General features: G+C 70.1%; 55 protein-coding genes (2 of these 55 only partly in view). 17 read left to right on the forward strand and 38 right to left on the reverse strand.

Annotation, left to right across the window (positions count from 1 at the left end; genetic code table 11):
• Together mce and AB0K21_RS20730 are read left to right on the forward strand one after the other, a co-directional pair.
• Positions 1 to 43, forward strand: the 3' end of a protein-coding gene (gene mce, locus AB0K21_RS20725) for a methylmalonyl-CoA epimerase (RefSeq protein WP_364151959.1). It extends 419 nt beyond the left edge of the window; the window shows 43 of its 462 coding nt (coding positions 420-462); its start codon lies off the left edge, out of view; the stop codon is at positions 41 to 43.
• A gap of 156 nt (positions 44 to 199) precedes the next feature.
• A complete protein-coding gene (locus tag AB0K21_RS20730) occupies positions 200 to 1,480 on the forward strand; it encodes a DivIVA domain-containing protein (RefSeq protein ID WP_343975567.1) in 1,281 nt (426 codons plus the stop codon).
• Positions 1,481 to 1,642: 162 nt separating this feature from the next.
• On the opposite strand, the gene AB0K21_RS20735 is transcribed toward AB0K21_RS20730, so the two are convergent.
• From AB0K21_RS20735 to AB0K21_RS20750, 4 genes are all read right to left on the reverse strand, one after another.
• Positions 1,643 to 2,434, reverse strand: coding sequence for an alpha/beta fold hydrolase (locus tag AB0K21_RS20735; protein WP_343975570.1), 792 nt, complete (start codon positions 2,432 to 2,434; stop codon positions 1,643 to 1,645).
• 149 nt (positions 2,435 to 2,583) lie between these two features.
• Positions 2,584 to 3,297 carry an alpha/beta hydrolase gene (locus tag AB0K21_RS20740; RefSeq protein ID WP_343975574.1) on the reverse strand — a complete coding sequence of 238 codons (714 nt, stop codon included), beginning with the start codon at positions 3,295 to 3,297 and terminating at the stop codon, positions 2,584 to 2,586.
• Between the two features lie 34 nt (positions 3,298 to 3,331).
• Positions 3,332 to 3,652: an ATP/GTP-binding protein gene (locus AB0K21_RS20745; protein ID WP_343975577.1), complete on the reverse strand. Its 321-nt coding sequence runs from the start codon at positions 3,650 to 3,652 to the stop codon at positions 3,332 to 3,334.
• Positions 3,649 to 5,115, reverse strand: a complete 1,467-nt coding sequence (locus AB0K21_RS20750; protein WP_343975581.1) for a 3-hydroxyacyl-CoA dehydrogenase NAD-binding domain-containing protein — start codon at positions 5,113 to 5,115, stop codon at positions 3,649 to 3,651. The genes AB0K21_RS20745 and AB0K21_RS20750 overlap by 4 nt, the downstream gene beginning before the upstream one ends.
• Positions 5,116 to 5,284: 169 nt before the next feature.
• Here AB0K21_RS20750 and AB0K21_RS20755 point away from each other — a divergent pair, with 169 nt between their 5' ends.
• The 5 genes from AB0K21_RS20755 (at position 5,285) to nucS (ending at position 8,927) form a co-directional block, all read left to right on the forward strand.
• Positions 5,285 to 5,743: a hypothetical protein gene (locus AB0K21_RS20755; RefSeq protein WP_364151963.1), complete on the forward strand. Its 459-nt coding sequence runs from the start codon at positions 5,285 to 5,287 to the stop codon at positions 5,741 to 5,743.
• On the forward strand, positions 5,740 to 6,063 hold the full coding sequence (locus tag AB0K21_RS20760) for a transcriptional regulator (RefSeq protein ID WP_343975587.1): 324 nt from the start codon (positions 5,740 to 5,742) through the stop codon (positions 6,061 to 6,063). The genes AB0K21_RS20755 and AB0K21_RS20760 overlap by 4 nt, the downstream gene beginning before the upstream one ends.
• Positions 6,060 to 6,938 (forward strand): ATP-binding cassette domain-containing protein, encoded by an 879-nt coding sequence (locus AB0K21_RS20765; RefSeq protein WP_343975590.1) that lies wholly within the window; start codon positions 6,060 to 6,062, stop codon positions 6,936 to 6,938. The genes AB0K21_RS20760 and AB0K21_RS20765 overlap by 4 nt, the downstream gene beginning before the upstream one ends.
• Positions 6,935 to 8,089: an ABC transporter permease gene (locus tag AB0K21_RS20770; RefSeq protein WP_343975593.1), complete on the forward strand. Its 1,155-nt coding sequence runs from the start codon at positions 6,935 to 6,937 to the stop codon at positions 8,087 to 8,089. The genes AB0K21_RS20765 and AB0K21_RS20770 overlap by 4 nt, the downstream gene beginning before the upstream one ends.
• Positions 8,090 to 8,267: 178 nt before the next feature.
• On the forward strand, positions 8,268 to 8,927 hold the full coding sequence (nucS, locus tag AB0K21_RS20775) for an endonuclease NucS (RefSeq protein WP_343975596.1): 660 nt from the start codon (positions 8,268 to 8,270) through the stop codon (positions 8,925 to 8,927).
• Here the strand turns inward: nucS and AB0K21_RS20780 are convergent.
• Both AB0K21_RS20780 and AB0K21_RS20785 read right to left on the reverse strand, forming a co-directional pair.
• Positions 8,924 to 9,145: a hypothetical protein gene (locus tag AB0K21_RS20780; protein WP_343975599.1), complete on the reverse strand. Its 222-nt coding sequence runs from the start codon at positions 9,143 to 9,145 to the stop codon at positions 8,924 to 8,926. The two genes, nucS and AB0K21_RS20780, sit on opposite strands and share 4 nt — an antisense overlap.
• A gap of 10 nt (positions 9,146 to 9,155) precedes the next feature.
• Positions 9,156 to 9,779: a TetR/AcrR family transcriptional regulator gene (locus AB0K21_RS20785; RefSeq protein ID WP_343975602.1), complete on the reverse strand. Its 624-nt coding sequence runs from the start codon at positions 9,777 to 9,779 to the stop codon at positions 9,156 to 9,158.
• A gap of 212 nt (positions 9,780 to 9,991) precedes the next feature.
• On the opposite strand from AB0K21_RS20785, the gene AB0K21_RS20790 reads away from it, so the two are divergent.
• The 4 genes from AB0K21_RS20790 (at position 9,992) to AB0K21_RS20805 (ending at position 14,406) form a co-directional block, all read left to right on the forward strand.
• On the forward strand, positions 9,992 to 10,513 hold the full coding sequence (locus AB0K21_RS20790) for a hypothetical protein (RefSeq protein WP_343975605.1): 522 nt from the start codon (positions 9,992 to 9,994) through the stop codon (positions 10,511 to 10,513).
• A gap of 764 nt (positions 10,514 to 11,277) precedes the next feature.
• A complete protein-coding gene (locus tag AB0K21_RS20795; protein ID WP_343975608.1) occupies positions 11,278 to 11,889 on the forward strand; it encodes a transposase in 612 nt (203 codons plus the stop codon).
• 302 nt (positions 11,890 to 12,191) lie between these two features.
• A complete protein-coding gene (locus tag AB0K21_RS20800; protein WP_343976000.1) occupies positions 12,192 to 13,673 on the forward strand; it encodes an aldehyde dehydrogenase family protein in 1,482 nt (493 codons plus the stop codon).
• Positions 13,674 to 13,824: 151 nt separating this feature from the next.
• Positions 13,825 to 14,406, forward strand: a complete 582-nt coding sequence (locus tag AB0K21_RS20805; RefSeq protein WP_343975611.1) for a TetR/AcrR family transcriptional regulator — start codon at positions 13,825 to 13,827, stop codon at positions 14,404 to 14,406.
• A gap of 114 nt (positions 14,407 to 14,520) precedes the next feature.
• On the opposite strand, the gene AB0K21_RS20810 is transcribed toward AB0K21_RS20805, so the two are convergent.
• The 6 genes from AB0K21_RS20810 to AB0K21_RS20835 form a co-directional block, all read right to left on the reverse strand.
• Positions 14,521 to 14,838, reverse strand: coding sequence for an STAS domain-containing protein (locus tag AB0K21_RS20810; protein WP_343975614.1), 318 nt, complete (start codon positions 14,836 to 14,838; stop codon positions 14,521 to 14,523).
• 194 nt (positions 14,839 to 15,032) lie between these two features.
• Positions 15,033 to 15,626: a response regulator transcription factor gene (locus AB0K21_RS20815; RefSeq protein ID WP_343975617.1), complete on the reverse strand. Its 594-nt coding sequence runs from the start codon at positions 15,624 to 15,626 to the stop codon at positions 15,033 to 15,035.
• Positions 15,623 to 16,744, reverse strand: coding sequence for a histidine kinase (locus tag AB0K21_RS20820; RefSeq protein ID WP_343975620.1), 1,122 nt, complete (start codon positions 16,742 to 16,744; stop codon positions 15,623 to 15,625). Before AB0K21_RS20820 ends, AB0K21_RS20815 begins: the two co-directional genes overlap by 4 nt.
• Before the next feature lie 118 nt (positions 16,745 to 16,862).
• Positions 16,863 to 17,660, reverse strand: coding sequence for an ABC transporter permease (locus AB0K21_RS20825; protein WP_343975623.1), 798 nt, complete (start codon positions 17,658 to 17,660; stop codon positions 16,863 to 16,865).
• Between the two features lie 2 nt (positions 17,661 to 17,662).
• Positions 17,663 to 18,721: an ABC transporter ATP-binding protein gene (locus AB0K21_RS20830; RefSeq protein ID WP_343975626.1), complete on the reverse strand. Its 1,059-nt coding sequence runs from the start codon at positions 18,719 to 18,721 to the stop codon at positions 17,663 to 17,665.
• Between the two features lie 94 nt (positions 18,722 to 18,815).
• Positions 18,816 to 21,968 carry a S41 family peptidase gene (locus tag AB0K21_RS20835; RefSeq protein WP_343975629.1) on the reverse strand — a complete coding sequence of 1,051 codons (3,153 nt, stop codon included), beginning with the start codon at positions 21,966 to 21,968 and terminating at the stop codon, positions 18,816 to 18,818.
• A gap of 67 nt (positions 21,969 to 22,035) precedes the next feature.
• Here AB0K21_RS20835 and AB0K21_RS20840 point away from each other — a divergent pair, with 67 nt between their 5' ends.
• Positions 22,036 to 22,626 (forward strand): cob(I)yrinic acid a,c-diamide adenosyltransferase, encoded by a 591-nt coding sequence (locus AB0K21_RS20840; RefSeq protein ID WP_343975632.1) that lies wholly within the window; start codon positions 22,036 to 22,038, stop codon positions 22,624 to 22,626.
• An 11-nt stretch (positions 22,627 to 22,637) separates the two neighbouring features.
• On the opposite strand, the gene AB0K21_RS20845 is transcribed toward AB0K21_RS20840, so the two are convergent.
• The 23 genes from AB0K21_RS20845 to thrB all read right to left on the reverse strand — a co-directional run bounded on the left by AB0K21_RS20845 (position 22,638) and on the right by thrB (position 45,414).
• Positions 22,638 to 23,051 (reverse strand): DUF2550 domain-containing protein, encoded by a 414-nt coding sequence (locus tag AB0K21_RS20845; RefSeq protein ID WP_343975635.1) that lies wholly within the window; start codon positions 23,049 to 23,051, stop codon positions 22,638 to 22,640.
• A gap of 44 nt (positions 23,052 to 23,095) precedes the next feature.
• The gene (locus AB0K21_RS20850) at positions 23,096 to 23,503 is read right to left on the reverse strand and encodes a F0F1 ATP synthase subunit epsilon (protein WP_343975638.1); all 408 of its coding nucleotides are present in this window, start codon (positions 23,501 to 23,503) and stop codon (positions 23,096 to 23,098) included.
• Between the two features lie 68 nt (positions 23,504 to 23,571).
• Complete coding sequence (gene atpD, locus AB0K21_RS20855; RefSeq protein ID WP_343975641.1) at positions 23,572 to 24,999, reverse strand: F0F1 ATP synthase subunit beta; 1,428 nt, start codon at positions 24,997 to 24,999, stop codon at positions 23,572 to 23,574.
• 1 nt (position 25,000) lies between these two features.
• Entirely contained in the window at positions 25,001 to 25,903 is a 903-nt protein-coding gene (locus AB0K21_RS20860; RefSeq protein ID WP_343975644.1) for a F0F1 ATP synthase subunit gamma, read from the reverse strand.
• Positions 25,904 to 25,906: 3 nt separating this feature from the next.
• Entirely contained in the window at positions 25,907 to 27,556 is a 1,650-nt protein-coding gene (gene atpA, locus AB0K21_RS20865) for a F0F1 ATP synthase subunit alpha (RefSeq protein ID WP_343975647.1), read from the reverse strand.
• 23 nt (positions 27,557 to 27,579) lie between these two features.
• Positions 27,580 to 28,389, reverse strand: a complete 810-nt coding sequence (locus AB0K21_RS20870; RefSeq protein WP_343975650.1) for a F0F1 ATP synthase subunit delta — start codon at positions 28,387 to 28,389, stop codon at positions 27,580 to 27,582.
• Positions 28,389 to 28,934: a F0F1 ATP synthase subunit B gene (locus tag AB0K21_RS20875; protein ID WP_343975653.1), complete on the reverse strand. Its 546-nt coding sequence runs from the start codon at positions 28,932 to 28,934 to the stop codon at positions 28,389 to 28,391. The genes AB0K21_RS20870 and AB0K21_RS20875 overlap by 1 nt, the downstream gene beginning before the upstream one ends.
• A 30-nt stretch (positions 28,935 to 28,964) precedes the next feature.
• On the reverse strand, positions 28,965 to 29,186 hold the full coding sequence (atpE, locus tag AB0K21_RS20880; protein WP_343975656.1) for an ATP synthase F0 subunit C: 222 nt from the start codon (positions 29,184 to 29,186) through the stop codon (positions 28,965 to 28,967).
• 65 nt (positions 29,187 to 29,251) lie between these two features.
• Complete coding sequence (atpB, locus tag AB0K21_RS20885) at positions 29,252 to 30,040, reverse strand: F0F1 ATP synthase subunit A (protein WP_343975659.1); 789 nt, start codon at positions 30,038 to 30,040, stop codon at positions 29,252 to 29,254.
• Between the two features lie 67 nt (positions 30,041 to 30,107).
• Positions 30,108 to 30,323: an AtpZ/AtpI family protein gene (locus AB0K21_RS20890; protein WP_343975662.1), complete on the reverse strand. Its 216-nt coding sequence runs from the start codon at positions 30,321 to 30,323 to the stop codon at positions 30,108 to 30,110.
• A 71-nt stretch (positions 30,324 to 30,394) separates the two neighbouring features.
• Positions 30,395 to 30,820 (reverse strand): hypothetical protein, encoded by a 426-nt coding sequence (locus tag AB0K21_RS20895; protein WP_343975665.1) that lies wholly within the window; start codon positions 30,818 to 30,820, stop codon positions 30,395 to 30,397.
• A 152-nt stretch (positions 30,821 to 30,972) separates the two neighbouring features.
• Positions 30,973 to 32,355: an undecaprenyl/decaprenyl-phosphate alpha-N-acetylglucosaminyl 1-phosphate transferase gene (locus tag AB0K21_RS20900; protein ID WP_343975668.1), complete on the reverse strand. Its 1,383-nt coding sequence runs from the start codon at positions 32,353 to 32,355 to the stop codon at positions 30,973 to 30,975.
• Between the two features lie 57 nt (positions 32,356 to 32,412).
• A complete protein-coding gene (glyA, locus tag AB0K21_RS20905) occupies positions 32,413 to 33,678 on the reverse strand; it encodes a serine hydroxymethyltransferase (RefSeq protein WP_343975671.1) in 1,266 nt (421 codons plus the stop codon).
• Positions 33,679 to 33,897: 219 nt separating this feature from the next.
• On the reverse strand, positions 33,898 to 34,278 hold the full coding sequence (locus AB0K21_RS20910; RefSeq protein ID WP_343975674.1) for a hypothetical protein: 381 nt from the start codon (positions 34,276 to 34,278) through the stop codon (positions 33,898 to 33,900).
• A gap of 98 nt (positions 34,279 to 34,376) precedes the next feature.
• Positions 34,377 to 36,518 (reverse strand): hypothetical protein, encoded by a 2,142-nt coding sequence (locus tag AB0K21_RS20915; RefSeq protein WP_343975677.1) that lies wholly within the window; start codon positions 36,516 to 36,518, stop codon positions 34,377 to 34,379.
• A 108-nt stretch (positions 36,519 to 36,626) separates the two neighbouring features.
• Entirely contained in the window at positions 36,627 to 37,292 is a 666-nt protein-coding gene (locus tag AB0K21_RS20920; protein ID WP_343975680.1) for an L-threonylcarbamoyladenylate synthase, read from the reverse strand.
• A 98-nt stretch (positions 37,293 to 37,390) separates the two neighbouring features.
• Positions 37,391 to 38,245, reverse strand: coding sequence for a peptide chain release factor N(5)-glutamine methyltransferase (gene prmC / locus AB0K21_RS20925; RefSeq protein WP_343975683.1), 855 nt, complete (start codon positions 38,243 to 38,245; stop codon positions 37,391 to 37,393).
• Positions 38,246 to 38,254: 9 nt separating this feature from the next.
• Complete coding sequence (prfA, locus tag AB0K21_RS20930) at positions 38,255 to 39,307, reverse strand: peptide chain release factor 1 (RefSeq protein WP_343975686.1); 1,053 nt, start codon at positions 39,305 to 39,307, stop codon at positions 38,255 to 38,257.
• Positions 39,308 to 39,418: 111 nt separating this feature from the next.
• Positions 39,419 to 39,637 carry a 50S ribosomal protein L31 gene (gene rpmE, locus AB0K21_RS20935; RefSeq protein ID WP_343975689.1) on the reverse strand — a complete coding sequence of 73 codons (219 nt, stop codon included), beginning with the start codon at positions 39,635 to 39,637 and terminating at the stop codon, positions 39,419 to 39,421.
• A 195-nt stretch (positions 39,638 to 39,832) separates the two neighbouring features.
• Positions 39,833 to 40,477, reverse strand: a complete 645-nt coding sequence (locus AB0K21_RS20940; protein ID WP_343975692.1) for a response regulator transcription factor — start codon at positions 40,475 to 40,477, stop codon at positions 39,833 to 39,835.
• A gap of 12 nt (positions 40,478 to 40,489) precedes the next feature.
• Entirely contained in the window at positions 40,490 to 41,812 is a 1,323-nt protein-coding gene (locus tag AB0K21_RS20945) for a sensor domain-containing protein (RefSeq protein ID WP_343975695.1), read from the reverse strand.
• A gap of 130 nt (positions 41,813 to 41,942) precedes the next feature.
• The gene (gene rho, locus AB0K21_RS20950) at positions 41,943 to 43,961 is read right to left on the reverse strand and encodes a transcription termination factor Rho (protein ID WP_343975698.1); all 2,019 of its coding nucleotides are present in this window, start codon (positions 43,959 to 43,961) and stop codon (positions 41,943 to 41,945) included.
• Between the two features lie 466 nt (positions 43,962 to 44,427).
• Positions 44,428 to 45,414, reverse strand: a complete 987-nt coding sequence (gene thrB / locus AB0K21_RS20955; RefSeq protein WP_343975701.1) for a homoserine kinase — start codon at positions 45,412 to 45,414, stop codon at positions 44,428 to 44,430.
• Positions 45,415 to 45,502: 88 nt separating this feature from the next.
• On the opposite strand from thrB, the gene AB0K21_RS20960 reads away from it, so the two are divergent.
• The gene (locus AB0K21_RS20960; RefSeq protein ID WP_364151991.1) at positions 45,503 to 45,658 is read left to right on the forward strand and encodes a hypothetical protein; all 156 of its coding nucleotides are present in this window, start codon (positions 45,503 to 45,505) and stop codon (positions 45,656 to 45,658) included.
• Positions 45,659 to 45,694: 36 nt separating this feature from the next.
• Here the strand turns inward: AB0K21_RS20960 and thrC are convergent, their stop codons facing one another.
• The gene (gene thrC, locus AB0K21_RS20965; protein ID WP_343975704.1) at positions 45,695 to 46,753 is read right to left on the reverse strand and encodes a threonine synthase; all 1,059 of its coding nucleotides are present in this window, start codon (positions 46,751 to 46,753) and stop codon (positions 45,695 to 45,697) included.
• Positions 46,754 to 46,989: 236 nt separating this feature from the next.
• On the opposite strand from thrC, the gene AB0K21_RS20970 reads away from it, so the two are divergent.
• Positions 46,990 to 48,549 carry a glycosyltransferase family 2 protein gene (locus AB0K21_RS20970; protein WP_343975707.1) on the forward strand — a complete coding sequence of 520 codons (1,560 nt, stop codon included), beginning with the start codon at positions 46,990 to 46,992 and terminating at the stop codon, positions 48,547 to 48,549.
• 531 nt (positions 48,550 to 49,080) lie between these two features.
• Here AB0K21_RS20970 and AB0K21_RS20975 read toward each other — a convergent pair.
• Both AB0K21_RS20975 and AB0K21_RS20980 read right to left on the reverse strand, forming a co-directional pair.
• Positions 49,081 to 50,820 carry a glycosyltransferase gene (locus AB0K21_RS20975; RefSeq protein WP_343975710.1) on the reverse strand — a complete coding sequence of 580 codons (1,740 nt, stop codon included), beginning with the start codon at positions 50,818 to 50,820 and terminating at the stop codon, positions 49,081 to 49,083.
• Positions 50,817 to 51,953 carry a glycosyltransferase family 2 protein gene (locus AB0K21_RS20980; protein ID WP_343975713.1) on the reverse strand — a complete coding sequence of 379 codons (1,137 nt, stop codon included), beginning with the start codon at positions 51,951 to 51,953 and terminating at the stop codon, positions 50,817 to 50,819. Before AB0K21_RS20980 ends, AB0K21_RS20975 begins: the two co-directional genes overlap by 4 nt.
• Positions 51,954 to 52,166: 213 nt before the next feature.
• Between AB0K21_RS20980 and AB0K21_RS20985 the strand changes: the two genes are divergently transcribed.
• The 3 genes in view from AB0K21_RS20985 to AB0K21_RS20995 are tightly spaced (each overlapping or abutting the next) and all read left to right on the forward strand, a layout consistent with a single transcriptional unit that may run on beyond the window.
• Positions 52,167 to 52,640, forward strand: a complete 474-nt coding sequence (locus AB0K21_RS20985; RefSeq protein WP_343975716.1) for a hypothetical protein — start codon at positions 52,167 to 52,169, stop codon at positions 52,638 to 52,640.
• Positions 52,637 to 54,322, forward strand: coding sequence for a glycosyltransferase (locus tag AB0K21_RS20990; protein ID WP_343975719.1), 1,686 nt, complete (start codon positions 52,637 to 52,639; stop codon positions 54,320 to 54,322). Before AB0K21_RS20985 ends, AB0K21_RS20990 begins: the two co-directional genes overlap by 4 nt.
• Positions 54,322 to 55,894, forward strand: the 5' portion of a protein-coding gene (locus tag AB0K21_RS20995) for a glycosyltransferase (protein WP_343975722.1). Its footprint extends 350 nt past the window's final position; the window shows 1,573 of its 1,923 coding nt (coding positions 1-1,573); the start codon lies at positions 54,322 to 54,324; its stop codon lies beyond the right edge, outside the window. The genes AB0K21_RS20990 and AB0K21_RS20995 overlap by 1 nt, the downstream gene beginning before the upstream one ends.

Here is a 55,894-nt window from a genome sequence, read left to right on the forward strand (position 1 = left end):
GCAAGCCGAGACCATGTCGAATGCAAGAAACGCCGATACGTAACAAGTCGCGCATAAAGTCGGACGAGACCGCCAACTCGGCAACGGCGGAGTACGCTGGCGTACCACCGGACGTGGGTCCCGCCCCGGCTCCCGCTCGGATGCCCGAAACCCCCGTCCGGCCCGTGTAGCCGTCTCGACAACCCAGGATCGAGCCTCCATGCAGTCCGACATCGACGCCCAGCTCAACAATTTCTTTGAAGACGCCCCCGCTCGGGAATTCGACGTGGTGCTCCGGGGCTATGACCGGCACCAGGTCCACGACCACCTGAAGCAACTCGACGGCGAGCTCCGGCAATCCCGGGAGCAGGTGCAGAACCTGCAGCGGGACCTGTCCGACTCCCAGCGCCAACTTCAGGAGCAGGAGCGTCCGACCTACTCCGGCCTCGGCGCCCGGATCGAGCAACTGCTCCGCCTGGCGGAGGAACAGGCGACCGAGCTGGTCCAGGCGGCCAGGTCCGAGGCGAACGAGATCAAGGCGGCCTCCAAGGTCGAGGCCGCCGACCTGCGCGCCGCCGCGGAGAACGAGGCCGCGGAGAAGCGTGCCCTCGCCACCCGCGAGGTCGACGAGATGCGCACCACCGCGGAGCGCGAGGCCGAGGAGATCCGCTCGACCGCCCGCCGCGAGGCCGACGAGCTGACCGCCACCACCGAGCGCGAGGTCTCCAAGCTGCGGGCCACCGCCGACCACGAGGTGGCCGAGAAGCGCGCCGACGCCGAGCGCGAGATCGCCAAGCTGCGCACCACCACCGAGCGCGAGGTGGCCCAGCTGCGCGCCTCGACCAAGCGCGAGCGTGACGAGGTCCTCACCACCGCCAAGCGCCAGGCCGACGAGATGCGCGCCCAGGCCCAGCGGGTGCTCGAGGAGTCCGAGGCCAAGCGAGCCCAGGACGAGGCGGAGTTCGAGATCCAGCTCGCCGCCCGGCGCGAGGAGGCCGAGCGCCAGGAGGCCGAGCGCCACGCCACCGCGCAGGCCGCCACCCAGAAGCTGGTCGCCGAGGCCGAGCAGCGTGCGGCCACCGCCGAGCAGCGCGCCACCAAGGCCACCCAGCAGGCCGAGCAGACCCGCCGCGAGGCCGACACGCACGCCAAGCAGCTGCTGGCCAACGCTCGCAAGAACGCCGACCAGGTCGTGTCCGAGGCCAAGTCGAGCGCCGAGTCCATCGTCTCCGAGGCCAAGGCGGAGTCCGAGCGGAGCCGCTCCGTCGCCCAGCGCCAGGTCGACGAACTGACCCGCCAGCGCGACAGCATCACCAGCCACCTCGCGCAGCTGCGCCAGCTGCTCGGTGGCGCGCCGCTCCCGGCCGCCGACCCGGAGCCCGCGATCGCCGCGGCCCCGCCGAAGCCGGCCATCCCCGCCGCCACCAACGGTGCCGAGAAGCCGGTTCCGACTCCCGCCAGGGCGGAGAAGGACGACGACGCGGAGTGGTGGCAGGAATAGGCGGCCGCTGACTCCGGGGCGTTGACGACGGCTGACGAGAGAGCCTGGTGACCCGCACGGTCACCAGGCTCTCTCGTCTACCGGTCCCGCTTACCTACCATCGGGAGCGGTCACCGTCAGGTGCGCTGCCCGCCGTTCCGGTGGCCGCGGCGATCGCCCTGCTCATCCGCGAGGTGCTGATCCCCCGGCGAGCTCGGCGACGAATTCCGCCACCGCCCGGTTGAACGCCTCGGGCTGCTCGATCGCGCTGAGATGGCCGGCCTTCTCGATGACGGTCAGCCGCCCGTCGGGCACCGCCTCGACCATCGCGTCCGCTTCCGCGGGCGGGGTGATCTCGTCCTCCTCGCCCACGATCACCAGGACCGGCGTCTTGATCGCCCGCAGCGTGTCAAAGGAGTCGGGACGGCCGGCCATGGCCCGTTGCGCCCAGGCCGCGGCCGTCGGCGGAGCCGACTGGACCAGCCCGCGCACCCGGCCGAACACCATCGCCCTGCTCCGCACCGTGGTCTGCCCGACCAGCCCCGGCAGCAACTCCTTCAGCAGGACGGAGGCGCCCTCCTGGAGCACCGCGGCGGCGATCCGCTCGCGGTTGGATCTCGCGGCCTCCGGGTCGGCGCCCGCCTTCGTGTCGGCGAGGATCACTCCCAGCAGCCGGTCGGGGTGGCGGCGGCACAGGGCCATCGTCACGTAGCCGCCCATGGACAGGCCGCCGACGACCGCGCGGTCGACGCCCTCGCTGTCCAGCAGGCGCACGACGTCGTCGGCCATCACGTCGAGGGAGGGGTCGTCCCCGCCCAGCACCGAGCCGCCGAAGCCGCGCAGATCGGGGGTGATGACCTTGCAGACCTCGGCCAGGCCCTCACGCTGGGCCAGCCACATGGCCGATGACAGGGGGAACGCGTGAAGGAGGACGACCGGAAGCCCCTCTCCAGCCGATCGCGTGTACAACCGCACGCCGTCCACCGTATTCCCGGAGCCCCCATCTGGCACCCCCGGTTCCACAACCGTTTATGACGTTGTGGTAACTCCGCGGTCAACGAATGGGACCCGGCAGGCGATACGGCGACGAGGGGTCCGGGACGGGCCCGAACCGGGCAGGGCAGCTACGAGCCGGCGACCTCGGTGGGGAGAGGATGGGCGACCGGATTGACCCGCAGGACGATCTCGTTGAGGACGATCCGCACGTACGGCTCGCCGACCCACAGGTGCTTGGCGTCGTCCACCCCGACGACCTCGGCCTGGGGCACCCTGGCGAAGCGCTCGCGGGCCTGCTCGGGGCGGAGATAGTCGTCGAACTCCGGAACCAGCGCGATCAGCGGCCGCCCGAACTCCGCCCACCCGTCGAGGTCGGCGTCTCCTGCCCGGTGCAGCGGCGGGGAGAGCAGGATCGCCCCCTCCACCAGCGGGTCACGGCCCCACTTGAGCGCCAGCTCGGTACCGAAGGACCAGCCGAGCAGCCAGACCCGGGGCAGGTCGTGGAATTCGGCGTACTCCAGGGCCGCGACGACGTCCAGGCGCTCGTCCTCGCCCTTGCCGAAGGCCCCCTGGGACGTTCCCCGCTCGGAGGTGGTGCCGCGCGTGTTGAACCGCAGCACCGCCAGGTCGGCGAGGGCGGGCAGCCGGTTGGCCGCCTTCTTGTAGACGTGGCTGTCCATCATGCCGCCGTGGGTGGGCAGCGGGTGCAGGCAGACCAGTGTGGCCACCGGAGGCCGCTCCGCGGGAAGGGCCAGCTCACCGACGAGCGTCAGCCCGTCACCGGTGTGCAGCTCGATCGGCTCCCTGCGCGCGGGCAACACCGTAGAGGCCCGGATCTCCATGTCTCTCCTCATCGCGACCGGCGATCCACGCCGGTCAGTATCTGCTTCTGCCAGGACCGCGCCTGACCCGGTTGCGCCAGCACGCGGTGTGCCAGTGCCTGCGTTCCTCCTCGCCACCCTGCCAGGCGGGCCAGCTGACCAGGTGCGGCAGGCCCGGCCTGATCTCCTGGTCGCAGCCCGGGCAGCGGTAGACCTTGTCCGCCGCGCCGCCGGTGACCCGCCGCACCTGCCAGTCACCGTCGGGCCACTCCTCCGTCCGGTCGACACCGGGCACGGAGCCGCCGAGAGGACGGGCCGCCCCCCGGTTGCCGCCGCGGTCGAACGGATCGGCCCGACGGGCCCTGCGGGGGCTCACGGCAGGTCTCGGAAGCTCCGGACCCCCGCCGCGACAAGCTGTTCCAGCAGTGGTGCGGGGGCGAGGAACGGTTCACGGTACTCCGCGTACAGGGCGCGCAGGCCGTCACGGACGGTCTCCAGGCCCAGCTCGTCGAGCTTCTCGAACGGTCCCGTCTGGTAGCCGCAGCCGAGCCGCATCGCGGTGTCGATGTCGTCGCGGGTCGCGTAGCCGGAGTCGTACATCCGGACGGCGTCGTTGAGGTACGGGTACAGGAGCGCGTCGACCACGAACTCGGCCCTGTCCCGGCACGGCACCGGGACCAGGCCGACGAGCCGGACCAGCCCCTCCGCGGCGCGCGCGACCTCGGGTCCGGTGAGCGCGGTGGAGGCGACCTCGGCGACCTGGTCGCCCACCAGGTGCAGGCCGACCAGGCGTTCGGGGTGCGGGAGCCCGGGGGCCAGTTCGACGACGGGAACGCTGGACAGCGCGACGACCACCTCCGCGTCCTCCACCGGCACCGACTTGAGGCCGGCGGCGGAGAGCCTGGCGGCGAAGGCGTCGCCTCCTTCGCCCAGCACCGCGACCAGGCAGGCCGAGGGCTCGTCCGCCGTCGGTGCCACGGGTTCGGAAGCCCGGTGGAAGCCGCCACCCGACTTGCGGCCGAGCAGGCCGGCCGCGACCCGCTCGCGCAGGATCGGCGCGGCGGCGTGACGGCGGTCGTGGCTCTCCCTGAACAGCACGCTCAGCACCTCGTACGAGGTGTCCAGGCCGATCAGGTCGAGCAGGGCGAAGGGTCCCATCGGCAGCCCGGCGCCGAGCCGCATCGCGGTGTCGATGCCGTCGCGGGTGGCCACGCCGTTCTCCAGCAGGACCGCGGCGTGGTTGAGGTAGGGCAGGAGCAGCCGGTTGACCACGAACCCGGCGCGGTCGCCGACGGTCACCGGGGTCTTGCCGAGCCGGCGCGCGAGATCGGCGACCTCGCCGGCCAGGCCGTCGTCGGTGATCAGCGTGTGGATCACCTCGACCAGCCTCATGACCGGGGCCGGGTTGAAGAAGTGCATGCCGATCACCCGGCCGGGGCGGCCGGTGGTGGCCGCGATCTCGGTGACCGAGAGCGAGGAGGTGTTGGTGGCGAGCACCGCGGACGGCTTGCAGATCCGATCCAGGTCGGTGAAGAGCGCCCGTTTGAAGTCCATGACCTCCGGTACGGCCTCGATCACCAGGTCGGCGTCCGCGAGATCCTCCAGCGAGACGGTGAGGGTCACCCGGCCGAGGATCTCCGACCTCTCGGCCTCGCTCAGCCTGCCCTTGGCGACCGCGCGGCCCGTGGAGTCCTCCAGATGGCCCCGGCCTCGGGTCAACGCCTCCGGGCCGGCCTCCACGCCGATCACGGCGATGCCGGCACGGGCGAAGCACTCGGCGATCCCGGCGCCCATCGTGCCAAGGCCGACCACGCCGACCGTCTCGAAACTGCCCGCCATCGTTCTCCCCACCCTGTTCGCGGATCCCGCTCCGCGCGACAAACCGCCCGCTCCTTGAACCGCAACAGTCTCCCAGAGAGGGATCGGCTACCCAAAAGCCGGTCGGACATCCCGGGAGCCGAAAGAAAGTACTTGAATGGGAGTTGAGTAGTAATTAGTATTCGAGTACATGAAGTCTGGAGGAGTCGTGGGAGAGGACCTGACACCGGAAGAAGCCCTGCGGCGGATCGACGAGGTCGACCGGCGCACCCGGCGACCGGCACGCGTCGCGGGCCTGCTCTACGCGGCCCTCGGCCTGGCCACGATCGCGTACTGGCCGATCATGTATCTCGGCCCCGCCTGGTCCCAGGCCCTGGCCGGGGTGGCGTGGGTGACGCTGACCGTCATGTTCGCCCGGCACCTCGGCCGGATGGGAATCGAGGACCGCGAGGTCACCTGGGCCAACAGATTCACCGGGCCGGTGACGGTCACCTACCTCGCCGCCGTCCTGGCCCTGTTCGTGTTCGGGGTCTTCTTCCGCCCCGACGACCCGGGCGGCGGCTGGATCGCGACGCTGGTCACGTTGGCGGCCTGCGCGAGCGTCCCGCCCCTCTACGCGGCGTGGCGCGTGCTGCGGGCGGAGCGGTGAGCGGCAGGAGCGGTACGGGCTCGCACCCCCGGCACGACCTTGACGACGTCATCCACGCGCCCGTCCGACTGTCGATCATGGCCGCGCTGGCGGCCACCGACAGGGCCGAGTTCCGCTTCCTCCGCGACACCATCGAGGTCAGCGACTCCCTGCTCTCCAAGCATGTCATCACCCTGGAGGAGGCCGGCTACGTGCGCGTGGAGAAGGCCTTCGTGGGTAAACGCCCGCGCACCTGGCTGGCCCTCACCGACGAGGGCCGCCGGGCGTTCCATGACTACGTCTCCGTGCTGAGACGCCTTACCGAGGGACCTCCCCCATGATCGAGATAAACGACCTGCACAAACGATACGGCGACAAGACCGCCCTGGACGGGGTGACGTTCTCCGTGAGACCGGGCGAGATGTTCGGCTTCGTCGGAGCCAACGGCGCGGGCAAGACCACCACGATGCGCATCCTGATGGGCGTGCTGACCGCCGACTCGGGCTCGGTGCTCCGCGACGGCCGGCCCCTGACGTTCGAAGACCGGCGCCGGTTCGGTTACATGCCCGAAGAGCGTGGCCTCTACCAGAAGATGCGGGTCGCCGAACAGGTCGAGTACTTCGGCAGGCTCAGCGGCCTGACCGCAGGCGGGGCGCGGAAGGCCACCGGCGACCTGCTCGAACAGCTCTCGCTCACCGAACGCGCGAACGACACGGTGGACGCGCTCTCCCTGGGCAACCAGCAGCGCGTGCAGCTCGCGGTGGCGCTGGTGCACACCCCCGAGGTGCTCGTGCTGGACGAGCCCTTCTCCGGACTCGACCCACTCGCCGTCGACGCGCTGGCCGAGGTGCTCGCCGCACGGTGCGAAGCGGGCGTGCCCGTGCTCTTCTCCAGCCACCAGCTGGACCTCGTCGAGCGGCTCTGCCACTCGGTCGGCATCATCTCCGCCGGTCGTATGACGGCCACCGGCGCGGTCGAGGAGCTGCGCGACCGGGAGGGGCGCGGCACCCTCAGGGTGGTCGTCAGGGGCGCCGCCCCCGGCTGGGCCGCCTCCCTGCCGGGAGAGGTCGTCGAGAAGGGCGACGAGGTCCTCGTCACGGGCGTGGAGGACGACGGCCAGGAGATCCTGCACCTCGCGGTCAGGGCCGGAAGTGTCGAGCACTTCGGCTGGCAGCGCCCCACGCTCACCGAGATCTTCAGGGAGGCCGTCGCATGAACGGTTTGTGGCTGGTCGCGCGGCGGGAGATCGTCACGCGCGGCCGTACGAAGGCGTTCGTCATCGGGCTGGTGGTGAGCGCGGTGCTGGTCGGCGCGCTCGCGTTCCTGCCCAAGCTCTTCTCCGGGCCCGACACCTACACCGTGGCGCTCGTCGGACCGCAGTCGCAGGCGCTGCGGCCGGCCCTGACCGACACGGCCAAGGACGTGACGGTCACCGTCAGGGAGTTCCCCGACGAGACCGCCGCGAGCGACGCGGTCGACACCGGCGACGTGGACGCCGCGGTGGTGGACGGCCGCAGGGTGCTCGCCGACGGCGAGGTCGACCGCGAGCTGGGCCTGCTGCTGGAGAACGCGCACCAGACCGTCCAGACCCAGAGCCGGCTGGCCGAGGCGGGGCTGGACGCGGCCAAGGTGGCCCAGGCGATGCGGGTCACCCCCCTGGAACAGGTCTCGGTCGGCGCCGACACCCGCTACGCGGGCATCCGGACGGGCCTCGCCTCCCTGCTGGTCATGGTCCTGTTCTTCCTGCTCATCTACTCCTCCATGTACGTCGCCATGGGCGTGATCGAGGAGAAGGGCAGCCGGATCGTGGAGATCCTGCTGAGCTCGCTCCGCCCCTGGCAGCTACTCGGCGGCAAGATCGTGGGGCTGGGCGCGCTCGCGCTGGCCAACCTCGTCGTGATCATCGTGGCCGGTCTCGGCGCGGCGGTGGCGACCGGCCTCACCGCCGACCTGCCCCCGGGCATGACGGGCATCGTGATCAGCACCCTGTTCTGGTTCATCCTCGGTTACGCGTTCTTCGCCGCGCTGGCGGCGGCGCTCGGGTCGCTGGTGTCCAGGCAGGAGGACGCGAACAGTGTCCTGACACCGATGACGATGCTCATGACGATCACCTACCTGGTGGCCTACTTCTCGGCGGTCCAGCCCAGCAGCGCGGTGGCCAGGATCCTGTCGCTGGTGCCGCCGTTCTCCTCGATGGTCATGCCGGTCCGGATGGCCGGGGGCGAGGTGCTCGCCTGGGAGATCGCGACGGGCGCGGTCCTGATGCTCCTGGCGACGGTGGGCACGCTCCTGCTCGGCGCGCGCATCTACCAGCGCGCCGTCCTGCGCACCGGTGCCCGCGTCAAACTCTCCGAGGCGGTCCGCTGAGGTCCGTACCCCGTCCGTACGGGTGCCCCGGCACGTGGGCCGCCCGTACGGACGGGACCGGCGCGGACCCGCGGGTCGACGGCGTGCCGGTTCGAACGCCGAGCCCGCACACCGCCCCGCCCGCCCGGCCTGACGGATCGCGGGGATCCGGGCTCCGCCGGGCCGATAGGGTTCGGTCATGCGTCTGGTCATCGCGCGGTGCAGCGTGGATTACGTCGGGAAGCTCACCGCCCATCTTCCGATGGCGCCTCGGCTCATCCTCATCAAGGCCGACAGCAGCGTCTCCATTCACGCGGACGATCGGGCCTTCAAGCCGCTGAACTGGATGAACCCGCCGTGCAAGCTCCGCGAGGAGGAGGGCACCTGGACGGTGACCCACGGCAAGACCGGTGAGAAGCTCGTCCTCACCATGGAGGAGATCATCCACGACACCAGTCACGAGCTGGGCGTGGACCCCGGGCTCATCAAGGACGGTGTCGAGGCCCACCTGCAGGAGTTGCTCGCCGAGCACATCACCACCCTGGGTGCGGGCTGGACGCTCGTCCGCCGCGAGTACATGACGGCCATTGGCCCGGTGGACATCCTCTGCCGCGACCACACGGGCGCCTCCGTGGCCGTGGAGCTCAAGCGCCGCGCTGGCATCGACGCCGTGGAGCAGCTCACCCGCTACCTGGAGTTGATGAACCGCGACCCCCTGCTCACCCCCGTGACCGGCATCCTGGCCGCCCAGAGCATCGCCCCGCAGGCCAAGACGCTGGCCGAGGATCGCGGAATCCGCTGCGTCACCCTCGACTACGACGAACTACGCGGCATCGAGCGCAACGACACGCTGTTCTAACAGGGCTTACGGGCGGGCCATGCCCGCACGCAGGTGGCGGCGGAGGGCCTCACGTCGCGCGGGTCGTCGATGACGTCTTCTTCGAGCATCGCCACACCGACGGCGCCGAGTGGCGAAAGGCCGGTCGCGACCGTCACCGTTGGCTCCAGGCGGCGCAGCGCCAGGACAGCGGTCAGGCCGCCCGGTGCGCTGAGCGAGTCCGGTGCGGCACGTCGCACACCCCGGCCGTCAGGGTGACAGCAGCCCGTGACACAGCTGGTCGGCACTCCAGTCCTGCCACCGTGCCGTGCTCCACCCGCATTCGCGGGTCATCACCAGAAACAGATCCGGCGACAGCAGCCCGACCGTGATATCGGTGGCTTGGCCCTCGGTCAGGCCGGGCCGCAGGGCCTGCAGGCGGGCCAGGATGGCGACGACCTCCCCGTGAGCGGTGTGCCGCTGCTCGCTGTTGGCGGCCCATTGGGCGGCCATGTCGGGGTCGCCGGCCGCCGCGTCGCGAACCACCGCGAGGACGAGGGCGACCCGGTCGAGGATGACGCCGCTCTGGTGCACCCATCCCCGCACCACCGCCATCGGGTCCTGCGCCGCCTGCAAGGCGGCGAACCAGGGCCGTTTCAGCAGCGGCACGGGTTCGTCGTCTCCGACAGAGGCGACATCGACCACGTGCTTGAGCAGCTGGCTCTTGGTTCCGTAGTGGAAGTAGACCGTCTGCACCGATACCTCTGCCGCGTCGGCGATCTGCTGGAAGGTCGTCCCGGCATAGCCGCGCACCACAAACAGCCCTTGCGCGGCGTTCACGATACGGCTTCTGGTCTGTGCCGAGCGCCGCTTGGGGCTCTTGACGTCCTCCATCGATTTAGAGTAACACTTTAAAGTGGCACTACAAGATGAGATGGTTCACGGCCGTCCTGGGCGGGTTACACCACGTCAAGCCGCCCGTCTCGAGCGTGCACAAGAGCCTGGAGTGGTACCGGCGCGCCCTCGGCCACCCGGCTCCAGGGCTCCGGCAGCACCGCCGGGGCCGGCCACCGACGCATCCCCAAGCCGCAGAAAGAGGACCTACCGTGATCGGCACCCCCCTCCTTGCCGGGCTCGTCATGGCCACGGCTATCACCGCACCCGCGCCTGTCACCGCCCACGCGGACGTGCAGCGTCCGGCCGCGGCGGCCGACTGGCCGGAATCCGGCTCGTTCCTCAGGTACGACTACGACCCCGCCACGGACAAGTTCGAGGCCTCGACGAAGGGCACCTACGAGATAACCGGCATCCACCCCGACCTCTTCCAGCCGGTCGGCACCGCCCACGTGAAAGGCAATGTGACCAACCACACCACGGGCGACTTCCGCTGCGCCTTCGGGCTCTTCCGCATCACCTATCGCACCGCCGACGGAAGCCTGCTGCCCACCATGAAGTACTACCGGAACTGCAAGGGCAAGACCGCGATGACCTTCGAGTTCTCCTACCCGAATGTCCACCAGCTCGAAGTCAAGGCGTGCACCGACGGCAAGCGCCCGGAAGGCACCAGGCCATCGCTGCACTGCGTGGAGAGCGGCGGGTGGAAGGTCCTCTATGTGAGCTACCCCTGAGCGGTTCGGGACTGTACGGTTTTCGGCTCTGTCGCAGATTCGGCGGTGACGGAACATCCCTCTGCGTCACTGTGAGCCATGCGCGATGTCAACGAGCTCGCGAGTGTGGTGTTTTCGGGGTTTGCGCGGACGGCAAACCACCGTGCGCTGACAGGCAAGATCCGGCCCGCTACCGGAAATCCCACCTTCGGCCTCATTTCAGCCTGCCCTCAAACGATATTGCGCCCAGTCCTCATCCAGAGACGCGATTTCCGGCACCCAGAACAGGCAGTCCGTCCCCGCCGTGCCGTATCAGCAGAAGAGAAGCGCCTGAAAAAAGGCCGCCATCGCACTTGTGGCCATGGTCACGTTGACCGGACTCACTTTCATCCGGCAACCGCCTCCGCCGCCCGGGAGAACGCCAAGATCTGCCAGCAGGCGAGCAGGTCCGTACGGTACCTCTTCTACCGAGCTGTGGGCCAGTGCTCCGGCGTTCACGCCGGGGGTGAAAGCCCACGCGGGAGTGCCCGCCAGGGCGCGAGCGTGCCCTGGCCTTCCGTGCCCGCGAGCAGGCCGGCTCACACGGGTCGTTGCTGCTGTTCGATGTACTCCTTGGGGCCGTGAGCGGTGCGTCGCTCGCGGTTGCGGCGAAGGAGGAGCCGGACCGCAAATGCCCGCCCCACAGGTACCGGCGGACGTGAGCGCTGTATTCCTTGCCGAGCATCCGCGTCGAGAGGCCCTTTGGTTGAGTTGACGAGCTTGGAGGGGACGATCTTCGGCGAGTAGTGGACCAGCAGAGGGAACACCTGCGCCGGTTGGAGAAGAAAGCGGCCCGCCAACGACGCACCCGCCGGCGCGGTGAGCCGATCTCGCGTCGGCTGGCCCGCACCTACGACCGGATCGCCCGGCTTCGCGCGACAGCCAAGCGCCGAGCCGTCGACTGGCAGCACCAGACCACCACCGAACTCGCCGCCACCTTCAGCGTAATCGTGGTGGAAGACCTGGAGATCACGAACATGGTCCGCTCGGCCAGGGGCACGATCGAGGACCCCGGCGTGAACGTCGCGCAGAAGGCCGGGCTGAACCGCTCGATCGCCGGGGAAGCATGGGGCCGGACGGTCACCCTGCTGGAGTACAAGACCTGCGAGCGGGGCGGCCAGGTGGTGAAGGTCTGCGCGCGGGGGACCTCGCAGACCTGTCACCGGTGCGGCCACCGTGATGCGGCGGCCCGGGACGGGACACGGTACGCCTGTACCAATCCCGCGTGCGGTTGGGTCGGCCATGCCGACACCAACGCCGCGATCAATATCAACAACGCCGTCGGAACGCCGGTGTCAGGACGTGGAGACTTCGGGAATGCCCGGTCTGTGAAGCGTCAACCCCCGCGCGCCGCCTAGCCCGACGCGACAGGAAGAATCCACGGCCTTCAGGCCGGGGAGGAGTTCAAAGATCCGACAACAGCGGAAGAACGTCGATGACCGGCGGAACCGGGCGGCAGATGCCCCGGCAGGTGGACAGCTCAGCTTGTAAGTAATGGTTTACTGTGCAACGACTTACGGTCTATCGTGAGCGGAACGTGCCCGTACCGCCCGCTGCCGGGGCGGCGGGCGCCGCGCATCTCGCCTTTCCGGCGGGCGCCGACCTCCCCGAGCGGCGTTTCGCCTTCCAGGGCATCCGTCACGGCACAGAGGAGACGACCTTGACCACGGCGACCGGACAGCGCACCTTCGACTCTCTCGACCCAGCCACCGGTGCCGTCGTCGGCACCCACCCGATCCAGGACGCCGCGGCGGTGCGCGCCGCGGTGGCGGAGGCCGGGATCGCCGCGGCGTGGTGGGCCGGGCTGGACCGGGCCGAGCGCAGGCGCCGGCTGCTCGACTACAAGGCGGTCCTCACCCGTGATCTGACCAGGATCGCCCGCCTCGTCCATGAGGAGACGGGCAAGCCCGAGGCCGACGCCACCCTGGAGGTCGTCCTGGCCATCACCCACCTCGACTGGGCCGCCAGGAACGCGCACAAGGTGCTCGGGATGCGACGGGTCTCCCCCGGACTGGTCGGTGCCAACCTCGCGGCCACCCTGGAGTACCTGCCGCTGGGGGTGGTCGGGGTGATCGGGCCGTGGAACTACCCGGTCTTCACCCCGATGGGGTCGATCGCCTACGCGCTGGCCGCGGGGAACGCGGTGGTGTTCAAGCCCAGCGAGCTGACCCCGGGCGTGGGCGTGCTACTGGCCACGCTGTTCACCGAGGCGGTACCGGAGCGCCAGGTCTTCCAGACCATCACCGGGCTGGGCGAGACCGGCGCGGCCCTGGCGGGGGATCCCGGGGTGGCGAAGATCGCCTTCACCGGGTCGACCGCCACCGCCAAGCGGGTGATGGCCGCGTGCGCGACGAACCTGACGCCGCTGGTCGCCGAGTGCGGCGGCAAGGACGCGCTGATCGTGGACGCCGACGCCGACCTGCCCGCCGCCGCGGACGCGGCGTTGTGGGGCGCGCTGTCCAACGCGGGCCAGACCTGCGTCGGGGTGGAGCGGATCTATGTGGTGGACGCGGTCTACGACGCCTTCATGAAGGAACTCACCGATCGGGCCGGGCAGGTGAGGGCCGGACGCGACTACGGCCCGATCACCATGCCCGCCCAGCTGGACATCATCCGGCGGCACATCGACGACGCGGTCGCGGGCGGCAGGGCCGTGCTGGGCGGGACCGACTCGGTCCGGGCGCCCTTCGTCGACCCGGTGATCGTCGAGGACGTGCCCGAGGACTCCTCCGCGGTCCGCGAGGAGACGTTCGGCCCGACGGTGACGGTGAAGCGGGTCGCCGATGTGGAGGAGGCACTGGAGAAGACCAATGCCACCGCGTACGGCCTGGCCGGGACCGTCTTCTCGGGAAACACCCGGCGGGCTCTGGAACTCGCTCGCCGGATGCGCGGCGGGATGACCGCGATCAATTCGATCATCTCCTTCGCGTCGATCCCCGCGCTGCCGTTCGGCGGGGTCGGAGACTCCGGATTCGGCCGTATTCACGGCGCGGACGGGCTGCGGGAGTTCGCCCGCCCCAAGGCCGTCTCCCGCCAGCGCTTCGCGCTGCCCGGGATGAACCTCACCTCGTTCACCCGTGGCCAGAAGGAACTTGACCGACTGGTCAGGCTTGTCACCTTCTTGCATGGACGACGCAGGTAATACCACAGCGCCCCTTCCACAAAAAGGATCTTGCACCCATAATGGTTGATTCTGGGGGCCAGAGCCATGAGGTGGAAGTGATAAAGCGATTATTTGTCAACCCTATGCCGACGTTCAGGGGCTTGACATGAACGGACGGTCTTATCGGGGAATGTCAGCGGAGGAGCGGCTGGCGGAACGTCGGGAACGTCTGATCTCCGCGGCGTACAACCTCTACTCCGATCCAGGATTCCCCGAAACCACGATCGAGAGGTTGTGCGCCGCGGCACGCATCTCCAACCGCGCCTTCTACGAATGCTTCTCCGGGCGTAACGAGCTGATGCGGGCCGTGCACGACCGATGCGTGCACGAGACGCTGCAATCGGTGGCGAAGTCCATAGAACAGGCCCCCGACACCCTGGCCACCCGGGTCGAGGCGGGAATCTCGGGATACATCAATTTCGTCACCGAAGACAGGCGCCGGGCCAGGATCATGCATCTGGAGGTGCGCAGAGCCGGTGACTGTCTGGTCAGCTCACGGCAGCTGGCCGTCACGGCCTTCACCGCCATGATCGAAATGAACGTCGCAGATCTGCCGGAGGCGGTCAAGGCCAACCGGCACCTGCTCGCGCTGGGCATGATCGGAGCGATCCAGGAGCTGCTCATCGAGTGGGTGCTGGCCGACGACCCACCCTCGACCGAGAGCATGATCAGCACTGCCGTTCACATTTTCTACCGGTCTTTCACCGGCTGACCGGGTCACCTTGGTACGGCCTCGACGAGGCGGAGACGAGGACGGGCCTCAGCCGGCCCGTCCTCCGATATGTTCCGGTGCCGCCGGTGTCCCGGACTCCGACGGGCGACCGGATCAGGCCACCGCGGCCATGGGGTCCTCGACGGTGAGGACCCGGTTGAGCCGGGTCACCGCCAGCACCCGCATGATCCTCGGTGGCACCCCCCTGAGAATGAGGCGGCGTTCCGCGCCCACAGCGCGGCGATGCGTGCCCACCAGCACTCCCAGCCCGGTGGCGTCGATCATTTCCAGCCCGGAAAGATCCACGACCAGGTCGCCGCGCCCGGAGTCGACCGCCTCGTGCAGCCGCGGGCGCACTCCGGTGACGGTTCCCACGTCGAGACGGGCCCCGATGCCGACCACCTGGGCCCGTGAGTTACCAGAGACGCGCATGCCTCCCCCTCACGCCTGACCACGAAGGAGATGTGGCCAGGCACAACGGCGGTGCGTCACCGCAGCCAGTCGATCACGCACCGCATCCATATGATGGCACAGCGTGCAAGAAGCCGCGAACCTCTCCCGCTTCCGAATTCACTCTTCTTACCCACATGAGAACCCCGTGCCCGAATCAACAGATAAAACTCGGATCAAAGCCAACCTTTTTGCTGAGCCAATCGTATGGCGGTGATCCGGTTGGTCGCGCCCAGCTTGGTGATGGCGCTGGACAGGTAGTTGCGCACGGTGCCCTGGGTGAGATGGAGCGAGGCAGCGATCTCGGCGACCGAGGCCCCCTGCGCGGCCAGCTCCAGGGAGCCGCGCTCGCGCTCGGTGAGAGGACTCTCACCGGCCATCATCGCCGAGGCGGCCATCTCCGGGTCGAGGTAGCGCCCGCCCGACCAGACCTTGCGGATCGCCTTCGCCAGCTCATCGGCGGGGGTGTCCTTGGGGATGAAGCCACGCACCCCGGCGGCGAGCGCCCGCCGCAGGTAGCCGGGCCTGCCGAAGCTGGTCAGCACCAGCACCGCGTGGCCCGGCAACGTCTCGGCGACGCTCAGCCCGTCCATCCCCGGCATCTCGATGTCCAGCACGATCACGTCGGGCCGGTGTTCCCTCACGGCCTCGGCCACCAGGTCCCCCCTGGCCACCTCGGCCACCACCTCGATGTCCGGCTCCAGGCCCAGCAGGGTGGCGATCGCCCCTCTGACCAGGTGCTCGTCATCGGCCAGCAGTACCCGGATCATCGTGCTTCCTCCAGCGGAACCGTCGCCCGCAGCCTGAACTCCCCCGGGCCCCCCGGGCCTCCCGTGACGGATCCGCCGGTGGCGGTTACCCGCTCCGACAGCCCGATGAGACCGGTGCCGCCGACGCCGTCTATCTCGGCCACCCCGTCGTTGGTCATCTCCAGCACGGCGTTCCCCTCCTGGATCGTGATCGCGATCCGGCACCTGGTGGCGAAGCTGTGCCGCAGCACGTTGGTGGTGCCCTCGCGCACTACCCAGGCCAGCAGCGTGGCCGCCTTCTCAGGCACCTGATCACCCGGCTCCTTCAGCGTGCAGCGGACACCGCCCGCCTCCAGCACCGCGATCATCCCGCGCAGCTCGGCGGCGAGATCGACGGTCCGGTAGCCGCGCACCGCCGCGCGAATCTCCTTGAGCGCCTGCCGCGCCAAGGTCCGCACCTCCTCCATCTCCCCGGTGGAACGCCCGATGTCCACCCTCGACAGCTTGACGGCCACCTCGCTCTTGACCGCGATCGCGGTGAGGCTGTGCCCGACCAGGTCGTGCAGGTCGCGGGAGAAACGGAGCCGCTCCTCGGTGACGGCCAGCCTGGCCTGTGCTTCCCTGCCCTCCTCGGCGGCCCTGACCACCTGCCAGAACCAGAGCTGGAACCGGTTCGTCCACGGCGCCACCACACTCACCACGAGGTAGATGATGAGGAGGGGGCGGGGATCGTCCGCGTACGGCGGCGCGAACACGTTGGCGAGATCGGCGACCGGTGACGTAAGAAGCGGGCCGACGACGGCCGCGGCGACGCAGGCGGCGATCGTGGCGGACCTGTTCAGCAGCAGCGCGGCACCCGACGCCCATGCCGGGGCGAGCAGCCCCCAGGACCAGAGATGGCCGTCCTGAGTCAGCATGAGGACCACCGCGACCATGGCCGAGGTGAGGATCGCGCCTCCGGCGCTGCTCCCCGCCACCGCCGCCTGAAGGATCCTCAGGGAGAGGACTGTGAAAACCACCAGGCCGGGCACCCCGACAAGCAGTGGGGTGAGCGGGAGCCGCTCGTCCACCTTCGCCAGCGCGCCCAGGGGACCGGCCCAGGCCATGACGATACCCATGCTCAGGGAGAGAACGGTCATCCGGCGGAGCCGCTGGAGGTGTGACCGCTTCCTCCCCCGGGGAAGCGCGAAGGGGATGAGGCGTCCGAGACGCCTCATCCCTTTCCGGCTAGTTTCGGATGACATTTCGTAATCAACGCTATCCGCGCCGGGGCTCCCAGCGGAACAGCCACCGGGCCAGCAGCCCCGCCACCGCGATCCAGGCCAGCAGCATCGCCAGTGAGGGCAGTGCGGCCGCCCACTGCCCAGCCGTGCTCAACGCCTCCCCACCGCCGGAGACGTGGTCCCCGCCCAGGAAGGCGGTGCGTACGATCTCCACGACCGGGGTCGCCGGGAGCAGGGCGGAGACGGTGCCCAGCGTGCCGGGCAGCGCGTCGGAGGGAAAGGCGATCGGGGCGCCGACGAGCACGATCAGGAGCACCGGAAGCACCGTGACCTGGGCGACCTCGGCGTTGGGCGTGATCCCCGAGAAGGCGGCGCCCAGCAGGCCGAACAGCAGGACCCCCAGGACCACGGCGGTCACGAGCAGCGGCACGTTGGCCACCGTGACGCCCTCGGACCGCTGGATCCAGAGGGCCAGCAGCAGCACCTGGCCGAGATAGAGCACCAGCGCCCCGAGAGCACTGCCACCGAGGATCGCCAGACCGGACGGCTGGCCGGCGCGCAGCCTTTTGAGCACCAGTTCCTCACGCCGGGCGGTGAAGGAGTTCACCAGGTTGACGAAGACCGCGAAGGCCAGCATCAACCCCGGCACCCCGGTCAGCACGAACAGCCTTCCGGCCACACCGTCGATCTCCGCGTCACCGACGGTCTGGGTGAACGCCCAGGCCATCAGGAACGGCAGCAACAGCACGTTGAACAGGACCGTGGTGTTCCTGCCGATCAGGGTCAGGTCGAGCCTGGCGAGCCGTACCGCGTGCAGAACGTCGATCCTCATGACTACTCGACCTCTCCGGCGACTCGCATGAAGGCGTCTTCCAGGGTTCCGCGCCGTACGGCCAGCCGTTCCAGGCTCTCGCCCCGTACGTCGGCCCAGGCCAGGAGGTGCCGGACCGCCTCGTGCGCGCGGGTCTCCGGCCGCCCGACGGTCAGGGTGTAGGCGACCTCTGTGGCGCCGCCGTAGGTGAGCACGGGGGCCGCGCCGTCCAGCCGAGGGAGATCGTCGAAGCTCCAGGTGATGCCGGGAAGGCGGAAAGAGACCCGGTCACCGGCCCCGGCCACCACCTCCTCGACGGTGCCGTGCAGGTGGATCAGGCCCTCGTGCATGATGGCCAGCCTGTCGGCGAGACGCTCGGCCTCCTCCAGGTAGTGGGTGGTGAGCAGCACCGTGGTGCCCCCCACCCGCAGGTCCTCGATCACCTTCCAGGTGGCGCGGCGCGCCTCGGGGTCCATCCCGGTGGTCGGCTCGTCCAGGAAGAGCACCTCCGGCCGGGAGATCACCGCCAGCGCGAGGTCGAGCCTGCGCCGCTGGCCGCCGGAGAGCTGCCGGACCTTCGTCCTGGCCTTCCTCTCCAGCCCGGCCAACTCCAGCGCGCCCATGGTCTGCCGGTCCACGCCCCAAAAGCGCCCCAGCAGTCCGGAGCCCGCCGGCGGCTCTGTGGTGCCGGAGAGGGTGACCGGCCGGCCCGCGTCCTCGCTCAGTCCCTTCCACAGGCCGACGGTCTCGGCAACCGTGAGGTCACCGATGAACCCTCCCTCCTGCAGCATGATCCCCACCCGGGGCCGCAGTTGGCGGCGCTGGCCGACCGGGTCGAGTCCAAGCACTCGGACGGTACCGCCGGTCGCGGCTCTGAACCCCTCCAGGACCTCCACGGTGGTGGTCTTGCCCGCGCCGTTCGTGCCGAGCAGGGCGAACAGCTCGCCCCTCGGAACGCTGAAGGAGACGCCGCGCACCGCCTCGAAGTCGCCGTACGCCTGCCGGAGCCCGCCGACCTCGATCACGTTGTCGAGGCCGGCGGTCGCGGCGCCGGGCGGATCCGTCACCTGTGGTGTTCTCATGGCGACAATCGTCGTCTTCCCGCGTTTGAGCAGGTAGTCGCCAATATCACTGGAAAAATATGATCTTTAAGATCTTTTAGATGACAAATGTCAACTACGGGCGGGGCGGCAGCGCGGGGCGGCGGCGGGACGGCCGGGTGGAGGCGTCGGGCGGGGTCGCCGCCGGGCGCTCGTCCAGCGCGGCCAGCACGAGCCGTACCGCCTCCTCGATCTGCGGATCTCTGCCCGCCGCCCAGTCGTCGGGGCTGATGTCGATCTCGACGTCCGGCTCGACGCCGTAGTTCTCCACGCCCCAGCCGAGCCCCTCGAACCAGAAGGAGTACCTGGGCACGGTGATGTGCGACCCGTCGACCAGCCGGTGGCTGCCCTCGATGCCGATGACGCCACCCCAGGTGCGAGTGCCCACCACCGGTCCGAGCTTGTAGATCTTGAAGGCCGCGGTGACGATGTCGCCGTCGGATCCGGCGTTCTGGTTGGCGATCGCGACCAGCGGGCCGCGCGGCGCGTCCTCGGGATAGGTGATCGGCTTCATGCCCCTGGGCAGGTCCCAGCCGATGACCCGGCGGATCAGCCTCTCGATGACCAGCTCGGAGGTGTGACCGCCTCGATTGTTCCGTACGTCCACCACCAGCCCCTCGAAGGTCATCTCCCTGCGCAGGTCGCGGTGGAACTGCGCCCAGCCCTCGGCGACCATGTCCGGGATGTGCAGGTAGCCGAGGCGGCCGCCACCGAGCTCCCTGACCCGTGCCCGGCGCCCGGCCACCCAGTGCTGGTAACGTAGGCGCCTGTCGTCGCCGAGCGGCGTGACGACCACCCTCCGGCCACCGCCCAGGGTCAGCTCGACCGGCTTGTCCGCGGCGCCGACCAGCAGCCGGGCGGGACCCTCCGGTGGCACCGGGCGGCCGTCGACCGCGAGCAGCGCCTCTCCCTCCATGACCGCCGCCCCGGGCCCGGCCAGCGGCGAGCGGGCGTGCACGTCGGAGGACTCGGCGGGCAGCACCGTGTCCACCTGCCAGCGGCCGTCGGCCCCCAGGGAGAGATCGGCACCGAGCAGGCCGACCGGCTCCGAGGCCGGGTAACCCCAGGCCGCCGCGTCGACATAGGCGTGCGAGCTGCCCAGCTCCCCCACGACCTCCCAGAGCAGGTCGGCGAAATCGTCGGCGGTGGCGACGCGGTCCACCAGCGGCCGGTACTCCTCCAGCACGGCCTCCCATTCGACGTCGGCCATGTCCTCGACCCAGAAGTCGGCGCGCATCCGGCGGCCCGCCTGGGCGTAGGCGTGCCGGCGCAGGGCCTGAGGATCTGCGGTGATCCGGATCCTGGACAGGTCGACGGTCGTCTCGTCGCCGTTCTTGGTGCCCGGCTTGCCGGCGGCCGGGCGGACCGTGAGCGTGCCCTTGTCACTGACGACGAGTTGCGTGCCGTCACCGCTCACCCGGTACCAGTCGAGCTTGTCGACCACTTCCTCCCACTTGCGCTTGTCCAGGTCGTAACGGTCCAGCGCCGCCCGGGGCGCCTCGCTCCCCACCTCGTCCCTGTCCTCGCCGAGTTCCCCGGCCAGCGGCTCGCGCAGCCAGACGAACCCGCCCTTGACCGCCCGCAGGTCCGAATACCGTCCCTCGGGGACCGGCACCTGCACGACCCTGGCGGCGATGCCGTCCAGGTCCACGGTGATCGCGGCCTCGTCCCGCTTGTCGTCGTCACCGGAGTCGGCGACGGGCCGCCCCGCGGAGCTGGGCGCGAACGGGGACGGCGTGGAGGCGGCCAGCGGCACCAGATAGGGCCGGTAGCCGAGCGGGAAGGACATGTCGAAGGAGTGCGCGTCATAGATCGGGTCGAAGCCACGCCGCGACAGGAACGCCAGGTGGTCCCCGGCGAACGCGGGCGAGATGTCGGCGAACCTGCCGTCGGTGACATCGGTCACCACCCGGTCGGCCACCCTGGCCAGCCTGATCCTGCGCAGATGCTCGCTGTCCGGGTGTGACCAGGCCAGCCAGCCCGAATCCGGCGACCAGGCGAGACCCCGGATCTCACCGTGGGCCCTCGTCAGCTCCACCACCTCGCCGGAGGCCACGTCCACCAGGAGCAGCCGCCCGTCCCTGGCGCTCACCGCGATCGCGTTCCCGTCGGGTGCGACGGCCAGGTCCCCGACCTCGCCCAGCTTGCCCGCGGCGATCCTGCGGCTCTCCCCGCCCCCCGCGGGGACGATCTCCAGTCCCTGGGTCTCACCGTCGTCGAAGACCCACACCACCCGGTCGTCGCCGAGAAGGCGGGGCCGCCCGGCCGACAGGCCGGTGCTGAGCTGCCGCGCCGGGCCATCCCGATGGGTCACCCAGTGCACCGTCCCGGCGACCTCCACCACGCTGGCCCGCCCGGTGGCGTCCACGGCCAGGTCGTGCAGCCGCCTGCCCGCGTTGACCTGGTAGGGCTGCCGCCCCCGCAGCGGGGAGCCGAGCGTGACGTCGAGCTTGCGGGCCTCGGCGTCAAGGTCGTCCAGAAGGTAGAGGTCACCGGCGTTCTGGTAGACGATCCGTCTCCCGTCGGTGGCGGCGTTCCTGGCGTAGAAGGCCTCGTGGTCGGTGTGGCGGCGCAGGCCGGTGCCGTCCAGCTCACAGGAGTAGAGGTTACCGATGCCCTCGTGGTCGGAGAGGAAGGCGAGCCGGCCCCCGACGAGCATCGGATCGGCCAGCTGGCTGTTCAGATCGGTCAGGATCCGGGTGAAGTCACCCTCTCCCCGCCGCACCCACAGCCGGCCCGCCGTACCGCCCCGGTAGCGTTTCCAGGTCGCCGGATCACGGAAGAGCGCCGCGGTGAGAAGTGCCACCGCGTCTTCCGTGACCGAGAGGTCGTTGACCGGACCGTACGGCAGCCGCTCGACTCCGTCGCCGAGCGCGTAGGCCCAGGTCTGCCAGAGGAACGGCTGGCCGGTCGCGCTGGTCGCGAGGACCTCTCCCTCCGGTGTCCAGCCGCGCGCGCGGGTCCGCGCGTTCCCCCAGTAGGTCAGCCGCTCGGCGGATCCGGAGTCCAGATCCGCCAGGTAGATCTCGGAGGCGCCGTCACGAACGCTGGACCAGGCGACCTTGGTGCCGTCGGGTGAGAGGCGGGGATGGCTCGCGGGAGCCCGGTCGGCGGAGAGGCGCCACGCCCGGCCGCCGTCCGCCGGAGCCACCCAGACGTCGTCGTCCGCGACGAAGGTCAGTGTCTTGTGGGAGAGGTGTGGGTATCGCAGGTAGAAACCAGAAACCATTAACAAATCATATTGTCGACTATCAGGTGAATCGGGGGTAATTTTCGCCCCGGATAAGCTGGACGGCATGACGCGAGCTGACAGAGACAACCCGGTGGTGCTCTCCAAGATCTACACCCGCACCGGAGACGACGGCACGACCGCGCTCGGCGACATGAGCCGTACCCGCAAGACCGACCCTCGCCTGGCCGCCTACGCGGACGTCGAGGAGGCCAACGCGGCGATCGGTGTGGCACTGGCCACGGGTTCCCTGGAGGCGGACGTCACCGCCGTTCTCACCCGGATCCAGAACGAGCTGTTCGACGTCGGAGCCGACCTCTGCACCCCGGTCACGGAGAACCCCGAGTTCCCGCCGCTGCGGGTCGAGCCCTCCTACATCGAATGGCTTGAGGCGCGCTGTGACGAGTTCAACGAGCGCCTCAAGCCGCTGCGCAGCTTCATCCTGCCCGGCGGCACCCCGGCCGTGTCCTGGCTGCACGTCGCCAGGACCGTGGTCCGGCGGGCCGAGCGGACCGTCTGGTCGGCGATGGAGGCCCACGACGACGTCAACCCGCTGACCGCGAAGTACCTCAACCGGCTGAGCGACCTGATGTTCATCCTCTGCCGGGTGGCCGCGGGCGGCGACGAGATCCTCTGGAAGCCCGGCGGCACCCGCTGACGCGGAAAGGATCAGGCGACGTCGAGATGGGCGCTGGGCGGGGCGGACTCCAGCCAGGCCACGAAACCGGTCAGCGCGCGGTATCCCATGGCGAGTTCGAAGGCGCTCTGCCCGTTGCGGCACTCAAGCGCCGTCACCCCCTCGATGAACCCGAAGAACTCACCGGGGCCGACCTTACGACGGCCGGAAACGACAAGGCCGCGCCTCACGATGACGTGGCGCGGCCTTGGCAGCAGACCTATGAGCGGGATCCAGTTGAGGTGGCCGTCGGCATAGCGGGCCACTCCGACCCGCCACCCTCGCTCCCTCGACATGGGGCGCAGGCAACACAGCACCGATCCTCGGAAGCGGGTCAGGATGAGCACCCTGAGCGCCAGGAGGGCGACGAGCAGCCCCACCACGATGAGTACGTCCAGCACCACCATGTCTGCCCGCCCCCCAACAAGCCCTTACCGCTGAGAAGCCGAATTTATCCGACTTCTTCTCCGGCCGCGCGCAGCCGGGCCCTGGCACGCTTGGCCTCGGCAGCCGCGTCCGCGTCTTCCTGGCCGGACTCGACCGAGGCCTGAGCCCGCTCCAGCGCGCTCCTGGCCCGGGCGATGTCGATCTCGGAACCAAGCTCGGCGATCTCGGCCAGGATCGACACCTCGTCGTCGGCCACCGAGAGGAATCCTCCGTGGACGGCGGCGACGAGATCGGCTTCGCCGTCACCTCGCTTGATCTTCAGCAGCCCGCCCTCGACGAGAACGCCGAGCACGGGTGCGTGTTTAGGCATGATACCGATCTCGCCGTCGACGGTCTTGGCAATCACCATGTCGGCCTCGCCGGACCAGATCTCCCGCTCCGGGGAGACGACGCCTACTCGCAGCTTCGCCACTTTCTCTCCAGTTCCTTATCGAACCAGGTGCCGGTACGACCGCGTGACCGTACCGGCACCGAAGGCGACTAGCGGGCGAGTTCCTTGGCCTTGGCCACGGCCTGGTCGATGCCACCGACCATGAAGAACGCCTGCTCGGGCAGGTGGTCGTAGTCGCCGGCGCACAGGCCCTTGAACGAGGCGATGGTCTCGTCCAGCGGCACGTTCTCTCCGGGCTGACCGGTGAACGCCTCGGCGGCGTACATCGGGTGGGACAGGAAGCGCTCGATACGACGGGCCCGGTTGACGGTGACCTTGTCCTCTTCGGAGAGCTCGTCGATACCGAGGATCGCGATGATGTCCTGCAGTTCCTTGTACTTCTGCAGGATCCGCTTGGTCTCCTGAGCCACCCGGTAGTGCTCCTCGCCCACGATCAGCGGGTCGAGGATCCGCGAGGTGGAGTCGAGCGGGTCCACCGCGGGGTAGATGCCCTTCTCCGAGATCGGCCGCGAAAGCACGGTCTGCGCGTCGAGGTGCGCGAACGCGTTGTGCGGGGCCGGGTCGGTGATGTCGTCCGCGGGGACGTAGATCGCCTGCATGGAGGTGATCGAGTGACCGCGGGTCGAGGTGATGCGCTCCTGCAGAACACCCATCTCGTCGGCCAGGGTCGGCTGGTAACCCACCGCGGACGGCATGCGGCCGAGCAGGGTGGACACCTCGGAACCGGCCTGGGTGAACCGGAAGATGTTGTCGATGAAGAGCAGCACGTCCTGCTTCTGCACGTCACGGAAGTACTCCGCCATGGTCAGGGCGGAGAGCGCGACGCGCAGACGGGTGCCCGGGGGCTCGTCCATCTGGCCGAAGACGAGGGCGGTGTCCTTGAGGACGTTCGCCTCCTCCATCTCCAGCCAGAGGTCGTTGCCCTCACGGGTGCGCTCGCCGACGCCGGCGAACACCGAGGTGCCACCGAAGTTGCGGGCGACCCGGCGGATCATCTCCTGGATCAGCACGGTCTTGCCCACGCCCGCGCCGCCGAACAGGCCGATCTTGCCACCCTGCACGTACGGGGTGAGCAGGTCGATGACCTTGATGCCGGTGGTCAGCATCTCGGTGCGCGACTCAAGGGTGTCGAAGGCGGGCGAAGGGCGGTGGATGCCCCAGCGCTCCTCGATCTTGAGCGACGCGGTGGGCACGTCCAGCGCCTCGCCGAGCGTGTTCCACACGTGGCCCTTGACGACGTCGCCGACCGGCACGGAGATGGCCGCGCCGGTGTCGGTCACCGCCGCACCACGGGTCACACCGTCGGTGGGCTGCATGGAGACGGCCCGGACCAGGTTGTCACCCAGGTGCTGGGCGACCTCCAGGGTCAGCAGCTTGGTCTCCCCGGCGAGGGTGACCTCGGTGGTGAGCGCGTTGTAGATATCGGGCATCGCCTCGACGGGGAACTCCACGTCGACGACGGGACCGGTGACCCGCGCGACGCGGCCCACGCCGGTCTCAACAGTCTGTGCAGTCATTTCACTCTTTCCCCGCTGCGGCGTCAGCCAGCGCGCTCGCGCCACCGACGATCTCGCTGATTTCCTGGGTGATCTCGGCCTGGCGAGCTTGGTTCATCTGCTGGGTGAACGTTCGGATGAGCTCGTTGGCGTTGTCGGTCGCCGACTTCATCGCCCGGCGACGTGACGCCTCCTCCGAGGCCGCCGACTGGAGCAGCGCGCTGAAGATGCGCGACTCCACATAGCGCGGCAGCAGCGTGTCGAGGACATCGGCCGCGCTGGGCTCGAACTCGAAGTACGGCAGTGGCGTGCTGTCCACCGGCTCGACGGTCTCCTCGACCTCCAGCGGCAGGATTCGCTTGATCACGACCTCCTGCGTCAGCATCGAGACGAACTGGGTCGAGACGATGTGGATCTCGTCCACCCCGTCCTCGGCCGAGAACGAGTCGATCAGCACTCCGGCGATCTCCTTGGCGTCCGAGTAGGCGGGCTTGCGGGAGAACCCCGTCCACTGCCCGCTCATCTCACGGCCACGGAAGCTGTGCCAGGCGACACCCTTGCGGCCGGTCACGAAGGGCACGGGCTCGATGCCCCTGTCCTTCAGCAGACCGGCAAGAGCCTCGGCCTCACGCAGCACGTTCGCGTTGAAGCCGCCACAGAAGCCGCTGTCGCTGGTGACGATGAGCACGGCGGCCCTGGCGGGCCGCTCCTTCTCCACGGTCAGCGGGTGGTCGACGCTGGCGGTGTTGCTGACGACGCCCGTCACGGCGCGAGTGATCTCGCGCTCGTACGGCACCGCCGCCTGCATCCGCAACTGCGCCTTCACGATGCGCGATGAAGCGATGAGCTCCTGGGCGCGCGTGATCTTCGCCGTTGACTTGACCGACTTGATCCGCCGCCGCAGCAGTCTTAGCTGGGCACCCATCGGCTACTTCTTCTCAGCCGTACGGACGCGCTTGGTGATCTTTTCCTGGCCGACCTCTTCGGCGCCGAGCGCCTCGACCGGCTCCTCGTTGACCAGCAGCTCGCCCGCGGAGGTCTCGAAGGTCCTCTTGAACGCGGTGACGGCGTCCTTGAGAGCGGTGACCGTGTCCTCGGACAGGGCCTTGGTCTCGCGGATGCTGTCGAAGATGCCCTTCTTCTCCCGGCCGATGTAGTCCAGGAACTCCGCCTCGAAACGGCGGATGTCCTCGACCGGGACCTCGTCGAGCTCACCGGTGGTGCCGGCCCAGATGGAGACGACCTCCTGCTCGACCGGGAAAGGGCTGTACTGCGGCTGCTTGAGCAGCTCGACCAGGCGCTGGCCGCGCTCCAGCTGGGCCTTGGAGGCCGCGTCCAGGTCGGAGGCGAAGGAGGCGAAGGCCTCCAGGTCCCGGTACTGGGAGAGCGACAGGCGCAGCGTGCCGGCGACCGACTTCATCGCCTTGGTCTGGGCCGAGCCGCCGACTCGGGAGACCGAGACACCGACGTTGATGGCGGGACGGACACCGGCGTTGAACAGGTCCGTCTCCAGGAAGACCTGGCCGTCGGTGATGGAGATGACGTTGGTCGGGATGAACGCCGAGACGTCGTTGCCCTTCGTCTCGATGATCGGCAGACCGGTCATCGAGCCGGAACCCATCTCCTTCGACAGCTTCGCGCAGCGCTCCAGCAGGCGGGAGTGCAGGTAGAAGACGTCGCCGGGGTAGGCCTCACGGCCCGGCGGACGACGGAGCAGCAGGGAGACCGCGCGGTAGGCGTCGGCCTGCTTGGTCAGGTCGTCGAAGACGATGAGAACGTGCTTGCCCTGGTACATCCAGTGCTGGCCGATGGCCGAACCGGTGTAGGGGGCGAGGTACTTGTAACCGGCCGGGTCGGACGCCGGAGAGGCGACGATGGTGGTGTACTCCAGCGCGCCCGCCTCCTCAAGGCGAGCCTTGACCTGGGCGATCGTGGAACCCTTCTGGCCGACCGCGACGTAGACGCAACGGACCTGCTTGTCCGGGTCGCCGGAGAGCCAGTTCTCCCGCTGGTTGAGGATGGTGTCCACGGCGATCGCGGTCTTGCCGGTGCCACGGTCACCGATGATCAGCTGGCGCTGGCCACGGCCGATCGCGGTCATCGCGTCGATCGCCTTGATGCCGGTGGCGAGGGGCTCCTTCACCGGCTGGCGCTGCACGACGGAAGGCGCCTGAAGTTCGAGGGGACGAACACCCTCGGACTCGATGGCACCCTTGCCGTCCAGCGGATTGCCCAGCGGGTCGACCACTCGGCCGAGGAAGCCGTCGCCGACCGGCACGGACAGGACCTCGCCCGTCCGGCGGACCGACTGGCCCTCCTCGATCTTGCTGAAGTCGCCCAGAACAACGACACCGATCTCCCGGACGTCCAGGTTCAGTGCCAGGCCACGCGTGCCGTCCTCGAACTCAAGCAGCTCGTTCGCCATCGCCGAGGGAAGGCCGGAGACATGGGCGATACCGTCGCCGCAGTCGACGACGGTCCCGATCTCCTCACGCGCGGCGCCTTCCGGCTCGTACGCCTGGACGAAGCGCTCAAGTGCGTCCCGGATCTCGTCCGGCCGGATCGTAAGCTCCGCCATCTCTCTTCAGTCTCCCTATTCGCCTAGCCGGCCAACCGGCGGCGGACTTCTTCGATTCGTCCCGCGATGGTGGTGTCGATGAGATCGTCCCCGATGTGCACCGAGAACCCTCCCAGCACCCGCGGATCCACCTCGACGTTCAGATGAACGTCGCGGCCGTACGAGGTGCGCAGCCACGTGGCGAGACGCTGCTTCTGCTCCTCTGAGAGCACGATGGCGCTGCGCACCACCGCGACGAGGCGCTGCCGCTGGGCGGCGACCAGCTTTCCGAACTCCTCAAGGCCACTGTCCAGGCTACGTCCTCGCGGGTGTACCACGAGCTGCGTGACCAGGCGGAGAGTGGTGGGGGCGACCTTGCCGGCGAGCAGGGAGCCCAGCAGCTCCCGCCTGCCCTGCTCCGGTGCCGCCGTGGAGGTCAGGGTCCGGTGCAGTTCCAGGTTCGAGGCGACGATGCGCCCGAACCTGAACAGCTCGTCCTCGACGTCGTCGAGCCTGCCCTGCGCCTCGGCCTCCGCGGAGGCCGCGATGACACCGAGACGCTCAAGCGCGTCGGCCAGGTCGCCGGAGCGGGCCCACCGCGCGGACACGGCCGCGACGACCGTCTCCAGCGCGGCATCACTGACCTTGCCCTCCAGCAGCACCCGGACGACCTGCGCCTTCTGGGCCGCGGGCCGGGCGGGGTCGGAGAGGTTGCGGCGGAGCCCGTGCTCACGGTCGAACAGGTCGGCGACCGAGAAGAGCTCGTCGGCCAGCGTGCCGAGGTCGGCGCTCCCCGCGACGGCGTTGAAGCGCTCTTCGACCTCGGCCAGCGAAGCCCTGCTCAGACCTCTCATCAGCGGACCGCCGCGCTGCTCGACTCGAGCTCCTCAAGGAACCGGTCCACGGTGCGGCGCTGGCGCGCCTCGTCCTCAAGGGACTCGCCGACGATACGGCCGGCCAGATCGATCGACAGACGGCCGAGCTCCGCGCGGAGCTGGGCGAACGCCTGCTGACGGTCGGCCTCGATCTGCAGGTGCGCGGCCTCGACGAGACGGCGGGCCTCGGCCTGCGCCTCCTCACGGAGCTCGGCCTTGATCTGCGCACCCTGCTCGCGAGCCTCCTCACGCAGGCGGGAAGCCTCGTGACGAGCCTCGGCGAGCTGGTCCTTGTACTGCTTGAGCAGCGCCTGGGCCTCGGCCTGGGCGTCCTCGGCTCGCTTGATGCCGCCCTCGATCGCATCGGTCCGCTCGGCCAGGGTCTTCTGGATTCGCGGGGTGAGGATCTTACCGACGACGAAGAGGACGACGAAGAACGCGAAACCGCCGACGACCAGCTCGTAGAGGTGCGGCATGATCGGGCTGGAGCCCTCGGCCGCCAGGAGCGTAGCTGCGGATGTCATCGATGCAGCCTTCCGTCAGGGTGTATTCGATCAGTAGATGAACGGCGCGACAAGGCCGATCAGGGCCAGCGCCTCGACGAGCACGAAGCCCAGCAGCATGTTCTGGCGGATCAGGCCGTAGGTCTCGGGCTGGCGGGCGATGGCCTGCAGACCGTTACCGAAGATGAGACCGACACCGATGCCGGGGCCGAGCGTGGCGAGCCCGTAACCGATGGAGCCGATGTTGCCGGTGACCTCAGCGAGGATGCTCATTGCTGTTTCCTTTACAAGATGGCCGGTGAACGGGTCTCACCGGTCTGAACTGGAGGAGAAGGGTCTTAGTGCTCGGCGTGCAGCGAGCCGCCGATGTACATCGCGGCGAGCAGCGCGAACAGGAAGGCCTGCAGGAACTGGATGAACATCTCGAACGCGGTCATCGCGATCGTCATGATGACGGCGACGACACCGACCGGAGCGCCGAGCGGCGTGAGCTGCTCGAAGAGGAACCAGAAACCAACGGCGCTGAAGAAGGCCAGGATGATGTGGCCCGCGAACATGTTGGCGAAGAGTCGCACCGCGTGGGTGAACGGCGCCACGATCATGTTGGAGAGGAACTCGATCGGCGCGAGCAGCACGTAGATCGGCTTGGGCAGGCCGGGGGGGAACATCATGTTCTTGAAGTAGCCGAGCCCCCCCTGGTGCTTCATGCCCAGGTAGATCTTCAGCACGTAGACGCTTACCGCCAGGACGATCGGGAAGGCGATGTGCGAGGCGATCGGGAACTGCAGGAAGGGGACGACCCCCATCAGGTTCCAGATCCAGACCAGGAAGAACAGGCTCAGCAGCAGGCCCATCCAGCGGTCGGCGTCCTTGCCCAGGAAGGGACGGGCGACCTGGTCGCGGACGAACATGTAGCCGTACTCACCGATGTTCTGGATGCCCCTGGGCACCAGCTTCGGGTTGGCGAAGGCCGACCAGCAGAAGGCTATGACCACGATCGAGCTCAACAGGGCGAGCAGCACCGGCTTGGTGAACCAGGTGACGCCGGGAATGATCGGGGGGAGATCGAACAGCTCAAGCCCCGGGGCCTTGAACTCGTCGGCGGCGAGGACCGTCAGCGCCTTCACGCGGCGTTCCCTTCAACGTGGTAGTGGATCAAGACTGCTTCGTCAGCGAAGCGACCGCCGCGCGAGGTCAGCGACCGTATTTCCGGTAGACCAGGTAGATGGCGAGAACGACACCGACGATCACTCCGATCGGTGTGAACACGGCCACGCCAGTCCAACGGCTCAGCAACCAACCGCCGCCGCCGTACAGGATGATCCCGGAGAGAATGTAGCTGGGAACCGACCAGGCAGCGTTGGCGAAGTCGCGGCCATCGCTCTCGGGCCTGCGTTCTTGTTCGCTCATTGCGGGCATGACAATAGCAGCCGGGGAGATGACTAGTCATATCGGGTCCCGTCGCCCGGTCATGATACGCCTCATCGGGGGCCGCCCTGTCCGGGAACCGCGGCACTCGGGTCGACATAGAGCATCTTCGTTTTCACGAAGCCCCGCATCTCGCCGGCCGTCCAGACGACGGTGCAGATGATCGCCGACCAGCCGAAGGCGCGCGGCTCGAACGCGGTGGCGCTCTCGAACACCTTGAGGAGCGCCATGATGATCAGGACCTTCACCGCGTAGGTGGCGATCGCGGTGACCATCATCACGACGGGAGAGACCCGGCTCGCGGAGGAGACCGCGACCAGGCTGATCGTGAAGAAGACCGCCACCACCAACAGGCCGATCGCGGCCCCCAGAGCCCCCTTGGCACCGGAGAGCAGAGCCGTCGCGAGGATGACGACCGCACCCGCGGCGGCGGTGGGTATCACGGCCCCTTTGAGGACGCGCACGTCATTGGCCTGCATCGGCACTCCCAGTGACTGTTATCAAGCGAGCGATTGCTACCTCACAGATCCAGCTGAACCATGGATCCGTTAGTGAAAGCTATCACAAGCTCATGGAAGAGCGCCTTTACCTGCCGTTTCAAGTGAATGATCAATCAGCTGAGGTGGACCGCTCAACGCCGCGTCTCAGGGTTTGAGAAGCCTTGGCGCGGAGCGGTGAGTGACAGGTCGGGCAGCGCCGAGCGCGTGGCGGTGCCGTCGCCGTCGTCGCCGGTGACGGCCCGGCGGGGCCCCGACGTCTCCGAGGGATAGGGGTGGGGCCGGACCCGGGCCTGCGGCTCGCCCGGCCACACCTGCCGCCCCGGCCCCTCGACGGGACCGCTGAATCCGGTGGGGGCCACGGGCCCGGCGGGCCCGGCGGTGCCGGTCGGGCCCTGCTCTCCGGAGCCGCCGACGTCGCGGCGGGCCCGCCAGCGGGGCAGCGCCATCATCACCAGCACGCCGATGGCGAGCAGCACGGTCAGCGGGAACAGGACGAGCGGGACACCCTCGATGGACAGCGCCACGACCGCGAAGGCGAACAGGAAGGTCCAGGCGTACATGATCATGACGCTGCGGCGGTGGGAGTGTCCGATGTCCAGCAGGCGGTGGTGGAGATGCCCTCGGTCGGGCGCGAACGGCGACAGGCCGTTGGACGTGCGCCGGACCACCGCCATGATCAGATCGAGCAGCGGAAGCACCAGGATCGCGACCGGCACGAGCAGGGGAAGGATGACGGGGAAGCGGTTGATGCTGCTGGAGTCGAGCGGCGTCACCAGGATCATCGTGGAGGCGAGCACCAGGCCGATCAGCATCGCCCCGGTGTCCCCCATGAAGATCTTCGCCGGGTGGAAGTTGTGCGGCAGGAAGCCCAGGCAGATCCCGATGAGCACCGAGGCGATGACCGCCGTCACGTTGATGCTGGTGTTGCCGTAGTCCTTCGACAGGGCCACCGAGTAGGTCCAGGTGGCCATCGCGGCGATGCCCACGATCCCGGCGGCCAGACCGTCGAGGCCGTCGACGAAGTTGACGGCGTTGATCATGACGACCACGATCAGGATCGTGATCAGCGGACTCAGCGTGGAGTCGAGAATGGTCTGCCCGCCCAGCGCCGTGGGCAGCGGGAGCCACGGCAGGCTGACACCGAAGGCGACGAGCACGCCCGCCGCGCCGATCTGCCCGGCGAGCTTGACCAGGGCGTCCATTCCCAGCCAGTCGTCCAGGAAGCCGGTCAGCGTGATCAGCCCTCCCGCGGCGATCAGCGCGATCACCGTCTTGCCCTGGCCCTCGGCCGCCAGCTTGCCCCCGGCGTAGGGCAGCTCGCCGGCGATCAGCAGACCGGCGACGAGACCGCCGTACATCGCCAGGCCGCCGAGTCTGGGCGTCGGCGTGGTGTGCACGTCACGGTCGCGGACCTCGGGCATGGCACCGATACGGATGGCGAAAACGCGGACCAGTGGGACCAGCAGGTATGTCACCGCGGCCGCGACGAGCGCCATGAGAAGGTATTCGCGCACGGAACCAGTTTCGCGGATAGTCCGGCCACCTGTGACCGGAAAACGCCACAGAACAGCTCATAGTTCGCTGGGATATATCTGGTGGAGGCTCGTCAGCGCCGCGACGCGCTCCCGTATTTCACCCACTGCGTCGGGGTTGCGGATGGCCTGTGCCACCATCGAGGCCACCGCCTTCATCTCCTCGGCCCCCATCCCCTGGGTCGTGACGCAGGGGGTGCCCACCCGGATCCCGGATGTCACCGTGGGCGGCTCCGGGTCGTAGGGGATCGCGTTGCGGTTCAGCGTGATCCCGGCCGCACCACACCGCTGCTCGGCCACCGCGCCGGAGACCCCGACGTCACGCAGGTCGATCAGCGCCAGATGGCTGTCGGTGCCCCCGGAGACGGACCGCATCCCCTCGGCGGCCAGGGCGTCGGCCAGCACCTGGGCGTTGGCCACCACCTGCCGCGCGTACCGTGCGAACTCGGGGCGCAGCGCCTCGCCGAACGCCACGGCCTTGGCCGCCACCGCGTGCATGAGCGGGCCGCCCTGCACGAAGGGGAAGACCGCGCGGTCGACCCTGGGGGCCAGCTCCCGGGTGCACATGATCCCGCCTCCCCTCGGGCCGCGCAGCGCCTTGTGCGTGGTGAAGGTCACCACGTCCGCGTACGGCACGGCGGACGGCAGGGCGTCCCCGGCCATCAGCCCGATGGTGTGCGCGACGTCGGCGAGCAGCCAGGCGCCCACCTCGTCGGCGATCCCCCGGAAGGCAGCGAAGTCGATCTTTCGGGAATAGGAGGTGGCCCCACATATGATCATTTTGGGCTGGTGCCGCAACGCCAGCTCCCTGACCTCGTCATAGTCGATCAGCTCGGTGTCCCTGCGCACGCCGTAGGCCACGACGTCGAACCAGCGACCGGAGAAGTTGACCTTGGAGCCGTGCGTGAGGTGGCCGCCGTGCGACAGCGCCATCGCCAGCACCGTGTCGCCCGGCTGGAGCAGTGCCGCGTAGGCCGCCAGATTCGCCGAGGCGCCGGAGTGGGGCTGCACGTTGACGTGCTCGGCGCCGAACAGCCGCTTGGCCCGGTCGATCGCGAGCTGCTCGGCCCGGTCGACGACCTCGCATCCGGCGTAGTAGCGCCTGCCGGGGTAGCCCTCCGCGTACTTGTTGGTGAGCGTCGAGCCGAGCGCGGCGAGCACGGCGGGCGAGGCGAAATTCTCACTCGCGATCAGCTGGACGCCGCCGCGGAGCCTGTCGAGCTCGTCGAGGAGTACGGAGGCGATCTCCGGATCCTCGCGCTGCAGTAGGTCGAAATCTGGCCCGTAGTACGGCTCTGCGCCCATGGCTCACATCCCGAAGATGACAACTCACCCCCACTGTAAGCCCGGTCACCCTGGTTATCCCAGGTCAGAGAGGTGTCGCCACGGGAAGACGTGTCTCCGTGCGGAAACGCACGCCCCAAAAGGCCCCTGGCACCGTCCACCCGGGAGGCTTCGAGAACAGCCCGGCCCGCGGGCCTCGCGCCGAAGGACCCGGCCGGCGCCACCGGGCCGGGAAGGACGTCAGGAGAAGGCGTGCGGGGCCCCGGCTCCCACCGGCACCCATCTCGGCGTGTCGGCCGCCTGGTCGCTGATCGAGGTCAGGATCGCCTGCCGGTAGAGGCCGAGACGGGTACGCCACTCCGTCATGTCCTCGACGTAGCGGCCGGAGACCGGGGCATCCCAGACATCCCTGCTCCTGGCGAGCTGATAGGCCTTGTCCAGGCTGGCGGTCAGCGTGTCGAGTTCGGGAAGCACCTGCCGCCACATCATGACCAGCCGCTGGTATTCGGGGTTGAACTCCCACGCCGTGGCGGCGTCCGAGGACGGCAGGCCACCGCCGCCCGAGGCCGGTGGGGTCTCCCCCGGCTGCAGCGGCTGCGGTGCGGGTGGATCCACGAACATCACAGGCTCCTCACCCTCGCTGACACAGTCCCTGCCTCCCGTTCACTGCCCGACACCGTGGTGGTGCCGACCGGCTCGGAAACCGGGCTCGGCCCCGCTCACCGCCCGCCTCCCGGAGGCGGGATCGGCCGCAGCGGATCTCCCGGCTCCACGTCGCCGGCCGGCCCGTCGGGTCCGATGTCCATGGGCACCCAGGCCCCCTCGCCCCAGGTCTCCCCCTCCGGTACCTGGACGCCGGGCATCTCCAGCGGCTCGATCTCCCGGGCGTTGTCGGCGAGCGTCCTGAGAGCGTCCAGGTCGAGAGGGCCCGCCTCCGCGGTGACGACGTCGCCGTCGCCGGCCCACCGGGCGGCCGGACCGTCCGGTGCGGCGGCCAGGCCCCCGGGAGCCGCCCCAGCCGACTGTCCCGCGCCCCCTGCGGCATCCTCCGCCCCTGGCGCCTCGCTGAAGACCGCGTCGCCGATGGACGGCGCGCCGACGTCTCCTCGCGGCATCACAGCGGGCTGCGCGGCCGCCTCACCGGAGACCGTACCCGCCGTCTGGACGGCGGGTACGGCGGAGGTGGTGGCCTGCGGCTGAACATCGGCCTCAGCTGAGGTCGTACCGGCGGGCCCGGGGGTGGCCTCGCCTCCCGTGCCCGGCGGCTGGACGGTCTGGTCGGTGGTGGGTCCCGCGGTGTCGAGGAGCGGATAGTCGGGTTTGGCCGAATCGAGCGGGCCGTGCGGCTCGACCCAGCCCGGCTGCCCCGCCGTGGCGGAAACATTGTCGACCGTGGGCATCTCCAGCGGCGGGATGTCCTCGATGTTCTTCAGCAACTCGTCGACCTCGGCCGCCGTGGGCGAGTCGAGCGGGATCTGGAGCACCTTCACACCATCGACCTCCACGATCTTCGCCCGATGATCGCCGCTCTGGTCGATGTCGTCTGGATGGTCCTTCCGGGAAGTGTCGAGAATGTTGTCGCCGGACGTGCCGCCCTCCTGCCTGGGCGAGCGCTCGTCGCCCTTGGAGCCGGAATCGCCCTTGGCATCGGGATCGTTCACCGGCGCGCCACCATCCCCACGCGGTGTCGTCTCGTCCCCCTTGGAACCGGAATCGCCCTTGGCGTCGGGATCGTTCACCGGCGCGCCACCGTCCCCACGCGGTGTCGTCTCGTCCCCCTTGGAACCGGAGTCACCCTTGGCGTCGGAATCCTCCCCACCGGGCATCGTGTCGTGCACATTGACGATCTCCGGCTGTGCGTCATCGACTCTGGGCGTCTCCGGTACGGGGGTGGCGTCCGGGCCGGGGGCCTCGGGCACGGGCGTCTGTCGTGGCACGTCGTCAACCGGCCGCCCCCCGTCCTGAGGCCCCTCACCGGGCCCTGGAACCGCGGGTTTCAGATCCTCGACCTTCGGCGTCTCCGGCCGCGAGTCCTCGGCCCTGGGCGCCTCCGGCGTGGGCGCGGGATCCGGCTTCGGAGCCTCACGCGGCGTGTCCTCGCCCCTGGGCGCCTCCGGTACGGGATCCGGCTTCGGGGTCTCGCGTGGTGCGGTGTCAACCGGCTTGACGCTCTCCTTAGGGGTGTCTCCGTCGCGCGGAGAGGTCTCGTCCCCCTTCGAACCCGTGTCCGGCTTCCGGTCATCGGTCCCGGACGCCTCCGGCTTCGGCGTCTCCCTCGAACCGTCCCTCGGGGAGGTCTCGTCGCCCTTCGAGCCCGCCTCCGGCTTGGTCTCGTCGCCCTTCGAGCCCGTCTCGGGCTTGGTCTCGTCCCCCTTCGGGGTCTCCGGCTTGGGGGAGTCCTTCGGATCGTCACGCTGAGTGCTCTCGGCCGACTGGTCACCGACGCGGGGCTTGTCGTCCGGTTTGAGACCGTCGGCCCCCGAGGTCCCGGGCTTCGTGCCATCACCCGCCGCGCCGGTCCCGGGCTTCGCGCCGTTCTGGGAACCCTCCGGCTTCGCGCCGTCGCCCGCCGCGCCGCTGTCAGGCTTCGTGTCCCCGGCCTTGGGCTCGGCGGGAGGCGCCGTCGCGTTCTGGTTGATCCTCTTCTCCAGCAACGTCACGCGAGCGGAGACGTCACGGACCATCACGTCGCACGCGTCGGCGATCTGGACGGGTCTGTGGGTCGACTGCGAGGACAGGCCGGCCCCGCTCATCAGCTGGGTGACCTTGCCCTCGACGTTCCGCATCTGGTCGGCCGCCCGCCGCACCTCGGACAACAGGTCGCGGACCAGCTTGGGGTCCATTCCTTCGAACTTGCCCATGGACGTCTCCCGGAAGTGTCGGCCCACTTCAAGGTACCGGGGAGAGCGCCCCGCGTCACGGTGATAATCAGATGGCATGGATCACGGCATATGCCGTGGACGCGCTGGTCAGTCGTCGGACTCCGGCCCCGCGTCCGTCGCCACGTAGCCGATCACGCCGCGTAGTCTCTCCACCGTGACCGCCCCGCGCCGCAGCAACCTGGGCACCGCGGTGGTCAGATCCAGGATCGTCGAAGGGGTGCCGCTCTCACACGGCCCGGCGTCGAGATAGACCGACACCGAGTCGCCGAGCTGCTTCTCCGCGTCGGCGGCGCTGGTCGCGGCGGGGGCACCGGAGCGGTTGGCGCTGGAGACGGCCAGCGGGCCGGTCTCCTTGAGCAGGTCGAGGGCGACCGCGTGCAGCGGCATCCGGATGGCGACGGTGCCCTTGGCGTCCCCCAGGTCCCACGAGAGGGACCGGTTCGCGCGGCAGATCAGCGTGAGCGGCCCCGGCCAGAAGGCGTCGACGAGATCCTGGCCGTACGGACCGAGGTTCTCCACCAGGGCGTTGGCCGCCCGGACGGTCCCGACCAGTACGGGCACCGGCATGTCACGGCCGCGGCCCTTGGCATCCAGCAGGGCGGTGACCGCGGCGGGTGTGAAGGCGTCGGCGCCGATACCGTAGACGGTGTCGGTCGGCAGCACCACGAGCTCCCCCCGCCCCAGGACGGACGCGGCCTCTGCCAGGCCCGTGGCGCGCTGCTCGGCATCGATGCAGTCAAAACGTCGGCTCACTGTGCCTCCTGTCGATCGATCGCTACGCGCATTCGCGCACCTCCTCGCCCGCCGGCGCCTCGCCGGCGGCCAGGACCCCCTCGCTTACGGCGTGCATCCTATTCCTGGCCGAAGCGGGCGGTGACGAAGCGGTCCCTGCGCGTCAGGTCCTGGCGGCTGCGGACGTCGCGCCAGCCGTTCTCCTCAGAGAAGATCAGATAGACCGGCGTACCCTGCTGATCGGCGTGTTCCACGGCGACGAAGCCACCGGGGCGCAGCAGGCGCCTGGCGGTCCTTTCGACGGCCCTGACCTCGTCGAGGCCGTCGCTGCCCGACCCGTACAGCGCGCGGTGCGGGTCGTAGTCGCGGACCTCGGGGTCACGGGGGATCGCGCCGGGCGGGATGTACGGCGGGTTGGAGACCACCAGGTCGACCTGGCCGTCCAGTTCGGAGAGGGCGTCGGCCAGATCCTCCGGGTGCAGGTGGACGCGGCCCTGACCGTGCTCGATGATGTTGCGCTTGGCCCAGCCGTAGGCGTCCGGGTCGACCTCGACCGCGTGCACGGTGGCCAGCGCGACCTCCTGGGCGATGGACAGCGCGATGGCACCGGACCCGGTGCCGAGATCCACGACCACGGGCGAGGCGACGTCCATCTCCCGCAACCTGTCGATCGCCCAGCCCACCACGACCTCGGTCTCCGGGCGCGGCACGAACACTCCCGGCCCGACCTCCAGGGACAGGTAGCGGAAGTAGGCCCGCCCGGTGATGTGCTGAAGCGGCTCGCGGGACTCCCTGCGGGCGACGCCCTCCCAGAACAGGGCGTCGAAGTCGGAGTCCTTCACGGTGTGCAGCTCGCTGCGCCGTACGCCGTGCACACATGCGGCGATCTCCTCGGCGTCGGTGCGCGGCGACGGCACACCTGCCTCGGCGAGCCGGGCGGTGGCGAGGGCGATCTCGTCCAGCAGAAAGGTCATGGGCGCGTTCTATGAATGGTTGGCGAGCTTCTCCGCCATCTCAGCGTTGAGCAGGGACTGGATGACGGCCGTGAGATCCCCGTCGAGCACCTGGTCGAGGTTGTACGCCTTGAAACCGACGCGGTGATCGGAGATGCGGTTCTCGGGAAAGTTGTAGGTGCGGATGCGCTCGGAGCGGTCGACGGTGCGGATCTGGGACTTGCGCTCGGCCATGGCGGCGGCGTTGGCCTCCTCCTCGGCGATCGCCTGCAGGCGGGCCCGCAGGATGCGCATGGCCGACTCCTTGTTCTGGAGCTGGCTCTTCTCGTTCTGACAGGAGGCGACCACCCCGGTCGGCAGGTGCGTGATCCGCACGGCCGAGTCGGTGGTGTTGACACTCTGACCACCGGGACCACTGGAGCGGTAGACGTCGATGCGGAGGTCGTTCGGGTCGATCTGGACGTCGACGTCCTCGGCCTCCGGGTAGACGAGCACCCCGGCGGCGCTGGTGTGGATGCGTCCCTGGGACTCGGTGACCGGCACCCGCTGGACGCGGTGCACACCGCCCTCGAACTTGAGCCTCGACCAGACGCCCTCGTCGCCCCTGGCCTTCAGGGCGATCGTGACATCCTTGTAGCCGCCGAGGTCGGAGTGGGTGGCGTCGATGAGCTCGGTCTTCCAGCCGATCCGCTCGGCATACCGCAGATACATCCGCAGGAGGTCCCCGGCGAACAGCGCGGACTCCTCGCCGCCCTCGCCCGCCTTGATCTCCATGATGATGTCCTTGTCATCATTGGGATCACGCGGGACGAGCAGGTGCCTGAGCTTCTCCTCCAGCTCGGGAACCCGCGCTTCGAGCTCCTTGGCCTCCTCCGCGAACGCCTCGTCCTCCGAGGCCAGCTCCCGCGCCGTCCCGAGGTCCGCCTGGACGCCCTCAAGCTCACGGTAGGTGTTGATGATCGGGGTCAGCTCGGCGTAGCGCCTGCCGAAGGTGCGCGCCTGCTTCTGGTCGGCGTGCACGGAGGGGTCGGCGAGCTTGAGTTCCAGCTCGGCGTACTCACTGAGCAACTCGTCGAGGTTCACCGTGCGTCCTTCCTTTAAAGCCCTGCCAAGCCTGCCTCATCACCACGAACGCCGACCCGGGCACCCCCCCTTTCCCGGGAGGGTTGTTCCGAGCCGGCGTCGGGATGGGGGCTACTGGCCCGTGGACTTCTTGCCGAAGCGCTTCTCGAAGCGCGCCACCCGGCCGCCGGTGTCCAGGATCTTCTGCTTGCCCGTGTAGAAGGGGTGGCAGGCGGAGCACACGTCGGCGTGGATCACGCCGTTCTTGGCGGTGCTGCGGGTGGTGAAGGAGTTACCACAGGTGCACGTCACCTGAGTGGCGACGTACTCCGGGTGGATGTCGGGCTTCATGTCGTCTTTTCCTCTCCAAAACGCGGCCGCCGGGTCGCCACTGTCTCTCGCCGATGAGGCTTGCGCGCTGGCACACCGAGGTGCGCGCGGGCGGGAACCGGAACCGCTGCGGTTCGGCTACCAGTGTGCCAGATCCTGCAACCATCCCAGGCCACAAGACATTCCCCGCCCCGGAGAGACCGGGGCCGCGGGCGTTCACCTGCCCAGATACGCGAGCACGGCGAGAACCCGGCGGTGGTCGTCGGTGGCGGGCCCCAGGCCGAGCTTGCCGAAGATGCCGGAGATGTGTTTCTCCACGGCGCCCTCGGTGACGAGCATGCGCCCGGCGACCGCGGCGTTGGAACGGCCCTCCGCCATCAGGGCCAGAACCTCGCGTTCCTTCGCGGTCAGCGACTCCAGGGGGTCTCCCCTGCGTCGGCGGCCCAGCAACTGCCCGATCACCTCCGGGTCGATGACCGTTCCCCCGGCGGCCACCCGGCGTACCGCGTCGAGGAACTCGGCCACGTCCGCTATCCGCTCCTTGAGCAGGTAGCCGACCGCCGCGGCGCCACCGCCGATCAGTTCCGTGGCGTACTGCTCCTCGACGTACTGCGACAGCACGAGGATCGGCAGTCTCGGCCGCCGGCTCCTGGCCTCCAGGGCCGCGCGCAGTCCCTCGTCGGTGTGCGTCGGCGGCATCCTGACGTCGACGATCGCCAGGTCCGGATCGTGCTCGACGACCGCGGCCACCAGCCCTGGGCCGTCGCCCACGGCCCCGACGGTATCGATGCCCCCGTCGGCCAGCAGCCTGGCCAGCCCCTCGCGCAACAGCACCGAGTCTTCGGCGATCACCACCCGCATGTGTTCAGGCCCTCACCATTCGCAGGGCAGTTCGGCTCTGATCATCGTGGGGCCGCCGAGCGGGCTGTCGACGCTCAGGGTGCCGTCGATGGTCGCCGCCCGGTCGGCCAGCCCGGCGAGGCCGCCTCCGGGCCGCGGCACCGCGGCGCCGACCCCGTTGTCATAGATCTCGACGATCACCCGCTGTTCCTGCCGGCTGACCCGGATGGACGCCTCGGTGGCCTCGGAGTGCTTGGCCAGGTTGGTCAGACACTCGGCCACGACGAAGTACGCGATGCTCTCCACCGCCGGCGGGGGCCGGTGCGAGACCTCCACCGCCAGATCCACCCGTACGGGCGCGCGCGCGGCGAGCGACGACAGGGCGGCGTTCAGCCCCCTGTCGGTGAGGATCGCCGGATGGATGCCCCTGGCGAGGTCACGCAGCTCGGCGATGGCGGCCTTGGTGCCCCGATGCGCCTGGTCCAGGAGCTCCCGGGCCGCCTCGGGGTCGGAGTCCAGCTTGGCCTGCGCCCGGCCCAGGTCCATGGCCACCGACAGCAGCCGCTGCTGTGCGCCGTCGTGCAGGTCACGCTCGATCCGCCGCCGCTCGGCCTCGGCCGCGTCCACCCCGCGGGCCCGGCTGGCCCGCAGGTGCGCGGCGCGGGCCGCCAGCAGGTTCTTCTCCCCCGCGCCCAGCAGGGCGGCGCCGAACAGGCCGTGCAGCCAGGCCATCCCCCGGGTCGCGTACAGGGCCGCGAGCAGGAACCCCATCCCGATCAGCGTGCACAGCAGCGCCTTCGGCCCGCTGTCGATCGGCAGCTCGCCGATGGGTGTCATCGGCTCCCCCAGCAGCAGCAGCAGGGGCAGTGGCGCCACGGTCAGGCCGAGCCCGAGCGTCCACAGCACCGCCGAGACCGTGAACTCCGCGATCCCGATCGGCAGCAGCAACAGCAGGTAGAGCAGATCCTTCCAGGTGGCGGGATCGACGAACATGTCCTTCCAGCGCAGGAACAGGTTGTCGCCCTCCGACGGCCGGTAGGGGGTGGGGATGTCGACGCCGAAGGCCAGCCGGAGGAACCGGCGCTCCAGCATCGCCACCCCCCGCCAGGCCAGCATGGTCAGGGCGAGGAGCGGCAGCCCGATCCACACGATCACCAGCGCCAGGGAGAGCGGGATCACCGAGGCGAGGAACGCGAACCAGGCGAGGCCGTGGAACAGGCTCACCAGCAGGTAGGGAACGGCCCGCCAGGTCATCGGGTCGACGAACATGCCGAAGGGGCCGTTCGGCCCCAAGGGCACGCGCCGCCGGAGCGGCGTCCTGACCACGGGCGTGCTCACCACTGTCTCGGCAGTCACGCGCCCCCCTGTCATCCGCGGAAATGCGTCCTGAAGTAGGGATATCCCGAAGGTCTGGGCCAGACAAGCGCTTTGGAAACGCCGAACGCCCCGGCCCGAGGGGCCGAGGCGTTCAACGTGCGGTGAGCGGTCAGTCGCGCTCGGAGCTGACGGTCGTCTTCTGCACCTGGAGCAGGAACTCCGCGTTGGACTTGGTCTCCCTCATCTTCTCCAGGAGAAGCTCGAGAGCCTGCTGCATGTCAAGGGCGTGCAGCACGCGGCGGAGCTTCCAGATGATCTGGAGCTCGTCCTTGCCCATGAGGATCTCCTCCTTGCGGGTACCGGACGCGTCGACGTCCACCGCGGGGAAGATCCGCTTGTCGGCAAGCTGCCGGTTGAGCTTGAGCTCCAGGTTGCCCGTGCCCTTGAACTCCTCGAAGATGACCTCGTCCATCTTGGAGCCGGTCTCGACCAGCGCGGTGGCGAGGATCGTCAGCGAGCCGCCGTTCTCGATGTTGCGGGCGGCACCGAAGAAACGCTTCGGCGGGTAGAGCGCGGTGGAGTCGACACCACCGGACAGGATGCGGCCGGAGGCCGGGGCCGCCAGGTTGTAGGCGCGGCCCAGACGGGTGATCGAGTCGAGCAGCACGACCACGTCGTGGCCCAGCTCCACCAGGCGCTTGGCGCGCTCGATGGCGAGCTCCGCGACCGTGGTGTGGTCCTCGGCCGGGCGGTCGAAGGTCGAGTGGATGACCTCGCCCTTCACCGACCGCTGCATGTCGGTGACCTCTTCCGGACGCTCGTCCACCAGGACGACCATCAGGTGGCACTCGGGGTTGTTGTGGGTGATCGCGTTGGCGATCGCCTGAAGCACCATCGTCTTGCCCGCCTTGGGCGGGGAGACGATGAGACCGCGCTGGCCCTTGCCGATCGGCGCCACCATGTCGATGATCCGGGTGGTCAGGATGTTCGGCTCGGTCTCCAGGCGCAGGCGCTCCTGCGGGTAGAGCGGGACGAGCTTATTGAAATCGGGGCGCTGCCGCGCCTGCTCCGGGTCCATGCCGTTGACCGTGTCCAGGCGGACGAGCGCGTTGAACTTCTCGCGGCGCTCGCCGTCGCGGGGCTGGCGGACGGCGCCGGTGACGACGTCGCCCTTGCGCAGGCCGTTGCGGCGGATCTGGGCCAGCGAGACGTAGACGTCGTTGGAACCCGGCAGGTAACCACTGGTCCTGACGAACGCGTAGTTGTCGAGGATGTCGAGGATTCCGGCGATCGGGATCAGAACGTCGTCGTCGCCCACCACGGGCTCGTTGCTGTCGAAGCGGTCGCGGCCACGGCGGTTGCGCTCGCGGAACCGGCCGCGGCGGCCGCGACGGTCGTCGTCGTCGCCCACACCGTGCTGGTCGCTGCGGTCCTGCGGCCCCCGGTTCTGCGGGCCACGGTCACCGCGCTCACCGCGCTCACCACGGTCACCGCGCTCACCGCGGTCGTTGATCCGCTCGCCACGGTTCTGGCCGGCGTCGGCGGCGCGGGAGTCGGTGCGCTGGTCTCCGCGCTGGTCTCCGCGCTGATCTCCGCGCTGATCTCCGCGGTTGTCGCCGCGCTCGCGGCGGTCGTTGGTGCGCTCGCCGCGCTCGCCGCGCTCGCCGCCACGACCGCGACGCTCGCCGCGCTCACGGCGGCTCTCGCCACGCTCGCCGCGGCCCTCGGCCGGGACGGCGTCGATGGTCTGCTGCTCCACGACGGGCTCGGCAGCGACGACGGCGGCCACGGGCTCGGGAGCTGGCGGCGCCTGCTCCACAACGGGCTCGGCGGCCACGACGGGACGGGAACGTTCCCTGCGGGTGCGCGCCGGACGCTCGACGACCGGCTCGGCCGCGGCTGCGGGGACGGCCACGGCCGGAGTCTCCTTGGCGGTGGCGGGAGCCTGGGCACTCTCGGCGGAGACGCCCTGCTTCTCCTGGATGGCCGCGATGAGCTGGCTCTTGCGCATCCGCCCTGTCCCGCTGATGCCGAGACCGGAGGCCATGGCCTGCAGTTCGGGCAGCACCATGGCGGACAGGCCGGTGCCGGAGCGACGGCGCGGCTTGGCCGCGGGGCGGGTGGGGGTGTCGCCGGACGTCGGCGCCGTGCCGGTGACGTCGGAGAGGAGTTCGGTGGTGTCGCTCACTAATGGGTCCTTCCCAGGGGTCGGGCGTGGCCATGATCAGCCAATCGTCCCGGTGGTGCGATCGACCCGGTGGGACAGACCGGGTCGGGTTGCACGTTGCGATCCTCGACGGCCCATGGAGAGCCGCCGCCACTGTCGGAGAAGGGCTGATCCAGGCCGTCACCATCGAGAATCGCCGACGGTGGGACTTGGAGGACACCCCCCCGGATTGCTACCGGCAACCAGATGTCGAGGTAGATCGAACGCGCATGTCCCCTAAAACGCCGCCTCTTCGTTGCCCCAGCCGAATGTGGAGCATTCGGAGGCGACGGATTCGGGGAGGCCACTGCGGCGATCACGCCTCACGGAGTGAGACATGATGCAGCGATGTGTGGCTGACAAGCACGCACCCAACGCGGGGCACCTGGTGCGGCTATCAGCCTAACATCACCAGCGCACACAGCTATTCCCTGAAGGTCGAGAGATGTCAGCGTGTCTCAAGAGAAACAACGCGGGCACCCCGGGTTTCGACATCCAGTGGCCGGATGTGCCAGTCATTACCCACTTCCGTTGCGATCAAATCCTGCGTATTCACGGTCGAAAACGCAAGAACCGTGGGCCCCGCTCCCGAAACGACCGCGGCGACGCCCGCCCCGCGCAGCCGCCGTACCAGGTCGGCGGTGAGCGGCATCGCGGGCGCGCGGTAGTCCTGATGGAGGCGGTCCTCGGTGGCGGCCAGCAGAAGTTCCGGTTCCGGCCTGGCCGTCAACGCCGCGACCAGCAGCGCGGCCCGCCCCGCGTTCGCGGCGGCGTCGGCGTGCGGGACCTCCTTGGGCAGCAGCCCGCGGGCGACCTCGGTGGACAGCCGGTACCCGGGGACGAGGACCACGGGCCTGACGTCGGAGTGCGGGAGCAGCCGTACCAGGTGCGGCGTCCCCGTTCCGTCCGTCCACGCGACGGTGAGGCCGCCCGCCAGGCACGGCGCCACGTTGTCGGGGTGGCCCTCGATCTCGGTGGCCAGCGCGAAGACCTCGTCGTCGGTGAACTCGGGGAGCCCGGACCGTGCCCTCGACCGGTGCGCGAGGGCGGAGCCGTCCTGACACGGGGTGCCGGCCAGTGCGCGGGCGGCGATGATCCCGGCGCAGATCGCGGCGGAGGACGACCCGAGGCCGCGGGCGTGCGGGATGCGGTTGAGGCAGCGCAACCGGATCCCGGGCGGCTGCCGGAGCCCCATCCGGTCGAAAGTCGTGCGCATCGTGGTGACGATGAGGTGCCCCTCGCCCCCGTCAAGCTCGCCGGCGCCCTCTCCCTCGACCTCGATGACCACGCTCCGGGAGCCGGGGCCCTCCGGGGGCTCGAACAGCTCGGCCTCGACCTCGTCGTGGAGGCCGAGTGCCAGACCCAGCGTGTCGAATCCCGGGCCGAGATTCGCCGAGGTCGCGGGGACCTGGACGGTCACCTTGCCGCTGATCATAGATCTCCCGGGGCACGGCTCGATGGCGTGGCCATGGCGGACAAGTGGCTTCTCCTATCTGCCCGGTTCTGCGGGATTTCCAAGTGCGATGCCGGGACGGTCGCGGCGTGCCGGGTTCGCCGGGCCCTGCCCCCTGGATCTTCCGCCCGTCGTGGCCGGGCGGTTCCTCGCCGCGTTGTCGCCGGTCGCCGCGGAACGCCACGGCTCCCCGCGCCGTCCCGCGGGGCACCGCCTGACCGGCTGACCGCCCCCTGTCACAGCAGACTCCGCGGCACCGGAGCTAGGCGAGTTCGAGGGCGACGGCCGCGGCGTGCGCGTCGATCGGGATCGTCACCGGGGCGGGAGCGCCGGAGATGGCCCAGTCGGGGTCCTTGAGGCCGTTTCCGGTCACCGTGCACACGACGCGCTGCCCCGGCTCGACCAGGCCCTGGCTGTGGGCCTGGAGGAGGCCCGCCACGCTGGCGGCGGAGGCGAGCTCGACGAAGACGCCCTCCTCCTGGGCGAGCAGCTTGTACGCGGCGGCGATCTGGCGGTCGGTGACGGCCTGGATGACGCCGCCGGACTCGTCACGGGCGGCCTCGGCGAGCCGCCACGAGGCGGGGTTGCCGATCCGGATCGCGGTGGCGATCGTGTGCGGGTGGGTCACCGGCGCACCGTTGACGATCGGCGCGGAGCCGCTGGCCTGGAAGCCGAACATGCGGGGCGTCCTCGTCGCGACGCCGTCACCCGCGTACTCGGTGTACCCCATCCAGTACGCCGAGATGTTGCCCGCGTTGCCGACCGGGATGCAGTGGATGTCGGGAGCGTCTCCGAGCGTGTCGACGATCTCGAAGGCGGCGGTCTTCTGGCCCTGGAGCCGGAACGGGTTCACCGAGTTGACCAGCGCGATCGGGTAGTTCTCGGAGAGTTTCCTGGTCATCTCCAGGCAGTCGTCGAAGGAGCCCTCGACCTGGAGCAGCCGGGCCCCGTGGACCAGCGCCTGGGCCAGCTTGCCCATCGCGATCTTGCCCCGGGGCACCAGCACGGCGCAGGTCAGGCCCGCGCGGACCGCGTAGGCGGCGGCGGAGGCGCTGGTGTTGCCGGTGGAGGCGCAGATGACCGCCTTCGCCCCGTCCTCGACGGCCTTGCTGATGGCCATGGTCATGCCACGGTCCTTGAAGCTTCCCGTCGGGTTGAGGCCCTCGACCTTCAGGTAGACCTCGCAGCCGGTCAGCGCCGACACCCGGTTCGCCGGGACGAGCGGGGTGCCGCCCTCCAGGAGCGTGACGACGGGCGTCGCCGTGGTCACCGGAAGTCGGTCACGGTACTCCTCGATGAGGCCACGCCACGCCCTGGTCATGATTGCTCCTCCCGCGCGCGGCCGATCCGTGCGCGTGCTACCTGCGGTGTTGAAAAGGAGTCTACGGGCAACCTGTTCAGCCTTGGGATGCGCTGTCCACCGAATGGACACCTGGGGCGTCCTGCCTACAGGAAACCCTAAGAATGGGCCGATAGGGTCTGCGGAGCTTGACAGGCCTTGACAAGCGATGGGCCGGACACTTGACGGGCGACGAACCAGACAAGGGGTGCCACATCATGACGGGCGGCGCGGCGGCGGACCTGCCACCGATCCGGCACAACGACTACTCCCCTCTGGACCCGCCCGCGCTCGGCGCGTGGGATCCGGAACTCTCGGTCAGCGTGATCATCCCGGCCCGCGGCGGACAGCACAGGCTCGATCTGACCCTCGCCTCCCTGGCGGCGCAGACCTATCCGGATCACCTCATGGAGGTGATCGTGGTCGACGACGGCAGCGAACCTCCGCTGCGGCTGCCGGAGATCGTTCCGCGGGACACCAGGCTCGTGCCCACCGACCCCTCGGGCTGGGGCATCGCCCACGCGGTGAACACCGGCGCCGCCCTCGCCGACGGGCGGATCATCCAGCGCCTCGACGCCGACATGGTCGTCTGCCGCGAGCACATCGAGGCGCTGGCCCGGTGGCACCATCTGGCCGGTTACCTGGTCGCGATCGGCGCGAAGAAGTTCGTCGAGGAGCCGTCACTGACGGCGGCCCAGGTGCACGACGGTGTGCGCGCGGGCCGGCTGGAGGCCGTCTTCGACCTGGCGGACGCCCTGCCCAGCTCCACCGAGCAGACGATCTCCCGGACCAACGGCCTGCGGGCCAGCCGCAACCCCTACCACGTGTGCACGGGGCCGACGATGTCCATGCGGCGCGAGATCTTCCGCGCCGTGGGCGGGGTGGACGCGGAGGTGTTGCGGGGCGAGGACACCGAGTTCGCCTACCGGCTGGCCGCGCACGGCGTGGTCTTCATCCCCGACATGAAGGCCCAGGCCGTGCACCTGGGACTCCCCGCCCAGCGCCGCGACCGGCAGCGGGCGGTACGGGTCGTCGCCCCCTATCTGGCCCACCGGGTACCGCTCCGCCGCGACCTGCGCAAGGACCGCGGCCGCCACTGGCTGGTCCCGTACGTGGAGGTGGTGCTCGGTGCCGAGGGGCCGGAGGAGCAGGTGCGCGAGGCGGTGGGCGCGGCGCTCGACGGATCGCTCGGCGACGTGGTCGTCACCCTGGTCGCCCCCTGGTCGAAGCTGTCCGCGGAGCGCCGGCCGGTGCTGGACGACCCCCTGTTCGACCTGCGGCTGCTGCGTGAGCACTTCGCCCACGACGAGCGGGTGCGGTTCGCCGACGAGGTCTCCGCGACCCCCGCCCCGATCCCGTTCCGCTACACCGGTCCGGCCTCGGTCCCGCTGGGGCGTGACTCGCTGGAGCGGATGATCGCCGCGATGCAGGACGACCGTTCCGGCATGCTCGTCGTCGATCTCGGCGCCGACGGCGAGGCGACGCTGGAGCGGACCGAGGCGCTGGGCCGGGCGAGACTGCTCGGCGCTGACGACGACGCCGCCGTCGCCGCCGCGGTCAGGGCCACCCACGGTGTGCGGCGCGGCGCGCGGCCGGAGTTCTGGCCCGCCGAGGCGGCGCCCCCCGTTCCGTCCTCGCCCCGCCCGCAGGCTCCGGCCCCCGAACGGAAGAGCGCGCCGCAGGCGGCGAGACAGGGCACCGGGCAGGCCCGGCGGCACCAGGCCCAGGGTGGGTGGAGCACGCTCCTCGGCAGGCTCCGTACCTCCCTCAGGAACTGACCCGTACCGTCGCCGTGGAAGGCGCTCAGGGTCACTCTTCGACAGGGGCGCCCCCCGGCCCCGAAGGGACTCCCATCGTCGGCGGATTCGACGGTTCAGGCCGCTTCGCCGGCGGCGTGACGCACTGCCCGGGGACCATCCGCGCGGCGGACGAGAAGAGAGGCTCATGGTCGAGCCTGGGCGCCGTCGACGGTCGGCGAGCCGGAGACCGATGACGGAGCTCCGGGGAGACGGCCATGGCGCGATCCCACCGGTCCCAGTGCAGCTTCCCTAATGGCCCGAATGACCGTGATCAATATAATTCACGAAATATCTCTATGAGGGAGCGGTGCGTGATCGGTTGGGCACCAAAGGGTGTTCAAGCTCACATTCCTAACGCCGCACGTATGCACCACTGATATTCAGTCGAACATGGCCGGGCCCGGCATCACCGTGCCGTACCGGGATATCGGCCCCTACCTCCCGCGCGGCGCCGGCGCCGCCGGGAACGAGCGCTGACCGGCGCCGCACGGGAAGATCGGCGCGGGAAGGTCAGCGGCGGCGGGTGATGGCCCGTTTGACCGAGGAGAGCAGCCCGTACTGGACGATCTTCCTGGCGGCGGCCAGTTCCTTGCGCAGGGTGCCGACCTCGCGCCGTAGCTCGACCGCGCTTTTCCGCCAGCGGCCCGCCTCGTCACGCCACCTGGTCACCTGACCGCGGAGCCGCTCGTTCTCCCTGGTGAGGCGGGCCACCTGAGCCTCGGCCTCGATCCTGGCCCGGTGGGCGCCCCGGCGGCCGACGATGGGGCGGGGCTCGGACGCGAACCCGTAGGTCTCGCCGTCCACCCAGACCACGCCGAAGGTGTCCTCCACGGCGTCGTCAAGGTCCTCTCCCTCCTCCAGCACGATCGCGGCACGCGCGAACGCGGCGGCGCGCTCCAGCCGCGCCGCGACGATCATCCGCTCCGAGCCCGCTCCGCCCTCGCCGTCCTGTCCCCCCTCGGCCAGGAGCACCGCGACCAGGCCGTAGCCGTCGTCCCCGGCCAGGTCGAGCAGGCGGGCCAGGGTGTCGTCACCGGGCACCCACCCGGCGGGCAACCTGAGCCGGTAGGGGGTGGCGGGACCACCGGCGCGGGGCTGCCGGGAGGCCGCGGACGGGGCGGAGGTGGCAGCGGAGGTGACGGAGGCCTCGTCGACGAAGCGGACCCTGGCCTCGTGGGCGTAGTGGCCGCGGATCAGCACCAGGTCCAGGTCCGGATCCTTCAGGGGGGCGCGCCCCTCCGTGCCGATGCGGCCCCACGGACCGGTGAGGGTGACCGCGACGTCGGGCAGGGTACCCGCGAGGACGGCGTCGACCGTGGCGCGGACCTCGTCATAGGAGTATCCGGGACCTTCCCGTCCCGTCCCCTCCCCGGGCTCGACGACCACCTCCAGGTACGGCACCTTCCACTGCCTGCTCGGATGGGAGCGGAGCCAGCGGTAGGAGGGGATCCGGTCGGCCACGAACGCGTGGCTGACCCGGTCGATCGGGGCCTTGCCGCGCATGCGCATGGTCGGGCCCAGGTGGAAGGCGCGCGACAGTGGCTCGGGGACGAAGACGGCACCCGCCTGGGCGAGCCGGTAGCCCATCTCGGTGTCCTGGCCGAGGATCAGGTCGGTGTCCATCGGCCCGGCGGCGGCGAGCAGCGCCGCGTTGACCGAGGTCGCGCCGCCGACGTGCAGGCTGAACGCGCGGTGCGGGTTGGCGGTGAGGCCGTCGGTGCGCTCGACGAGGTCGACCAGCCAGGCATGCGGCTCGGCGGGCTCGAAGAGCTTGGCCAGGTCGTCGGCGGCGGCCACCACCTCGGGAGCGGGCAGCCGGGCCGGCGTGAAGCGCAGGTAACCGGTGACCGCCAGATACGGGGCGGCATGGTGCCAGCGCATGTGCGCCTCGACCGACCTGCGGTCGAGAACCACGTCGGAGTCGAGCCAGTGGATCACGTCACCGGTGGCGGCCGACAGACCGGCGTTGCGGGCGTGGGCCCGGCCGGGGGTCGGGCAGACGATCAGGCTGGTGCCCTCCGGGCGGAGTTCGGGCAGGCGCAGCGGCGGGCTGCTGCCGTTGTCGACCACGATGACCTCGGTAAGCGCGGCCGGGTAGGTCTGCACGGCCAGCCCGGCGAGTGCCAGGTCGAGTTTCTCCTGGTCGCCGTAGGCGGGAATGACGACGCTCACCCGGAGCGAGGGCGTCCAGGCCCCCAGGGCGGGCGGTGTGAGGCTCCGGTAGTCGTTACCGGCTACCCGTGCTGTCATCGCGCTTCCAGGATCAGACTCGGGCGGAAACCGCGCCACTGGTTCGACGCGACGCGCAGGAAGTGAGCCAGGGAGAGCCGCCAGGTGTGCTCGGCACCGACCGAACGCCGCAGCACGTAGCCCAGGCCGTGGGTGCGGTAGATGCGCGCCCCCGCGGCGTGCGCGGCCTTCAGCAGCCCGGCGTCGACGCCCCTGGGCAGCGGGGGGAAGCCGCCCGCGTCCCCGAAGGTGTCGGCGGGGAGCAGGATCGTGCCCCCGGCGACGTGCTCGGACCAGACCTCGCTGGCGTAGTCGGTACGGCGGACCGTGGCGTTCAGCGGCTCCAGGTGGAAGAACTCGGCCGCGGTGCCGACGATGTCCGCCCCGGAGTAGGCGCGGGCGAGCAGCAGGTCGGCCAGATGCTCGGGGCCGTACCAGTCATCGTCGTCCCACTTGGCCAGATAGTCGCCCTCCGCCCTGGAGGCGGCCAGGTTGAGCACCTCCCCGAAGGGGGTCTCCTTCGCGGCCTCGACCACCGTGACGGGCAGGGCGCACCCGCGCAGCGCCCGCCTGACCTCCTCGTGCGCGGCGGGCACGCCGTGCAGGCCGAGCAGGACCTCGACCCGTACCCGGCGCTGCCCGGCGATCTGGCCGAGCGCGGCGCCCAGCAGGTGCGGCCGCATGCTGGACATCACGACGCTGACCGTGGGCGGCGTCTCCGCCCTGCCCGTCCCCATCCGGTCGCGGAGCCCGTGGCGGCGTAGTCGCACGCTGTGTTCCTCCCTGCGCAGAGCGGTGACCGACCGGAGGCCTGAGCCGTCGTCCTCCTCGGGTGCCCAGGCCGCGAGCAGGCGGGCCAGCTCGGGATCCACCCAGTCCGGCGAGACGGCGGCGTGCAGCGGCACCCCGGCCGCGGCCAGGCCGGTGACCGCGTCGGCCGGAACCTCGGAGGCGGGCCACCGGACGACCAGTCCCCGCAGCGGGCGCAGGCGGGCCACCTCCTCGGCGTCCGGCCGGTCGCCGAGCGGCGAACCGGCCGCCAGCCAGCCCTCACCGGTCCAGGACAGCTCGGCCGTCTCCCCGGCCGCCGACCGCAGGAAGCCCGCCGGTGTGGCGAGAAGGGACGGGGGAAGGGAGATCGACTGCGCGGGCACGACCGAAGGATAGCGAGGTAGGAAGATCCCTTCTCACCACACCTCACACTTGACCCGAGCGATCACCATTAATCACTCACAGCTGTCACACAGGTCACAGAAACCTTGGAATTTCCCATTTCCAGCCATATTTGCACTTGAAGAGCGGATAGCCTCATTTATCTCCCCGTCAATGAACAGGTAATGACAGAGCGGCATGGAAGGTAAGCGCGGATGCCCACGCCCCGAAAACTGACGCTTCTGGCGGCGACCATCGGTCCGGTGGTACTGATCGCGCTGACGCTGCTCGCGGGCACCGATGTCATCTCGGTCACGGCGGCCGTCGTACTCGGCGCGATCGCGACGGTGTTCGCCGTCCAGATGCTGGCGATCGCGACGGTGCGCAGGGTCGACGGCAAGGCCCTGCGGATCGACACCCGCGTCAAGCGCTACGAAGCGGAGCTGACCACGGTCAAGGCCGCCACCGAGCGGCTGGACCGGCGGCTGGACGAGATCGTCGAACTGCTCAGGGAGCACGAGCGGAAGCGGGACGAGGACCTGCAGACGATCCTGGTCTCGCTGGGCGAGGACCGGCTGGTCTCCATACCGCAGCGCCAGGAGATGGCGGAGGTGGTCAACGACCTGCTGCCGCGACTGGCCGCCGTGGAGGCGCGGACCGGACAGGCCACCCCGGAGGGAGAGGCGTGAGCGGGGCCGGGCACGGCGACCTGGCCGGCCGGAGCGGCGTCCCTCGCGCCGAGGTCGGGCAGAACGACTACGGGCCGCTGCTCCCACCCGACCTGGGCCGGTGGGAGCCCCGGCTCAGGGTGAGCGTGGTGATCCCGGCGTACGACTGCCAGGACGCCCTGGACCGTACGCTCGCCTCCCTTGCCGCGCAGACCTACCCCGCGCATCTGATGGGGGTGGTCGTGGTCGACGACGGCAGCGAACCGCCGCTGCGCGTCCCCGAGATCACCCCGGCGGGCACCCGCCTCGTCCGGGTACCGGAAGGCCGCTGGGGGCGGGGCTGGGCCCGCCAGACCGGTGCCGAGGCGGCGGCCGGCGACATCCTGCACTGGGTCGACTCCGACATGATCCTCGACCGGGAGCACGTCGAGGCGCACATGCGCTGGCACCACCTCCTCCCCTACGCCGTCGTGATGGGCGACGTCCGCTTCACCCCCGACGGGACCCGGCCCCGTGCCGGGGAGGTCCTCTCGGCCGTGGAGGCCGGGGACGCGGAGAGGCTGTTCGACGGGTCCGCGCCACACGAGTGGCGGGCGGGCGTGCTGGCGGAGACCCGGTGGCTGCGGGACGCGGGCACCGGGGCCTACCGGCTCCATTCGGGGGCCAGCACATCGGTCCCGGTGGCACTGCTCCGCTCGGCCGGCGGCGTGAACACCGCGTTGAACATGGGTGAGGACACCGATCTCGGCTTCCGCCTCGCGCAGGCGGGCGCGGTCTTCATCCCCGACCCGCAGGCCCGCGGCTGGCACCTCGGCCCGTCCACGGTCATGCTCAGGGAGAAGGAGGTGCACCGGCACAACTGGTCGGTGCTGCCCGACCTCATCCCCGATCTGCGCTGGCTGCGCACCCACCCGCGCAGGACCTGGCTGGTGCCGTACGTGCACGTCGTCGTCGACGTCGGCGGCGCCCGCTACGAGGACGTGCGGGCGAGCGTGGACAGCGCGCTCGCGGGCACCCTCGTCGACGTCGCCGTCACCGTGGTCGGGCCCTGGGCCCGGCTCCCCGCCGGCCGCCACCCCTCCCTCGACGAGCCGCTGCTCGATCTGCGTCTGGTGCACAACCTGTACGCCCATGAGCCACGGGTCTCCTTCGCCGAGGAGGCGCCCGCCGGCTCGGCACCCGCGCCGTTCCGCCTCACCTTCCCCGCCGGGTGGGCACTCGGCGCCGACAGCCTGGCCGAGCTGGTGAAACTCGCCGAGAGCGAGGGGTACGGGCTGCTGAGCGCGGTGCTCGACGAGGGGGCCGACGGGGTCAGGGCGGCCAGGTTGGAGCGCACCGCCGCCTTCGCCAGGGCGGCGCTGGTGACCGGAGGCACTCCAGGGGGTGACATCGACGGTGATATCGACGATGCCGTCCACAGGCTTTTCGGCTCCCTGTGGGTGAGTGCCGCCGAGTTCGGCGTGGCGACCGCCGGGGAGGCGGAGCCCGTCGCCGGTGACCCCGCGAAGTGGCGGGCCGAGAGCACCCGGTGGAAGCGCGAGGCGGAACGGCTGCGGGGCGAGGTGGAGAGCCTGCGCGCCGAGACCGAACGGCTGCGGACGGAGGCCGGGCACTCCCGGGACGAGCGGCGGCGTGGCCCCCTGGGAGGGATCATCCCGACGACCAGGCGGCAGACGGCTCCGCGCCGGGGGAAGAGCGGCTGATGTCCCTGCTGATCGATCTCGTCCGGGCCGCCGGGGAACGGAACGGCAAGCGACGCGTCCTCGTCTACTGCGCGGGCTTCGAGACACTCGGCGAGCTGGAGTCGTACGGGGCGATGGACCTCGACGGCGACCTCGACGGCATCCCGCGGGCGGAGGAGGGCGCCGCGGAGATCCTGGTGCTCGCCCGCACCCCGACGGACCTCCGCAGGGCCGCGAGCCTGCAGTCACTGCTGGCCATGGCCACCCGGGTGGTCGTCGCCGTGGAGGAGACACCGCACTGGTACACCGCGCCGGTGCCCTCGCCCACTCCCGCCCACCGCTGGCGGTCGCTCGTCGAGCTCCGGGTCCACCAGCCGGAAGCGCCCGCCTGGGTGATCGAGGCGCGGTTCTCCAAACCGGCGCCCGCCGGGCGGACGCTCGCCGCGACCGCCAGGGCGTTCGCGGGACACCGGATGGACGCCGTCGCCGCGCCCGTCGCCGGTCTGGCCGGCCCCGGGGCGGCCCACTGGCGTCCCGGCGACCCGAACGCGGCCCCGTCCCCGCCCGAAGGGCCGGTCCCCGACAGGTTCGGCGCCCGCGGCGCCGACCTGGTCGTGCGTACGGTCGATGAGGCGCCGCCGCCCTGGTCCGGCGACGAGGACCCGGCGGACCGCCCGGTCGCCGAGCTGATGAGCTGGGAGCGGCTCGGCCGCCCCGGCGGCGGCAGGATCCTCCAGGCCGGTCTCGGCGACCTGTCAGAACCCCGGACCGTCCCACCGGTCGACGACCGCTCGGTCAACCCCATGGGCTTCGTCACCGTACCGTCCCTCGGCACCGCCGATCTGTCCGTGGAATCCGGCCGCTGGGCGATCACCTGCGATGGCCGGACCCTCACCGCCTTCGCGGCCTCCGGCGCCGTCACGGACGTGGACGTCAACCGGATCAGGCAGGTCAGAGGGGTACGGGTGGACTGGCGGCGCGGCCACAGCGGCCCGGTGGCCGCGCTCCGCGTCGTCACCGGGCTGGCGGCGGCCGGGGTGCCGCTGGTCTCCGAGGCCGTGCCGCGCTGGGCGGGCGCCCTCGGCCCCGAGCTGGCCAGACTGATCACCTCGGTCGACGAGCCCGTGCTCAAGGACGACCTGGAGCGCGAGGAACACAGCATCCGGCTGCGCCGCGAGGCGCTGCGCGGCCACGGCGTCCGTGCCCGCTGGGAACAGCTCGGTGCCCCCGCGAGGCCCTCGCAGCCGGTCTCGGTGCTGCTCGCCACCCGCCGCCCGGAGATGGTGGGCTTCGCGTTGGAGCAGCTGGCCAGGCAGCGCGGCACCGAGTTCGAGGTGATCCTCGCCCTGCACGGCATCCCGGCGACGCATCCCGGCGTGGCCGGGGCGCTGGCCTCCTTCGAGCGGCCGGTCACCGTGTTCGAGGCGAACGAGGAGAGCGTGTTCGGGGCCGTGCTGAACGAGGCCGCGGCCAGGGCGTCGGGATCGTTCCTGCTGAAGATGGACGACGACGACTGGTACGGGCCCGACTTCGTCTCCGACCTGCTGCTGGCCCACTCCTACTCGGGGGCCCAGGTGGTGGGCATGGTCCCGG

The sequence above is a fragment of the Streptosporangium sp. NPDC049248 genome, assembly GCF_040678965.1.
Lineage (GTDB): Bacteria > Actinomycetota > Actinomycetes > Streptosporangiales > Streptosporangiaceae > Streptosporangium > Streptosporangium fukuiense.

Bases quoted from the DNA above. Each gene is read 5' to 3' on its own strand.
- AB0K21_RS20730 (WP_343975567.1), top strand. From the start codon at position 200: ATGCAGTCCGACATCGACGCCCAGCTCAACAATTTCTTTGAAGACGCC.
- nucS (WP_343975596.1), top strand. From the start codon at position 8,268: ATGCGTCTGGTCATCGCGCGGTGCAGCGTGGATTACGTCGGGAAGCTC.
- AB0K21_RS20940 (WP_343975692.1), bottom strand. From the start codon at position 40,477: ATGCGGGTGGTGATCGCCGAAGACTCGGTGCTGTTGCGCGAGGGGCTG.
- AB0K21_RS20785 (WP_343975602.1), bottom strand. From the start codon at position 9,779: ATGGAGGACGTCAAGAGCCCCAAGCGGCGCTCGGCACAGACCAGAAGC.
- AB0K21_RS20840 (WP_343975632.1), top strand. From the start codon at position 22,036: ATGACGCGAGCTGACAGAGACAACCCGGTGGTGCTCTCCAAGATCTAC.
- AB0K21_RS20765 (WP_343975590.1), top strand. From the start codon at position 6,060: ATGATCGAGATAAACGACCTGCACAAACGATACGGCGACAAGACCGCC.
- AB0K21_RS20845 (WP_343975635.1), bottom strand. From the start codon at position 23,051: ATGGTGGTGCTGGACGTACTCATCGTGGTGGGGCTGCTCGTCGCCCTC.
- AB0K21_RS20910 (WP_343975674.1), bottom strand. From the start codon at position 34,278: ATGTTCGTGGATCCACCCGCACCGCAGCCGCTGCAGCCGGGGGAGACC.
- AB0K21_RS20820 (WP_343975620.1), bottom strand. From the start codon at position 16,744: ATGACCGTTCTCTCCCTGAGCATGGGTATCGTCATGGCCTGGGCCGGT.
- AB0K21_RS20970 (WP_343975707.1), top strand. From the start codon at position 46,990: ATGACGGGCGGCGCGGCGGCGGACCTGCCACCGATCCGGCACAACGAC.
- AB0K21_RS20915 (WP_343975677.1), bottom strand. From the start codon at position 36,518: ATGGGCAAGTTCGAAGGAATGGACCCCAAGCTGGTCCGCGACCTGTTG.
- glyA (WP_343975671.1), bottom strand. From the start codon at position 33,678: ATGGGCGCAGAGCCGTACTACGGGCCAGATTTCGACCTACTGCAGCGC.
- prmC (WP_343975683.1), bottom strand. From the start codon at position 38,245: ATGACCTTTCTGCTGGACGAGATCGCCCTCGCCACCGCCCGGCTCGCC.
- thrC (WP_343975704.1), bottom strand. From the start codon at position 46,753: ATGACCAGGGCGTGGCGTGGCCTCATCGAGGAGTACCGTGACCGACTT.
- atpE (WP_343975656.1), bottom strand. From the start codon at position 29,186: ATGAGCATCCTCGCTGAGGTCACCGGCAACATCGGCTCCATCGGTTAC.
- AB0K21_RS20815 (WP_343975617.1), bottom strand. From the start codon at position 15,626: ATGATCCGGGTACTGCTGGCCGATGACGAGCACCTGGTCAGAGGGGCG.
- rpmE (WP_343975689.1), bottom strand. From the start codon at position 39,637: ATGAAGCCCGACATCCACCCGGAGTACGTCGCCACTCAGGTGACGTGC.
- AB0K21_RS20975 (WP_343975710.1), bottom strand. From the start codon at position 50,820: ATGACAGCACGGGTAGCCGGTAACGACTACCGGAGCCTCACACCGCCC.
- AB0K21_RS20960 (WP_364151991.1), top strand. From the start codon at position 45,503: ATGCCGGGACGGTCGCGGCGTGCCGGGTTCGCCGGGCCCTGCCCCCTG.
- AB0K21_RS20985 (WP_343975716.1), top strand. From the start codon at position 52,167: ATGCCCACGCCCCGAAAACTGACGCTTCTGGCGGCGACCATCGGTCCG.
- AB0K21_RS20805 (WP_343975611.1), top strand. From the start codon at position 13,825: ATGTCAGCGGAGGAGCGGCTGGCGGAACGTCGGGAACGTCTGATCTCC.
- AB0K21_RS20875 (WP_343975653.1), bottom strand. From the start codon at position 28,934: ATGACATCCGCAGCTACGCTCCTGGCGGCCGAGGGCTCCAGCCCGATC.
- AB0K21_RS20755 (WP_364151963.1), top strand. From the start codon at position 5,285: ATGAAGTCTGGAGGAGTCGTGGGAGAGGACCTGACACCGGAAGAAGCC.
- AB0K21_RS20770 (WP_343975593.1), top strand. From the start codon at position 6,935: ATGAACGGTTTGTGGCTGGTCGCGCGGCGGGAGATCGTCACGCGCGGC.
- AB0K21_RS20835 (WP_343975629.1), bottom strand. From the start codon at position 21,968: ATGGTTTCTGGTTTCTACCTGCGATACCCACACCTCTCCCACAAGACA.
- AB0K21_RS20895 (WP_343975665.1), bottom strand. From the start codon at position 30,820: ATGCAGGCCAATGACGTGCGCGTCCTCAAAGGGGCCGTGATACCCACC.
- thrB (WP_343975701.1), bottom strand. From the start codon at position 45,414: ATGATCAGCGGCAAGGTGACCGTCCAGGTCCCCGCGACCTCGGCGAAT.
- AB0K21_RS20870 (WP_343975650.1), bottom strand. From the start codon at position 28,389: ATGAGAGGTCTGAGCAGGGCTTCGCTGGCCGAGGTCGAAGAGCGCTTC.
- AB0K21_RS20890 (WP_343975662.1), bottom strand. From the start codon at position 30,323: ATGAGCGAACAAGAACGCAGGCCCGAGAGCGATGGCCGCGACTTCGCC.
- AB0K21_RS20830 (WP_343975626.1), bottom strand. From the start codon at position 18,721: ATGAGAACACCACAGGTGACGGATCCGCCCGGCGCCGCGACCGCCGGC.
- AB0K21_RS20740 (WP_343975574.1), bottom strand. From the start codon at position 3,297: ATGGAGATCCGGGCCTCTACGGTGTTGCCCGCGCGCAGGGAGCCGATC.
- atpA (WP_343975647.1), bottom strand. From the start codon at position 27,556: ATGGCGGAGCTTACGATCCGGCCGGACGAGATCCGGGACGCACTTGAG.
- atpD (WP_343975641.1), bottom strand. From the start codon at position 24,999: ATGACTGCACAGACTGTTGAGACCGGCGTGGGCCGCGTCGCGCGGGTC.
- AB0K21_RS20750 (WP_343975581.1), bottom strand. From the start codon at position 5,115: ATGGCGGGCAGTTTCGAGACGGTCGGCGTGGTCGGCCTTGGCACGATG.
- AB0K21_RS20810 (WP_343975614.1), bottom strand. From the start codon at position 14,838: ATGCGCGTCTCTGGTAACTCACGGGCCCAGGTGGTCGGCATCGGGGCC.
- AB0K21_RS20825 (WP_343975623.1), bottom strand. From the start codon at position 17,660: ATGAGGATCGACGTTCTGCACGCGGTACGGCTCGCCAGGCTCGACCTG.
- AB0K21_RS20860 (WP_343975644.1), bottom strand. From the start codon at position 25,903: ATGGGTGCCCAGCTAAGACTGCTGCGGCGGCGGATCAAGTCGGTCAAG.